Source organism: Streptomyces sp. ADI96-02, from assembly GCF_003846185.1.
Classification (GTDB): domain Bacteria; phylum Actinomycetota; class Actinomycetes; order Streptomycetales; family Streptomycetaceae; genus Streptomyces.
In genome coordinates this window covers 6820732-6878402 of record NZ_ML123034.1, presented here as the reverse complement: position 1 = coordinate 6878402, position 57671 = coordinate 6820732, and the positions used below count along the sequence as shown (strand labels likewise).

Below are 57671 nucleotides of genomic sequence, written 5' to 3'. Positions count from 1 at the left end.
TACCGCTCCTGGTGGCGAAGTGGAAGAAGTGGAGTGGACACGCATGGCGCACACGGGCTTACAGCCGTCCGTCGACGTGTGGTTGCTCGTGCGTGAGCGCCCTGTTCCGTTGCAGGGTGCGACCCGCGAACTGGCCGATGTCCTCGCGACGCGTCACGGACCCGGGTTCGCCGTCTGGCACACCGACGAATTCGTCTTCGGCGTCGGTGACGGGCAGTTGTTCCTCCGGACTCTGGGCGGCGCGGATGTTGCGCCGCCGAAGGTCGTGTGCGTGCGTCAGATGCCCGGCTCGATGAGTCACGACCGAGAGGTGACCCTTCTTCGGCATCTGGAGCGGATGGGGGCCACGCTCCTCAACCCGCTGAACGCGCAGCTCGTTTGCCGGAACAAGATCTGGCAGGCGCAGGAACTGGCTCTGGCCGGACTGCCGGTGCCCCACACGCTCTCGTACGCGACCGCCCCTCTGGAAGGGGTCGTACGCACCTCCCGCCTGGGCACACCGTGTGTGGTCAAGTCGGTCACCGGCCACAAGGGCAAGCAGGTGTTCCTCGCCCCCGACGCGCACCTGCTGCGCAGCGTCGCGGGCGCCTTGGCGCAGGGGACGCCCCACCTCTTCCAGGAGTACGTGGCCCACTCGCACGGTCGGGATCTGCGCCTGATCGTGGTGGACGGCGAACCCGTGGCCGCCGCGGTGCGCACCTCCGGCAACGGAGGTCTCGCGTCGAACATCGCGCAGGGAGGTGCTGCCACGCTGTGCCTCGGACGCTATCCGGAGGCGGAGGACCTGGCGGTGCGCGCCGCACAGGCCGTGGGGCTCGCCATCGCCGGAGTCGACCTCCTGTTCACCGCCGACGGCACGCACACGATTTGCGAGCTCAACGCCGTTCCCGGCTGGCGTTCTCAGATGACGGCGGTCGCCCCGGCCATCGCCGACTGCGTCGACCGCCGCCTCGCGACGTGGACGCAGACGAGGGCGCGGCCCGGAACGGACTGATTGGTCGTCAGGAATCGCCGGTCTCGAGCGAATGGCTCAAGCAGAACGGTTTCCCTGGTGAACTCGCCCTCCGGGCGACGCACAGATTCATGTCGGCGTGTGCCTTTGGCATATTCGTTCTGCATGGATGATCCCGAAGCGTTGTCCGTCCTCATCGGCTGGCGAGCGGCACAGTGGCAGCCACAGCCGCAGCCACACCTCTCCCCCGTTGAGGACCAGTCTCTGTTATGTACTCCTCAACGGTGCGGCGACGACCCGGGCCCGCTTCCAGAGGACGGCGGCATGCCGTTGGCGGCGGTGCGGCTGGAGGTTCGCGCGCATTCGGACGAGCGCACGGTCGATCTGCGCGGACTCCAGGTGGGGGATGTCGTCGAGGAAGACATGCCAGTGAGCGCACGCTTCCTCCAGGCGCCCCAGGCTCAGGAGAGCTTCGGCGAGGGCCGCATGGGTGAGGGCGGCGGCACGGCGCTGCCGGGGATCGCGGTGGGCGGCTGAGTCGCGTAGCGCCGTCAGACCGTGTGCGGAGTTCCCCAGAGCCAGGAAAGCCCGGGCGCTCTGGTATTCGAGTCCGGCCTGTGGATAGGCGCTGAAGGGGCCGGGCGGTCCGGAGGACCGCTCGTGCTGCCGGGTGGCTGTGGCGAGGTCGCTGACAGCGGCCTTCCGTTGCCGGCTATGGGCGTGGGTCAGCGCCCGCTGGACGTGCAGATAGGCCAGAACGGCCGGCGGGGCGGACCGCCCCGCCGCCTCCAATGCGGTGTCCGCCAGGCGTTGGGCGGGACGGTGGTGGCCCAGGCGCAGCGCCTGGGCGCTCATGCTGCGCAGGGTTATCGCGTAGGTGGATCGGCCGCCGCCGGCGTGGGACAGACTCAAGGATGTGCGGTAGTAGCGCTGGGCCAGACCCAGATGGCCGGAGTCGGCCGTCATCGTGGCAAGGATGTGGGTGAGCTGAGCGGCTGCGATGAGCATCTCGTTGTGCAGGGTGTCCGGAGCGTCGGCGTTGAGGAGAAGACTGACGTCGTCGGCGAGGTAGGCGGCCAGCGCGGTTCTGGCGTGCGCTCCGCCGTGCTGCTCGCTCAAGCCGGCGAAGACCACCGCCATGAGGTGCAGGCGTTCTACATCCGCCGCGGTGCCCCGCAGCGTCCGTCCCGCTCGGCGCGGAACGGGTTCGGCAGGCGTGCTGGGCCACGCGAGCCGGTCGAGGGCGTTCAGGGGATAGGCAGGTTGGGCGTGGACGGACTGGAGCAGGATCGTCCTGCGCGCAGGGTCCGTGTCCGTGCGGACGAGAGAGTTCAGATGCTCTACGGGGTTCCCCTGGCCAGGCCAGACCTGTGAAGGTGAGGGCTGTGAGGAGGCCGGGCGTGCCAGACCCGTGTCCTGGGCCGTGACCATCCGGCCGGTTCGGGTGGTGAGGCTGTCAGCCACCAAGTCGGGTACGGGCGGGCGCGGACGTGATCCGGACAGCCAGTGTGCGACCGAGGTGCGGTCGTAGTGGAGGTCCAACATGTGGGCGCGGCCGAGGGCGTTGACCGCCCGTGCCAGTTCGCCGGCGTTCCACCGCGCTTCCACGAGCAGCGCGGCCAGGAGGGTGTTGGGGGAACTGCGCCCCATGGCTGGTTCCGGTCTTTCTTCGCTGGGGTTGACGGGCACGTGCGCCGTGCCGCGGAAGCGCCGGTCCTGCCGGTCCGTTGCGCCGGCCGGTGGGTCAGCCGTCCAACGAAGTGATGCCCATCTGCCAATATCACTAAAAGTGGAGGCGCCGGGCTTGCCCTGTCGCGGAGTCGACCGATCCTCCGCGCTGCTGATCGTCGTCCCTCAGCACCGCAGACCGTCCGTACCTCCGTTGGAAGGTCGGGTTGCGCCTGCCGAGTTCGGCCCATGACCTGCCGGAGGCCCACGCTTCTTTCATGGCCTGGGCGTATGCCACGTAGAAGGGGCTGTATCCGGGTGTGTCCTCGTCCACGTAGCCGAGGGCCCAGTATCGGAGGCGGCCGGGGCGAGGGTCGGCGGTCAGCGGTCGAAAGTCAGCGAGTCGTGCGGGAGCGGCGCCACCACAGGACGACCATGGTGAGCAGGGCCGCGTCGCGCAGCCGCTGGGACGCTCCCCCGAAGGGAGCCCATGCGGCCGGCGGTCCCTGGGGACGGGCGACGTTGAGAGTCAGCCGGTGTTCGGCGAGGTCGCGGATGATGCTCCGCACGTGCTGTGAGGTCCGCGTGCCGTTCTCGATGCCCTCGATGAGGGTGTGGAAGGCCTGGGGACCGGATACGAACTTTCCGATGTGGCCCTGGACGATGTGGAGCAGTTCCGCCTCGAAGACGTCGAGGAGGGAGAGTTCGGGGCTCAGATGCCGGATGGCTCCCTCGATGTTCGCGAAGGACTTCCCCAGCACGGCGATCATCGGGCTGGTCCTGATGCCGCGTCTGGTGGAGCGTTCGAGGACCGATGTCAGAGTGAGGCCGAAGTCGAGGTCCTCCAGCGAGGCGGCAGCGACCTTCGGTACGAGAGCGACCATGTCGGCGCTGAAGGCGCTGACCTCGGCCCACGGTGTGGCTTCTCCCAGCTCGATCCATGCCTGGGCCAAGGCCGTTCCGTCGTTCTGGGCGACGCTGAGCAGGACCCGCAGGATGTGGGTGCTCAGGGAGCGGTCCATGCGGCCGACCATGCCCCAGTCGATGACATGGGCCGGCTCTCCGGGGTGGACGAAGATGTTGCCGGGATGGGGGTCGGCGTGGAACCACCCGTCGAGGAAGTAGCCCCGGTACATGAACGCGAGCAGGTCACGGCCGATGTCCGTTCGCTGTTGAAGGGTGAAGGCGGCCGGGTCCGCGTCGCGGATGGAGCAACCGGGGGCCAGTGTCTGGATCAGCACCCGCGGTGTGGCGGTGAGGACGTCGGGCACGGTGACGTGCTTGAAGCCGGCCGCGGCCTTGCCTGCTGTTCGCATGTTCCGTGCTTCGAGGACGAAGTCCAGCTCGGGGCGCATCGCGTCGAACAGCACGCCGAGCATCGCCTCGAAGTCGATGACCGCGTTGAGACGGGGTGCACGCCGGCCGGCGAACCGTGCGAGCTTCTTGAGCAGCGCCATGTCGGCTTCCATCACGGCGCGTACGCCCGGCCGCTGGATCTTCACCGCGACGGGAGTGCCGTCCGCGAGCACGGCCCCGTACACCTGGGCCAGGGACGCCGTGCCGATGGGCCGGTCCGTGTCGACGCGGTGGAAGCGTGTGCCCCAGTCCCGGCCCAGCTCGGCGGCCAGGACCGGCTCGAAATGCGCGAACGGGCGTGGCTCCACGCGGTCGTGGAGTTTCTGGAACTCCTCCACCATCGCCTGCGACACCATGTCCGGTCGGGTGGAGAGCATCTGCCCCACCTTGACGTAGAGGGGTCCCAGGTCTTCGAGCGCACGCCGCGTGGCACCCGCCCGCGCCCGTGCCTCCCCTCGCGGGTCCTGGCCGGCAGGGCCACTCCGCCGACGAACGGCGCGACCGGCCTCCGCTGCCGCCAGAGCGCCCAGAACCCCGGCGATCTTCCCCGCACGGCGGCTGTCGCCCATGGCCAGCTCCCCACATGATCGGCCGTGGTTCCTGGGGCCGCGCGGGACGGCCCTCAGCGAACGGTGTGCGACGCCCGCACACGGGAGCCAGCATGTCCTTCGTATCCGCCCGGCACCCCTCGGCAGGAGGGCGCACGGCATCACAACCACGGCGCGAGCCACACTCCGCGCCCCCACTGGCGGACCGGCTGAAGCAGCCGCGCACGGGCCCCGGCGTCAGCGCGTGGTGCGGTCGCGCGGAAGGATGAACCCCGTCAGCCCTTCGTCCGCCAGGGGATGGAGGCCCATCCTTCGGTAGAACGCGTGGTTCCTGCTCCCTTCCGGTGTGGTGTCCGGGTCCGTGGTGAGCAGGAAGTAGCGGCAGTGTGCGTAGCGCTCGACCAGCCATCGCACCAGGGCACACCCCACGCCCTGTCGGTGGAACTCGGGTTTCACCGCGACGTCCTGGACGTAGCAGACGACTTCGTCGTCGGAGACGGTCCGGGCGAGGCCGAGAAGCGCTCCGGATTCGTCCCGGGCGGTGATGACGATGTGGGAGTTCTCCAGTGCCCGGCACAGCTTGTCCATGTCCCGGGTGTCGATCTGCCAGTCCACCGATTCGTAGAGTTTGAAGATCTCGACGGGGTCGGGCGAGCTGTGCTGCGAGACGATCATCGGCCGTTCCTGTTCTGTGTTCGCCGTCCCAGGCGGATGGCGGGGAGGGTCGTCAGGTGTCGTCCGACGTTCGCGGCGGGTAGGCGTGCTGTTCGCCCCACGGGTCGGACACCTGGTGGGCTTCGCCATCGGTCCGCAGGTAGGTGGGGCCGATGGGAACCTTGCCGTGGCCTCCGGGAATGTCCAGGACGTAGAGCGGCTGGCAGGTTCCGGATACATCGCCGCGCAGGGAGCGCATCAGTTCCTGGCCCGTTTCGATGCTGGTGCGGAAGTGGCTGGTTCCCTGGGCGAGGTCGCCGTGGTGGAGGTAGTAGGGCTTGACCCGGTTGGCGACCAGGGTGCGGAACAGGCCCTCCAGGGCCTCGGCGTTGTCGTTCACGCCTTTGAGGAGCACGGTCTGGCTCAGCAGCGGGATCCCGCCATCGCTGAGACGTCGGAGCGCGACGCGTGCGTCCTCGCCGATCTCCTGTTGGTGGTTGGTGTGGACGACGATCCAGACGGGGGTGTCCATGGTGAGGGTCTCGACGAGTTCGTCGGTGATGCGCCCCGGGTCGACGACGGGGACCCGGGTGTGGAAGCGGATGGTCCTGACGTGGTCGACCGCGTCGAGCGCTGCGAGGATGGGGCGGAGCCTGGCCGGGGATATGAGCAGGGGGTCGCCTCCGGTGAAGATGACCTCCCAGATCTCGGTGTGCGAACGGACGTAGTCCAGCGCCGCTTCCATCTCGTCCGCGGAGAGCATTCCCTCGCCCGGGCCGACGACTTCACGCCGGAAGCAGAAGCGGCAGTAAACGGGGCACAGATGCATGGGCTTGATGAGCAGCCGGTCGGGATAGCGGTGGGTGATTCCCTTCACCGGAGTGTAGGGGTCGTCGCCGATGGGGTCGGCGCGTTCCTCCGGAGTCGTGATCAGCTCGGCTTCGCTCGGGATGAACTGCCGCCCCACCGGATCGTCCAGGTCGACGATGCGTTGCTGCATGGCCGGGGTGATGCTCACGGCATAGTGCTCGGCGACCTCGCGCACGCCGGTGAGGTCGTCCTGATCGATCAGCTTCTCCTCCAGGAGGGAGTCGGGAGTACGGATGGTGCGATTCTTACGCGTCATGGCGCTTTCCTTCCTGACTGTGCTCCAGTGTTTGTGAGGATTATCAGGCGACCCGTGTCGATGACTTCCACAGACGTGAAAACCGTCCGCAATTCACCTTCCGGAAATCCGCTCCAAAATTGAGTGACCTCATTCACGCACGGATGGGGAGTGAATGCAGCAGAAGGACATCTCCGGCGCCTCCAGCCATATCAGCGACATCGCTTCTGCGCTACCCATGCCTCCGGGCACCGGCGAACCGTCGGCGCGAGGCCCGACCGAGTGGCCTCAACTCACCGGGGCATCCGCTGTGGGAGTCGGGTGACCGGCCGTGCGGCCGAACCGACACGGCGGCGGTACCCGGGGTGCAGTTCCGGCATCCGACACGCCCCGGGGGGGGCAGAGCGGCCCGTTCGGCCGTACGAGTGACCTACGGGAGCGGCGCGGCGGCCCCGACAGCAGGGTCGGGCGGCGTGGCCACCGGCGGCCGGACGCCGTCTTCGCCGGTCAGGCGAGTCCGGCTGCGACGGCACGGCGGATGGCATCGACACGGTTGCGGATGTCCGCCTTGGCGAACAGGTTGTTGATGTGGGTCTTGACCGTGGCCTCACTGATGAAGAGCGTCTCCGCGATGGCCCGGTTCGGCAGGCCCTGTCCGATGAGAGTGAGCACTTCGCGTTCGCGAGGGGTTAGGTCCGCGGGGAGGGGCCGTTCCGGAGCGGGACGGGGTGTCCGGGCCGCGGCGAGGAGCCGGGCCTGTACTGCGCGGTCGAGCACGGACTGCCCCGCGGCGGCGGCCCGGACGGCCCGGGCGATGTCCTCGCGTCCCGCGTTCTTCGTCAGGTAGCCACGGGCCCCGGCGCTCAGCGCGGCCATGATCGAGTCGTCGTCGGCGAAAGTGGTCAGGATCACCACCGCCACTCGCGGATGGTCCTCGCTCAGTCGTCGGGTCGCCTCGGTCCCGTCCATCACGGGCATCCTCAGGTCCATGAGCACCACGTCCACGGGAACGGACGCCGCTGCGGCCAGCGCCTCGGCCCCGTCCGCCGCGGTCGCGACGACGTCGATGTCGGGAGCCAGGGCGAGAACGGCGGCGAGCGGTTCACGGATCGCGGCCTGGTCGTCGGCCACGATCACCCTGATGGATACGGAGCCGGTGTCTGTTCCACTGATCCGGGGATCGCCTCCGCTCATCCGGGGATCACCGCCTCCACGCGCCAGCCGCCCCGGTCGGCCCCGGTGGTGACCGGCCCGACGGTGAGCGCCCCGCCCAGCAGGGCGACCCGTTCCCTCATGCCGATGAGTCCCATCCCGCTCCCCCAGCCTTCCGTCACCCGCTCGGTGGCGGGGCGGTTGCTGATCATCAGTGTGGTCGATCCGCCGGAGTACGTCAGGTGTGCCCCGACCGCGCCGCCGGGGGCGTGCCGGGCGGCGTTGGTCAGGGCTTCCTGGGCGATGCGCAGGAGTCCCTGAGTGACCTGCGCAGGTAGCTCGGGCACCGTTCCGGTCACGGTGAGGGCGTTGCGGTGGCCGGATGAATCGAGCATCGCGGCCAGGCTCTCCACCAGGGGCAGGGAGTCCTCGCGCAGGGCGTGGACGGTCCACTGGGCCTGCCGCAGACTGTCCTTGACCAGGCTGTGCGCCTTGTCCGTGGCCTCGCGCACCCTGTCCAGGTCTCCCGTCTCGATCAGGGCGTCGACCAGTTCCAGTTGCATGTTCACACCGGCCAGCGCGTGCGCCAGGACGTCGTGGATGTCCCGGGCGATCCGGCCGCGCTCGGTCAGCACGGCTGTCCGGGCTTCGGCACGGGCGGCGTGCTCGGAGGCTTCCGCCGCCGCGATCACCGCCTGGGTGGCCTCGTTCCGGCTGCGTCCGGCTATGCCGGCCAGCACCGGAGCGCCGGTGGCGAGACCTGTCGCCAGGGACAGGGTGTCCCGCTCGCCGACCAGGAAGAGTGCTCCGCCGCAGAGGAGACCGCAGGCCGCGGCGAGCGCCAGGGCCGGTCCGGTATCGAGCCGGTATCCGATGTAGGCGGCGAGGAAGAACGCGAAGAGGTAGGACGTACCGGAGTCGCTGACCGCCATCAGGGCGGCTGCCGCGAGAATTCCGGACACCATCCAGGCGACGGTGAACCGTGGGGGAAGCCCGGTCTCGGGCAGCAGCCGTGCGGCCATCACCGCGCAGTTGACCAGGAGGAGCAGGGCCACGGCCAGCCCCTGGCCGCTGACGTCCAGGGGCCGGATCGTGACGATCCCGGCGACGATGACCGCGGCCGGCAGCACCCACTGCTTGCGGTTCGTCCGTTCCGGCAGCCGCCCGCCGACCGGCCCGACCAGGGCGGCGGGGCGGCGGGGCTGTACTGCTGGCATGCCGCGACCATAGCCCACGGTCAGTTCACCCGGGTTGTCGCAGCCCCCGGCCGGACGGACGCCCCGAAGCCGCCCGGGCGCGGCAGCATCCGGCTGCGTACGAAGATCGTGGCCAGCCGCGAGACCACCTCGGTCAGCGCCATCAGCAGCAGGGCCGCCAGCCATGCCTGCTCGCCGGTGATGTGGTGATCCACGCTGAACCGTGCCACGTCGTCCGCGCCGCCGTGCTCCACCCACTGCTGGAAGCCGATGCGGGCGCCCATGCCGATCACCCACAGGACCGCCGATATCAGACCGGCCTTGATGAGGACGTGGTCGCCGACGACGCGTAGCCGGGTGAACACGCCGCCCGCGACACCGAGCAGGGCGCCCACTCCCACCAGCACCCCGATCAGCTTCAGGTCATTGCCGCCGGTGGGGATGGTGTCGAGGTACCTGTAGGCCACGAAGGAGATGATCCCGAGGGGAAGCAGGTACGACCTGGGCCCCAGGCGCCCTTCCCGGAGTTGGCGGAAGACGATCAGGACGAGGGCGATATCGGTGATCCATTGGGTCGCTGTCATGCCCCGTAGCCTGCTCTGATCAGGCACGTCACGCCTGGACCCGCGGGTGGAGACAGGGGTGGAGATTTTCTCCCTCCCGCGTTCTGCGGAACGGCCCGTCCAGGTCGGCGATCGCGCTCCCCTCATATCGCCCGCATGCGCGGCAACCGCCTCGCGGCCGGCGGTGACCTGCCCTCGGCCGGCTGCTGTCCGCCGCCCGCCGGGACGGCAAGCGTCAATCGGCCGCTTGGCCGATCACCCTCGTGACGGGCGAATTCGACGTACGGCCCCGGTGTTTTCGGCTGTCCTCGAAGGCGCCGGCAGGAAGGAGTGCGCCCCGTGGGTCAGAAGTGAACCGAGCGTGAAGGGGCAGGCGGGCCGGGGCCGTCGGGCTCGGCGGTCGCTGCGCGTAAACCCGCTGCTCCGGATTGGCCGGGACAGACGCACCGGCGCTGTCGGTACTTCTTGATCCGCGTTGGACTTTCGGCGGATCCATCGCCGCCGCGGACCCGGTCCGGTCGGCCGGACCCCCATCGAGCCGCGCCGAACATAGGGGAAGCCAGTGACTACACCCTCTCCTGCCCCGCTACGGGTCGCCCTGGTGAATGGAAGCTTCGAAGAGCCGGTGGTCACCAACTACGAGATCCTTCCGGACGCGTCGCAGACGGGGGCCGCGAAGCGGGTCCCGGGCTGGCGCACCACCGCGACCGACCACCAGATCGAGCTGTGGCGTTCCGGGTTCAACGGGGTGCCGGCCGCCCACGGGTCCCAGTTCGCCGAGCTCAACGCGAACCAGGTGGCCACGCTCTACCAGGACCTGCTGACCTCGCCCGGCTCCAAGCTGTACTGGCGGCTGTACCACCGCGGGAGGGCCGGCCAGGACACCATGGCCCTGGACATCGGCGCGCCGGGTTCCACGGCCGAACAGCGGCGCTTCACCGACGGCAACTCCGTCTGGGGCTACTACACGGGCACCTACACCGTGCCGGCAGGTCAGACCACGACTCGATTCGCCTTCCGTTCCGTCTCCGCCGCAGGCGGCAGCCAGGCGGTGGGCAACTTCCTGGACGGCATCTTCTTCGGTACGGCCCCCCTCGTGGTGCTGACCAAGACCGCCGCCCCGACGGGGCCTCTGGAGGTGGGGGACGTCGTCACCTACCGCATCAGGGCGGCCAACGAGGGCGGGGGCGCGGCCGAAGCCCTGACCCTGACCGATGCGATCCCGCCGGGCACGACCTACCTGCCCGGTTCGCTGCGCGTCGTCGACGGCCCCAACGCCGGGCCGAAGACGGACCGGAGCGGCGACGACCAGGCGTATTACGACGCCGGGGGCGACAGAGTCGTCTTCCATCTGGGCGACGGCGCTTCCAGCGTCCGGGGCGGAAGTCTGGCCAACACCGCGGACTTGCCGGGCGGCACCACGGTGGAGTACCGGGTCACCATCGATCGGGCGGCCGGAGGCCGGAGCATCGCCAACAGCGCCACCGCCGCCTACGAGAACCGGCTGGGACCGACCCCCGAGGCGCTGGCCGCCACGTCCAACGAAACGGTCACCGAGGTCAACCCGGCCGCCGATCTGGCCGTGGTGAAGGCGGCTGACGCGACCACCGTCACGATCGGCCAGACCGTGACCTACCGGATCACCGTCCGCAATTCCGGGCCGAACCGAGCCACCGGCGTCACCGTCGTCGACCGGCTCCCGGACGGCCTGCGCTTCCTGTCCTCCGAGCCGTCCCAGGGGGCCCACGATCCGACGACGGGGCGGTGGACCGTCGGCGACCTGGCCGACGGGGCGGGCGCCACCGTCGTCGTGCGGGCCAAGGCCGCCGTGACCGGTCGGATCACCAACACCGCGACCGCCGCAGGCGTCGAGAAGGACCCCGACCCGACGAACAACGCCGACTCGGTCACCGTATGCGTCGTACGTGCCCCCGCCTGCTGCGACCCGTGCTCCACCGAGGACGCCTCCGCCTGATGCCCGGCCGCCGGCGCCTGACGGCCGGCGGGCACGGACATCCGGACGGCGGGCCCTGGGCGAGGAGCCGGACGCGGCTCCCGGAGCGGTCCGCGCTGCCGGGAACCTTCGATCGGCCGGCCGTCAACAGGTGCGGCCATGTCCCCTGGACGGTGTGACACGCGTGTCGCGGGCCTGGCCACCTCGTTGGGCCTGTGCCGCCCGTGATCGCCGGGCGGTGGTCACGGGCGGGCGCCGGCATCCGGGCCCGACGAAGGAGGAAGACCATGAGTGCAGGGACTTGGGGCCTCAACAGTGCCGGGCGCGTGGGCGTCGCGGCGCTGGGTGCGGTGGCCGGCGCGGCGTTGCTGCCGGCCGGAGCCGCACACGCGAACGTCATCGGTGTCGGGAACGCCGCGTTCGGCAACACCTGCGCCAGCCAGGGCGGTGCGCAGACCGCCGGCGCCACCGCGGCCGGAAGCGGGGCCGTGAGCGCAAACCACACCGGTCTGCCGCTGCACCTGGGGCGCAACGACTGCGGCAACAGCGGCATCGTCTGCACCGCCGTCTTCTCCTCCAGCGTGTGAGGCGGAACAGAGGCAGCTGAGAGGATCCGACCGGGTGGAGCGGGAGACCGTGGTGACGGGCGCGCGGGTGCGGGAGGGGGCGGTGTTCGAGTTGCTGTCCCTGAGCGGGCGCGCGCTGCCCCTGCTGAGAGAGTGGGTGGCGGACGCTCCGTCCTGCGGGGTGGCTCGGGGGCTGTTGACCCTGGCGACGGCCGACCGGCTCGACGACGCGGAGCTCAGGGAGCAGTTGGTGATCGCGCACCGGGACGCGCGATTGGCCGGTGAGCGGGAGACGAGCCTCGTGTACGGGATCTTCCTCCATACCCACCGGCAGTACCGGCTGACGGCCGATCACCTGGTCGGCCACTTCGCCCGCTGGCCCGCCGACCGGCCGGCCGGGCTCATGCTGGGAGCCTTTTCCGCCTGCGCTGACGACTCCTACCGCGCGCACGGGGACGCTCTGGTGCAGCGGCAGTGGGAGCTGGCCGGCCCGGACGACTGGGCGTGGACGAGTTGGCTGGCCGCGACCCGTGCGGAGCAGGGCCGCGTGCGTGAGGCGCACGATCTGGCCGAGCGGGCACTGACCGTGCACTCCCGCTCGGGTGTCGCAGCGCATGCCCTGGCACATGCCGAACACGAGCTGGGGACCGGCCCCGCCGCGATCGGATTCCTCGACGAGTGGCTCTCGGTGGATCCGGACGCGATGCATACGCGCCATCTGAACTGGCACGCCGCTCTGCAGTCCATCGCCTGTGGTGACTTCCCCGACGCCCGACACCGGGCGGACGCGGCGCTGGCGCGTACGGATGTCGGAATGCGTGCCGCGACGAACTGGCGTCTGCTGCTCGCCGGGCAGACACCCGCGGGCCGCAGCGACCCGGCCCATGTACGGGACCTGCTCGCCGCGCCGGGCGGGATGGCTGAGGTCTTCCACACGTTCAACCTCGCCCTCGCGCTGGCCGTGGAGGCCGCCACCGACGATCTGAACGCCCTTGCCCGGCGAGCCGCCGACGACGACCGCCCCGACTACCGCGAGGTCCTCGCGCCGGTGGTCCAGGCACTGGCGGAGATCACCGCAGGCCGCCCCCGTACAGCGGCGGACCTGCTGACCGCCCTGGGCGACAGAGCCGAGAGGATCGGTGGCGTGCGCGTGGAACGCGAGATCGTCCAGGACACCCTCGCCCGCGCCCTCGTGGACGCCGGCGAGCCGGCCCGGGCCGCCCGTCTGCTCCATCACCGCGCCACCGCACGCCACCACCACACCTACGAAGACCTCCTTCTCACCGTACGCGCTCCCGCCGCCGCCTCGGCCGGCTGATCGCCGTGAAGGCCTCGGACAGCCCTTCGGTGTTCCGTGGGGACAGCCCTTCGGCGTTCCGTACGGGCCGGCGGCCTCCTTCCGTACTCTGGAGGCATGCGCATGCGTCCCACTCTGAGCTGGACCCCTACCGAAGCGCTCCCGCCCGGCACCACGGACCCTCAGCCGGTTGTCGATGCCCTGCGCGGCGGTGGTGTGCTGGTGCTGAGCGGGGCGGGCATCTCCACGGAGTCGGGCATCCCCGACTATCGGGGCGAGGGCGGGAGTCTGAACCGGCACACTCCGATGACCTACGAGGAGTTCACCACCAGCGCCCGGGCCAGGCGCCGGTACTGGGCGCGCAGCCATCTCGGCTGGCGTACCTTCGGCTCCGCGCGTCCCAACGCCGGGCACCGGGCCGTGGCGGCGTTCGCGCGGCACGGCCTGGTCTCGGGTGTGATCACCCAGAACGTCGACGGTCTGCACCAGGCCGCCGGGAGCGAGGACGTCGTGGAGCTTCACGGGAGCCTTGGGCAGGTCGTGTGCCTCTCCTGCGGCGCCTTCAGCCCGCGTCGCGATCTGGCCCGGCGGCTGGCGCGGGCCAACGTGGGCTTCGCGCCCGTGGCAGCCGCGATCAATCCTGACGGCGACGCGGACCTCACCGACGAACAGGTCGGCGACTTCCAGGTGGTCTCCTGCGCGGTCTGCGGCGGCATCCTGAAGCCGGACGTGGTGTTCTTCGGGGAATCCGTGCCCCCGCAGCGGGTCGAGCACTGCCGGGAGCTGGTCGCCGAGGCGGCTTCGCTGCTGGTGCTGGGCTCCTCGTTGACGGTGATGTCCGGTCTCCGGTTCGTCCGCCAGGCGGCCCGGGCAGGACGCCCGGTAGTGATCGTCAACCAGGACCCGACCCGGGGCGACCGGCTCGCCACCACCCGTGTCGCCCTCCCCTTGGGCAGGACCCTCACCGCTGTGGCCGACCGGCTCGGCGTCCGGGTCGCCGACGGCGAAGTGACACCCGGGTGAGGCCGCCCGGAGATCGGCTCCCCGGCAATGCTGGGCATCATGTGGCCTCGAGTCGACAGGGCGAGGCCATTTCTTCCTGTCGCGAAAAACGGACCGGGGTGCGGTCGGCGTCCGTCGACCGCACCCCGGATTTCATGGACCTGACGGTGAGCCCGTTTCCTTTGTCACCGTCCCCTCCAGCTACTGCCGGGGGCAGTCGGGCAGATCCCTCAGCCGGTCGATGTCGATTTTCACGTAGTGGGCGGTCACGTAGCCGTCCCTGCCGGCGAGCTTGTACCAGAACTGGTTTCCGCCGCTCACACCGTCGATCGTGAACGTCCCGCCCGGTGTCTTGCAGGACAGCCTGATCCGGTCGCCCGACGGCAACGAGCCGATGTCGTCGGCGCGGGTGGACGGCCACGCGCGGATGATGAGGTCATCTTGTTCGGTGATCACCGTGCCCCACTGCGGGCCGACCGCCAGGACAGCGGCCGGAGCGGGGGAGAGTGTCGCCGCACCGGCAGGCGCGGCGGTCAGGATCCCGGAGCCGACGAGCGCGCACCCGGCAAGCATCACGGCCATCCGGCGCCTGGAAGACAGACTGTTCATAGACCCTTCTTTCCTCTGCGGGAATATCGCCTCCCCTGGTTATTGCATACCGGACGCAGAACCCGCCATGAAGGAAAGAGAATTTCACTCTGATAACTCACTCGTGCCGTCAATCATCACGATTATGGCCGATAAACACATTTCCGCTACATAGTTACGGCCCTCAAGAGGATGAACCGCTTATGCGGCCCTGGGGCTGCCGTGGTCCGACCGCTGATCCGACGCCCGGTCGGACCGCCCCGGCGCGTGCCCCGCGCACGCGGGCGCGTGAACGCCGGGACTCCGCGTCCTCGGCCAACCCGATCGAACGAGTTTGGAGCGGCGCCGTCCAGCGCCCGCACGGCGAACCCGCACCACAGAACACCCGTTCACCGATTGGCCCTCCGGCAGGCCGTTACGCGACCCCATCCGACGCGTTTTTTAGAGCACCAGTGCCAGAACGCCGCTCGGATGGAGGACGCCGTGCATTCCGCCTCTCCCCCCGCTCACCGGCCGCCCGCATTCGAACGGAGGCCCTGCGCGACGACGTACCGCGCCGATCTCGACGGCTGCGGCAACGGCTGCGGCTCCGCGCCGGCGGACAGCTGGCGTACGGCATGAGTGAAGCCGCCGACGCCTCCACCGCTGGAGCCACGTCCACGGGTACCACGTCCGCAGGCGCCGTTCCGGGTCCGCGGACCGCCCCGCTGCCGCCACCGCCCTCCTTCGTGACCGCGGGGCCTCAGGACGACAACCTGACCGACGAGCTGGAAGAGGCCTACTGGTCGCTGCACGACGGGGCCGCCGCCAGTGCCACCGTCGGCCAGGTCCTCGGCCGACTCCCCCGGATCACCGCCCTGATCGGGCGGCTCGCGTGGCGGGCCGATCGCCGCGCGACTCTGTGCGTCATCGTGTTCCAGCTGGCCTCCGCCGCGATGAGCGCCCTCGGTCTGATCGCCGGAGTCGCCGTGCTCCAGCATCTGTTCGCGCAGGGCCCCACTCCCGACCGGGTGCGCGCCGCTCTCCCGCAACTCCTGCTCCTTGTGGGCCTCCTGGGCGCACGGGCCCTCCTGGAGTCCGGTGTCGCGGTCGCCCAGGCCCGCGTCACACCGAAGATCCGCACTGCCCTGGAGTGCGACTTCCTCCATCTGACCGCGCACGTACGACTGGAAGCGGTCGAGGACGCCGACTGGCACGACGAAGTCCACCGCGCCAACGACCGCGGGCTGTTCTACGCTCGGCAGATCGTCGGCCAGGTCGTCTCCCTGGCCTCCGCCGTGCTCGCGCTCGCCGGAACGGCCGGTGTGCTCGGCGTCCTCCATCCGGCCCTCCTGCCCCTGCTCCTGCTGTCCGTGCTGCCCGTCGGTCTCGCGGCCGTCCGCAGCGCCCGGGCGCGGTTCGCGTCCTTCAAGCGGTGGAACGCGTTGCAGCGCCGCGTACGGGTCTTCTCGTGGCTGCTGCTCGACGTCGACGCCGCCGCGGAACTGCGCTCCGACACCGTCCAGGGAGCCTTGCTCGACGAACACCGGCGCTTGACTCTCAAAATCGCCGATGAGGACACCCGGCTGGGCGTGCAGGCGGCGCTGCTCCACCTGGCGGGCCGTGCCGTCGGCGGCCTCGGCACCGGCGTCACCTATGCCGCGCTGGCCGGGATGCTGATCGCCGGATGGCTTCCGCTCGCCGCGGGCGCGGGTGCGGTCCTCGCCATCCAGTCCGGACAGGCCGCGCTCACCCGGCTCGTCGAGGTCGCGCACCTCGTGTACGAGCACGCCCTGTGGGTGTCCGATCTCCTGGCGGTCCAGGAACGGAGCCGCCGGCTCCTCCCCGGCCGGGCCGGACCGGAGGCCCCCTCGACCGTGCGGACGATCACGGTGGACGACGTCCGCTTCACCTACCCCGGCAGGGACGCACCTGCGCTCGACGGCGTCAGCATGTGCTTGACGGCCGGGCAGAAGATCGCCTTCGTCGGCCTGAACGGCTCCGGCAAGTCGACGTGCGCCAAGCTGTTGGCCGGTCTGTACGAGCCGCAGCGGGGCAGTGTGCGCTGGGACGGCGTCGACGTGTGCGAGATGGACGCCCAGTCGCTGCACCGGCAGGTCGCCTGCGTGCTCCAGGAACCCGTGCGCTTCCCGTTCAGCGCCCTGTCGAACATCACCGCCGCCACCGGCACGCTCACCCGGGCCGACCCCGAACGCGTCCTGGCCGCGGCGCGGGCTTCGGGCGCCGACGGCGTCGTCGCGTCGCTGCCCAACGGATGGGAGACGCTGCTGTCCAAGCGTTTCAAGGGCGGTCAGGAACTGTCCGGCGGGCAGTGGGCGAAGGTGGCGGTGGCCCGCGGCCTGTACAAGAACGCACCGCTGCTGCTCCTCGACGAGCCGACCGCGAGCATGGACCCGCCCTCCGAACACGCCGTGTACGAAGCCGTGCTGCGCGGACGCCTGCGCGAGGACCAGATCACGGTGCTGATCTCCCACCGGCTCGCCAGCGTCGTGGACTGCGACACCATCTACGTCTTCGACGACGGCCGCATCACCGAGTCCGGCTCCCACGAGGAGCTGATGGCGCTCGGCGGAGCGTACGCCGTGATGTTCCGCCTCCAGGCCGCCGGCTACCAGACCCGTGCGGGGGGCTCGGAGACGGTCACCTGACCACCGCGCCCCCGCCGTCATCCGCCTCGCACCCCGCACCTCGCACCTCGCACCTCGCACCTCGCAGACAGGAGAAGCCTGATGACCCGCGACACGGCAACCATCGCCGCAGTGGGCCCGAAGATCGACACCGGACGTCCGACGGTCCGCGCGGCCACGTCGGCCGATGCCGAAGGCATCACACGACTGCGCTCCGAACACGTCCTCTCCGCGCCCATGACCGACCCGTGGATCCAGCAGTGCGCCATCGAGCTCGCGCCCCGGTTGACCCCGGCGGGAGACGCGCGGGCCTTCGTCATCGACGCGCCGGACGGCGAGCTGGCCGCCTGCGCCCTCGCGCTGATCCAGCCCGTGCTGCCCGCGCCGACCTACCCCCGGGGCCTCGCCGCTCGTGTGCACGTCGTCGCCACCCATCCGGCCGTCCGACGCCGCGGTTATGCCCGCGCGGTGGTCTCCGCACTGCTCGACCATCTCTCCCGGGTCGAGCACGTCACGCTGTACGAGGTCCACGCCGGCGCCGAAGCAGCGCCGCTCTACCGGGAGTTCGGCTTCACGGGCAGTGCGGAGTCGATGCGGATGACGCGCCTCGAAGAGCCGTCCGCCCCGTGCGGGCAGCGAAGCAGCTCCGCCCGAACCGAGCACTACGCCGAGACGGTCCTCAAGGCCACGGCCTGGGCGTGCGTCTACTTCACCGACGAGGACGACCGCCCGCTGCAACTGCACTCCGTCTACTCCCCCGCGCACCCCTGGCAACTGGTGGGCGGGACCATGGACCCCGGCGAGCGGCCCTGGGAGACGGCCGTACGCGAGTGCCAGGAGGAGACCGGCCTCACGCCGGTCGGGCCGCCCCGACTCCTGGCCGCCGTCTACGGGTTGCCCGGCGGCGGGTGGCCGTACAGCACGCTCGGCTGCGTCTTCGACGGTGGCCGCCTCACCGCGGCGCAGATCCGCGGTATCGTCCTGCGCCCGGACGAACACGACGAGGTGCGCGTCCTGCCGCTGACCGAATGGGAGGCACTGATGCCGCCCGAGGATCTCACCCGCCTGAACGCCGTGGCCGAGGCCCGCCGAACCGGCGCAGCGGCGTACGTCGACTGGGACTGGGCTACCGAGTGAGCGGCGGCATCATCACGTCGGCCGCGGTCTGAGCGAGCACCGGTCCGGCCGGGCCCATGGGAGTGGCCATGAGGCGCCCGGCGGCCGGGCCGGGCGCCGATGCCGTCATTCCGCCTCCGGCACGGCTTCCAGTGAACGCTTCAGGCGGCCGAGCGTCGTGATCATGCCTGATCGGTTCGCGCGTACCCGCTCCTGCGGTGACGTACCGGCGATCGCGGCACCCAGAAGGTCGGCGGCCCGTCCACGACCGCCTCGGCGAAGATCGCGCCAGTACTGAGTGACGTGCGTGGATTCTGAGTCGGCTCCGGCGGGGTCCGACCGTGCCGGGGTCAGACGGAACCCCCAGGTGGCGATGGGCAGCCCGGCGACCGAGACACGGAAGGCGAACTCCCCGGGGGCGTCCGAGACGGTCACCCGGCAGAAGGTGAACCAGCGTCGGGCCCCGTTGCGGTTGAATCCGATGAAGGAAGGGCGCGGCCCCTTCCTCCCCCGGTAGACCAGGACCCCGACGCACTCGGGGCTCCACTCCCGCATGCGGCGTACGTCACTGATCGCCGCGTACACCTGGTCGGGCGGGGCTTCGACGACGACGGACTCGCTCAGCTCCCACGACCGCGAGGCAACGTCACCCTGTGCGGACACGACACCGCCTTGCGCGGGCTTGGTCGTCCGCCGCCCTCTCATCGACCCGCTTCGTTGGCAGTCGGCTCGCAGGCGCACGGAGTGCCGGTGGTCGAGCCTGAGCAGCAAGCGGCGGAGAGCACGCTCTGCGGGGCGGCGGGTCCGGGGTCCAGAAGGGCGAGCCGGGCGCTCGCCGCGTGCTCCGGCTGCCAGCCGGGTCGGCCCACGAGATGACGGACCCGGTCCTGCCACCGTGTCGCTCGGGCCAGGTCACGCCCGATGGCGGCGTATTCGTGGGAGACGACGCGCAGCGGGTTGTAGGTGTCGATGTTCTTGGTGAGCCCGTACACGGGGCGTTCCGTCTCCTCGGCCCACGTCCCGAAGACGCGGTCCCAGACCATGAGGATTCCGCCGAAGTTCCGATCCAGGTAGCCGCCTTGCGAGGCATGGTGCACGCGATGGTTGGAGGGAGTGTTGATGACCCCTTCGACGAAGCGCGGCAGCTTGCCGATGCGGTCGGTGTGCAGCCAGAACTGGGTCAGCATGTTGATTCCGCCGCAGAGAAGGATCGCCCAGGGCGGTACGCCGGCCAGGGCGAGCGGGATGTAGAAGATCTGCGAGGTGAGACCCGTCCAGGGCTGTCGGACCGCGGTGGCCAAGTTGTAGTTGACGCTGGAGTGGTGCACCACGTGACTGGCCCACAGCACGCGTACGAGGTGGTGCTCGCGGTGCATCCAGTAGTAGCAGAAGTCCTGAGCCAGCAGGATCAGGGGAAAGGTCACCCAGGTGACCTCGATGCGCAGGGGCGTCAGCTCGTACAGGCCCATGAAGACGGCGAGGGCGATCGCCTTGTACAGGATGTCCACGACGCCCGCGCCCGCGCCCACGGTGAGGCTCGTCGCCGTGTCGCGGATTCCGTAACCGCTGGCGTTCTCGTCGGGGTGAAGCCGGTAGTAGACGATCTCCAGAATGATCAGCAATACGAAGGCCGGTGCGGACAAGGCCAGCAGGGACGTGGTTTCCATCAGGACCTCCTGTCGGAGCGCTGTGCTCCGACAGGAGTATCGGAGTGCGATGCTCCGATAGGCAAGGGGTAGGACGTCACGAAGAAGCGCCGAACCCGAAACGACCTGGGGGATGCCCGCGGTCCACAGACCTAGGGATGGTTCCTGGCCCGTCTCCGCGGTGGGACTGGTTTGCTGGAACCAGACAGCAAGAGGGTGCCCGGTGCGGAGAGCGCCGGACGGTCCGTGACATGACGAACGTGCACGGCTGGGAGGCAACCGCTCGCTCGGCCCGAAAAGCCGACGGTAACCAGTCCGAGAGTAGACCCGACCAGCACAGTCTTCGCTCTCCCGTTTCCCCGGCGCTGATGCGCCGATGCCGGTCAGGGCTGTGTCCCTCCCTCTTGCGGAACTTCCTCCGTACGCGCGCCTCACGCCCCGACTCTCGCCCCGGCCTGCCTCCGGGCGCTGAGACCGCCGCCTTGCGGTTGCTGCGGCGTTCGTCCGGAATCATCCTGGTGACGAGGCTGGACCCGCGAATGGCCGCGAATGGCGATGTGCCGGGGCGGCCTGCGGTCTCTGGTGACTGGCCGCGTGGCGGCACCCTCACCGGGCGGCTTCCGGCGAGGGTGCCGCCGGTCACGGCAAGGGGACCGCGTACCGAGAACCCGGGGCGGACCGCCCTTCGGAGCTGGAGAACACGATGAGGTACAGGATCAAGCGCTACGTCGTTCACTTCGTCCACCTGGTGGACCGCCATCCCTGGGCGCAGAGCGCCCGGCGCGATCAGTCCGTGTAGGAGGCGTCGCCCGTCGTGACGACGCCTTTCCGTACGGCCTGGCGCTGCGGGATGGGGATCGGCTACCGCCCCCGGCGTGCGGGACAGTGCCCGAGGGCGCCGTGTCGGTCGGACCGGGCTCCTGGGTGTCCGGTCCGGCCGGCACGGCAGCCCTGGTCAGCCGGTCGGGCTGAGGATCACCGAGCGCTTCAGGTGTTCCGGGCGGTCCGGGTCGCGGCCCGCCTTATCGGCGAGGGCTAGGGCCAGGCGCTGGACGACGACCAGTTCGGCCAGCGGGTCCAGTTCCGGCAGGCGAAGGTGGGCTCCGGTGGCCGCGATCTGGTCGGCGAGCGAGGCGTCCAGGGGGGCCAGGCTCCATACCGCCCGGCCTTCGCCGGCGACCGCGATGGGGCCGTGCCGGTACTCCATCGCCGCGTAGGACTCGGTCCAGTGACCGGCTGCCTCGCGCACCTTGAGCGCGGCTTCGTGGGCCACGCCCACGCTCCAGTCCGAGCCGAGGAAGGTGATCTGCTCGGCTTCGAGCAGGGCGGCGGGCAGGGGGACCGTCAGCGCCTTCGTCACGTCGGTGAGCGCCTGGGCCACGGGGAGTCCGAGATGTGCGCGCAGCAGGAGGAGTTCGGCGGTGGGGAAGCGGGTCTGCACCACGGACCGCTCGTCCGCGTAGTCGAGGCGGATGACGGCGTGCGAGGCGGCTGCGGCCGGGGAGTCCCCGACCGCGGTGATGGTGGTGATGGCCGCGCTGCCGGCCCGGCCCAGCGCTTCGACGATCTCGGTGGTGGTGCCCGACCGGGTGAGGGCGAGGATGCGGTCGTAGCGTCGGCCGAGCCTGGCCTCGGAGGCCGCGTAGACGTCGGTGACGCCGTGCCCGGCGTTCTCGCGGAGCCTGGCGTACGCCTGGCCCATGAAGAGCGAGGTGCCGCAGCCGATGACGGCGACGCGTTCGCCGGCTGCGGGCAACGACGCCGCGTGGGCGGGCAGTTCGTCCAGAACCCGCTGCCAGATGGCGGGCTGGGACTCGATTTCGGTACGGGTGTGGGACATGGTTCTCCGTGGCTGGGATGGGTGGCTCAGGTGCTGAGGGTGGCGCGCAGGCCGGGCTGCAGGCGGGTGCCGTGGGCCCGCACCATGTCGTCGCAGAGCTCCCAGATCTGTTCGACGCGCAGCGTGGCCGCGGTGGCGGCGTCCGTCATGGCCGCGTGCCGGATGTGGCGCGGCTCGTCCTCCAGAGCGGCGCGCACCACGAGGTCGTTCATGCTCAGGTAGGTGCGGTTGAGTGCGGCGAGTTGCGGGGGGATGTTCCCGATGCGCGTCGGCTGCACGCCGGATCCGTCGACCAGGCAGGGCACTTCGACCGTGCCGGTGAAGGGCAGGTTCTCGATCAGTCCGTTGTTGGCGACGTTGCCGTAGACGGTCCTGGGGGTGCCGGTGACGATGCTGTGGATGATCTGCGGGGCGTACTCCATCGTGCCCTCGACCTCCACCGGGCCGCCCGCGGCGAGCGCGGCGCGCGTCCTCTCGTACTCGGCGACGTTCTCGTCGACGATGTCCAGGTACGAGCCGATCGGGAGCCGCAGCCGCTCGACCTCGCTCGCGTGGCCCAGGTACCAGGGGACGTACTCGGAGGAGTGCTCGCTGGTCTCCGTCGGGTAGTAGCCGAGCCTGCGGTACATGTCGACGCGGACCCGGCGCCGCAGTTGTGCGTCGTCGGCGATCAGGGCGTCCAGGCGCGGGTAGAGGTTCTCGCCCTGGTGCTCGAACTGGAGCACCCATGCCTGGTGGTTGACTCCGGCGGCGCGGTAGGTGACCTCCTCGAAGGGCACGCCGACGAGTTCGCAGAGGTCGTGCATGGTCCAGTGGACCGAGTGGCACAGTCCGACGACCCGGGTCAGCCCCGTCGCCTGGCGCAGGTACTGGGTGTTCATGGCCATGGGGTTGGTGTAGTTCAGCAGCCACGCGTCGGGGCATTCGGCGGCCATGTCGGCGCCGAGTTCCTTGAGGAACGGGAAGGTGCGCAGCGCGCGGAAGATGCCGCCGATGCCCAGGGTGTCGCCGATGGTCTGCCGTACGCCGTGGCGGGCGGGCACCTCGAAGTCGGTGCGGGTCGCCTCGCCCATGCCGATCTGCACGATGTTGATGACGAAGTCCGCGCCGGTGAGGGCTTCGCGGCGCTCCGCGTGCGCGGTGATGTGCGGGGCGGCCCCGAGCCGGTCGGCGATGTACGCGGCGGCTGCCTGCGCGGTGGCGAGGCGTTCGTCGTCGATGTCGTGCAGGGCGATGTGGGCCGAGCCGAGTTCCGGGAAGGCGAAGAGGTCGGCGAGCAGCCCCTGGGTGAAGACGACGCTTCCGGCGCCGATGAAAGCGATCTTGGTTCGGGTCATGATGGGCTGGCTCCGATTCGGGTGAGATGGGCGAGCGCCTCGTCCCAGGTGGGCTGGGCGTCGGTGCCGCCGCCGGCCCTGGTGGACAGGGCGCCGCACACGGCTGCTGTCTCCAGTGCCTGCTGGAAGGTGCGGCCGGCGAGCCGGGCCGCGATGAAGCCGGCGTTGAAGCTGTCGCCGGCGCCGACGGTGTCCCGCACCGTCACGTGCAGGGCGTCGGCGGTGAACAGGGAGCTGCCGTCGTGGCCCACGGCTCCGTCCGCGCCGTTCTTGACCGCGACGAGGGTTCCCCGCGCGGCGAGGAGCGCAGCGGCCTGCTCGACGGATCGGCCCGCTTCGGGGCCGGCCAGCCGGCCGGCCTCGTAGGCGTTGGGCAGGAGGACGTCGATCCGCTCCAGTACGGGTTCCAGCAGCGCGCGGTCCCACCGGTCGGACGGGTCGTCGTTGGTGTCGAGCGACGTGGTCGCCCCGGCCGCGGCGGCGGCGTCGAGGAGTGCGGGCAGATCGGCGGCGAGCCGGGGCATGAGGAAGAAGGAGGCGAAGTGGACGTGGCGGGCGGAGGCCAGCAGGCTGTGCGGGACGTCCTGGCCGGTGGTGGCCGCGAGGGTGCCGGGGGCGGTGAGGATGGCCCGGTCCGCGCCCCGGGTGACGACGGCGGTGAGCGGGGTGGGCAGGGTGTCGTCGAGGCGCAGGGCGGTGACGTCGACGCCTCGTTCGCGCAGGCGCTCGCGGACGTAGCGACCTGCGTCGTCGTTGCCGACGCGACCCGCGAAGGCGACGTTCAGCCCGAGTCCGGCGGCTCCGCAGGCGGTGATCGCCGCGGATCCCCCGAGGGTCAGCGCGCCGCTTCCGACGAGCTGTTCACGTTGTCCGAAGGCGAGTGGTCCGGTGAGTGGACCGACGATGACATCGGGGTTGGCGTCCCCGACGACGAGCAGGTCGAAGGTGGGCATGGCAGGGCTTTCTGAGAGTGAGCGGGACGGGACGGCGGCGGGCTTCAGCCCTTGAGCCCGCTGGAGGTGATGGACCGGATGAAGGTCTTCTGGGCGGCGAGGAACGCCAGGAGCACGGGGAGCACGGTGAGGACGTTGCCGGCCATGACGGCCGACCACTGGATGTGGTGCTGCCCCTGGAAGGTGGTCAGGCCCAACTGCAGTGTGTAGCCCGCCTCCTGGTGGATCGCGATCAGCGGCCAGGAGAGGTCGTTCCAGGTGGTGAGGAACGTCAGCACGGCGACGGTGCTGAGCGCCGGCCGTGACAGCGGCAGGACCACGCGGAGCAGGACCCGCAGCCGGCCGCAGCCGTCGATCCACGCCGCCTCCTCCAGCTCCCTCGGCAGGGAGAGGAAGAACTGCCGCAGGAGGAAGACGGCGAAGGGTGTGACGAGCGAGGGCACGATGAGCGCGCCGAGCGAGTCGATGAGGCCGAGTTCCTTCATCACGATGAAGGTGGGGATCATCGTCAGCTGGAAGGGGATGACCATCGTCGCCAGCATGAGGACGAGCAGGGCCCGCGATCCGCCGAACCGCATCCGGGCGAAGGCGTAGCCGCCGAGCGATCCGAAGACCAGGTTGGAGGCGACCGCGACGGCGGAGACGATGGTGGAGTTCATGAACCATCGCGGGAACATGGCGTTGCCGATGACGAATTCGTATCCGCCCAGGTCGATTCCGGAGGGCCACAGGGCGGGTGGGAACCGGTTGATCTCGGCGTTGGTCATGACCGAGCTGAGTACGAGCCAGATCAGGGGCGCCGCGAACAGCAGGGCGAGCGGGGCCAGCAGCAGGTGCCACGGGCTGAACGGCAGCAGCGGGCGGCGCGGCCGGTTGGTCGCGGGCGGCGTCGGGGCGGCCTGCGGGGTCTTCGTCACCGTGGGGTCCGGAGCCGGCCGGCCCGGCGCGCGAACGGTCATGTCGTGGCTCCTTCGAGGCGGCGGACGGCACGGCGGCGGAACAGTCGGAGCACCCCGCCGATCGCGAAGAGGCCGACGGCCAGGACGTAGGCCGCCGCGGCCCCGTATCCGGCGGTGAAGTTCTTGAATGCCTGTTCCCAGATGAAGTAGACGATGAGGGTGGTGGATCCGAGCGGCCCGCCCTTGGTGGTCACGTACACGAGGTCGAACACCTGAAGGGCGTTGATGGTCTGCCACAGGACGAGGAAGGCGCTCACCGGCGCGATGGTGGGCAGGGTGACGTGGCGCAGTTGGTGCCTGCGCGCCGCACCGTCGAGGGTGGCCGCTTCGATCAGCTCCTGCGGTACGTCCTGCAGTGCGGCGAGGTAGATGACCACGCAGAATCCGGAGCCGCTCCACAGGGAGACGGCGACAAGGGTCAGGAGTGCTTGGCCGGGGTCGGAGAGGAAGCCCTGCGGTGAGATGCCGAAGCGGTGCAGGACGGAGTTGGCCGCCCCGAACTGCGGGTCGAGGATGAAGGAGAAGAGGACGCCCTGGGCCGTGGCGGAGACGACGAAGGGGACGAAGAAGAGCGTGCGGTACAGGCCGGCGAAGCGGATGCGGCGGTTGAGCACGAGCGCGAGCGCCAGGCCCACGCCGATGCTCAGCGGGACGTACAGGGCGGTGTAGAGGAGGGTGTTGCGGACCGCCTGGGTGAACTCGGGATCGTTCGAGAGCTGGCGGTAGTTGTCGAGTCCGATCCATGTGGAGGGGGCGACGAGGTCGGCCGACTGGAAGGAGAGGAGCAGCGACCATACGAGGGGGACGACGCTCAGTCCGAGGATGACCAGGACGGCCGGGGAGACGAACAGCCAGGCGGTCGACGCCTCGCGGCGGCGCGTGCGGGACAGCGGAGTGCGTTCCTTGCGCGGGCCGGCCACGGTGAGGGGTTTGGGCAGGTTGGGCATCAGGTGCTCCTCAACGTGACTTGGCCAGGGCGGCGTTGGCCTTGTCGGCGCACGCGCGGAGGGCGTTCTCCGGGGTGCTCCTGCCGAGCAGCACGGAAATGACCGCCTCGCCGAAGGCCTTCGATATCTGCGGGTAGGACGGGTCGACCGGCCGTACCCGTGCCGTCTCCAGCGCGGCGGTGAACACCGCCAGGCCCGGCACCTGCTCGGTGTGCTCGATCCACTGCGGCTGCTTCTCCATGGTCCGGCTCAGCGGGAGGCTGCCCGCCTCGACGTCCCAGAGCACGTTCTGCTCGGGCTCCATGAGCCAGCTGATGAGCGTGCGGGCGGCCTTCAGCCGGGCCGGGCCGTTGTCGAAGACGGCCCAGGTGTCGGGCCCGGAAATGGTCACCGAGGAGCCCTTGAAGGAGGGGAGCCGGACGACGTGGTAGTCGACCTTCGCCTGGCGGATGTCGGGAAGCTGCCACGGTCCGGTGACGACCATGCCCATCCGGCCGGACGCGAACACCTGGTACATCTGCTCGCCGCCGGGCTTGGGGTCGACGTAGACGCTCTCGTCCTCCACCAGCGTCCGGACGACCTCCAGGGCGCGCACGCCCGGTTCCCCGGCGAAACCGATCTCACGCTTCCGCGGGGCTATGACGTCGCCGCCGAGTTCCCAGATCAGCGGCCACATGCGCCACACGGTGTCCTCGTCGCCGGCGCCCGGCCAGCCGGTGCCGAAGGTGCTGCTGCCGGTGTCGGTCAGCTTCTTCGCGGTGTCGGTGAACTCCTGCCAGCTCCATCCGTCCTCGGGCAGCGGCACTCCGGCGTCGTCGAAGACCTTCTTGTTGCAGACCACGGCCAGGGAGTCGAGCAGGGCGGGTGCGGCCCGGACCTTGCCGTCGACGGTGACGGCGTCCCGCGCGGCGGGCCAGTACTGCTTCCAGGGGGTGTCGCCCCGGTCGCGGAGGTGGTCCGTCAGGTCCACCAGCTTGGGGCTCCGCGCGATGCTGGCGAGGTCGGAGCCGAAGATGTAGGCGATGTCGGGGACGGAGTCGGAGGCGAGTCCGGCGGTCACCTTCTGGAGCATGGCGTCCGCGATCACACCGCCGCCCATGCCGACCCGGATCTTGGGGTGGGTCGCCTCGAAGTCCGCCACCAGTCTCTTGATCGCCGCGAGGGCCGAGTCGGCCTGGCCGTGCCACAGGTCGACGCGGACCGTGCCGTCGGCGGACATCCCGTCGTCGGCGCCGCACCCGGACAGCGCCGCCCCGGCGGCGGCGGTGAGGGCGATCGCTCCACCGCCGCGCAGCACCCCGCGGCGGGTGGGTGCGCCGGGCATGCGGTCGACTGCGTTCATGTCTGCCTCCAGAAGTGCGGATACGGGGTGAGGACGGCGCCGCCCCCGTGCGGCGCGCCTGCCGTCGCCGGCCCGTCGGGCGGGCAGCGCGGCGAGGAGAGGTGACCCGGTCGGGTCGGGTCCCGGACCGGTGTCCCGGGGAGTGAGGCGACGGGCCGGTCGGGGCCCGAAGTTCATGAGCTCAGCCGCACGGGTGCGGAGGCGGCGACGGCGAGGGGGCCGCGCTGCGGGGGCGGGGCCGGCGGGGTGTCCGGTGGGGTGTCCGGTGGGGGACGCCCGGGTGCCGCCGTCACCCCGGGGTTACGGGAGCGTGCTCGGTGCGGCGGGTCCCGGTCCGCGTGCCACGCCGCTGATCCGGGGCGGCGGGGCCGTGACGGCCTCGGGACGGCCGCGACGGTCCGGGCCCGCCGCCGGGTGCGGTGCGTGAGCGGTCGCCGCTGCGTCCCGTCCCGCGGATCCGGCCGGTCCGGGCCGGACGGGGAGCACGGCTGCGGCGGAGCGTGACGTGCGGAAGCCGGCGATCAGCACCGCGGCGACGCTCGTGACGGCGACCAGGACGATTCCCGAGTGAACGCGTTGCAGGCTCATGGAATGAGCTCCATCGTGCGCGGATACATCCCCGCCTCGGTCACTCACGCTCGACCTGGCGACTTGGTCCGGGCTCACGACGGGAAACGGCGTCTACCGGCTGGGTGTATCTCTGGTGCCGGGTTCTCAACCCCGGCTTGCAACGGAGTAAACCGAGCAGAGTCAGTCGCGTCAAGTGCTTGAAACTGCTCATTTCCTGTCGGACCCTGGTGGCTCAATCGCGTCACTCGGTGACCGGGACCCTCAGCAGTCGAACACGTACGAGCCGTGGAGCCGGTACGTTGTCGCTCGCGCCGGGGAGTCCGGATGCCCGACGAAGCCCTGGGTGGGCTTCCTTCGGGGCAGGCCAAGGAAGGGGCGGGTCCAGTGTCGCCAGAAGGCTCCAATTCGGCCGGCGTGAGCGGCGACGGCGATCGCCGGATGCTGAGGGCCGAGCGCCATACGCGCATCATCAAGCACATCACGTCACAGGGCGGCGCGGACGTCGTCGAACTGTCCGACCTGCTCCAGGTGTCGGCGGCCACGGTCCGGCGCGACCTGCAGTTCCTCGACGACCGCCGGGTACTGCGGCGCACCCACGGCGGAGCGGTGATGGTCGACGACGGCATGGAAGTGCCGCTGCTGCGCCGGGTGGACCGTGCCCGTGCGGAGAAGCGCGCGATCGCCGAGGCCGCGGTGCGGCTGATCCCCTCGGGAGCGGTCGTGGGGCTGACGGGCGGCAGCACCACCGCCGAGGTGGCCCGCCTCCTCGCCGAGCGCGGCCCTCTCACCATCGTGACCAACGCGGTGAACATAGCCGCCGAGATGGTGCCCTTCTCCGACGTGTCACTCGTCGTCATCGGGGGCCACGCCCGCAGCAGGACCTACGAGTTGGTCGGTCCGGGTGCGGAGAGGGCGCTGGCCGACTACCACACCGACGTGACGGTGCTGGGGGTCGACGGCATCAGCGCGGCCCACGGGTGCACGACCCACGACCAGTTGGAGGCGACGACCAACCGGGCCTTCGTCGCCGGCAGCGAGGGCGTGGTGGTCGTCGCCGACCACACCAAGGTCGGCCGCACCACCTTCGCGCGCATCTGCTCGACCCGCGAGCTGCGGCACCTGGTCACCGACGCCGGCGCCGACGGCCCCGCGCTCGAGGCGATCGCCGCCACGGGAGTGGCCGTCACCGCGGTTCAGCCCCAGCAGCGCTGAGGCGGAGCCGCGGCTCGTACGGCCCGCCTCCGGAGGCGGCAGCCCGTCGTGCGGAGCGGGCCGGGGCACGCGGGCTGCCGAAAAGGAGCGTCATGCGCGCAGTGTGGGCTCCCGACCGTGAGAACTCCGTGAGGCCGACGGCGAGGTGCGGCGTCTCGCTCCCGCTTCAGGTCCCCCTGCGCGCCGAACCCGCTCCCCTTGCTCGCATCTGTTCGATGAATGCGGGAAACGAATAACTGCGAGCATCAACCGAGCTCTTGACGCGACGAGTGGCGCTCGGTTTACTCCCTGGAGCGCCGAGGTCGGAAGCACCTCGCGCAAGAGGTACGCCCAGCCGGTAAGCGGTCCCGCCGCGCAGCCCGGCCCGAGTCGCCAGGCCGTCAACCGAGCCGAGGCGGGGTCGTACCCCCCACATCACGGAGCTCACCGTATGAGTCTTGTGAAGCGATTCCGCACCACGGCGGCCCTCCTCGCGGGCGTCGCCGCCACCACCCTGGCCCTTCCCGCCGGCGCCGAGGCGGCGGCGTTCACCCCGCCACCGGTCAAGGCCGGGTTCGACTACCAGATCGGCGGGGCGTACAAGCCTCCCGCCGGCGTGAGCGTCGTCAGCCGCGACTGGAAGGCCGCACCGGCCTCCGGCCTGTACAACATCTGTTATGTCAACGCCTTCCAGACGCAGCGGATCGGCGACACGGACGGCCCGGCGGACTGGGACCAGAACCTGCTGCTGAAGGACGGCAACGGCAACACGGTCATCGACCCGGCGTGGGACGAGGCGATCCTCGACATCACCACCTCGGCCAAGCGCCAGGGCATCGCCAACAAGATCAAGGGCCAGATCGACACCTGCGCGTCCAAGGGCTTCAAGGCCCTGGAGCTCGACAACTACGACACGTTCACGCGCGACGTGGTCGGCGGAAAGATCACGGCGTCCCACGCCCAGGAGTACATCCGGATCCTCTCCTCCTACGGGCACCAGAAGGGCCTGGCCGTAGGCCAGAAGAACACCGTCGAGCTGGCGGCGAACCGTGCCGCGAACGGGCTCGACTTCCTCATCGCGGAGGACTGCGGGGCCTGGAAGGAGTGCGGGAAGTACGTCTCGGCCTTCGGCGACAACGTCATCTTCATCGAGTACACCAACGGCGGCATGGCGGAGGCGTGCAAGTACGGCAACCGCGTGAGCGTGGTGCAGCGCGACGACAACGTCACCCCGGCGGGCTCGCCCGGCTACGTCCGCAAGACCTGCTGAGCCCTCTCCCGCAGGCGGCGTGAGGTCGGCGGACCGCCTCCTCCCCGGCAGGTGATGCGCCACCACCGTCGCCGCGGCCGGGGGCCCGGACGCGTCGTTTCCCCCCGACGCGTCCGGGCCCTCGGCCTGTCCGGGCCCCGCCCGGCCGTGCCGCTCCCTCGCCGGCCGAGTCCGCCGAGCGGACGCCTTCCCCCGCGCCTGCCGCACCGGTCTCAGAGCAGGCGGCGGATGTCACCGCGGACCCGGTAGAAGCCGCCGGCCGCCGGATGCAGGGCGTCGACGACGTAACGTACGCCGGGCTCCCGTATCGCGCGGGGGAACTGGACGTTCCACGAGGCGTCGTAGCCGCCGGACACCACGTGGACCCGCAGGCGACCGCCGTCCTGGACGCACTCCACGACGATCGCGCCCGCGGGCGCCCGCGGCAGGGTGGCGACCGCCGCCGAACCGGTGGCCGGAGCGTACGTCGGCAGCGCCGCGGCGAGCTTGACGTCCCGCGCCGCCGGGACCGTGCCCTGCTGTGCTGCGGAGACGGCCGTCTCGCTCGCGTCGACGCACACCAGCGAGCCGTCCGTGGTCACCAGGTAGAGCCGGCCGTCGCGGTACTGCATCGACAGCGCCGAGCCGCCTCCGGTGCCGAGCTTCCACAGACGCGTCCCGTCCCGGTCGAAGCAGTAGACCGACGACGACGCGTCACCGGCGAACACGAAACGCCCGCCGGGCGAGGTGGCGCACGCGTACACCGCGCTGTCGCAGGCGTACGTCGCCTCGATCGCGCCGCTGTCCTTCGCCAGCCGCTGGACCACGCGGTGCGCGGTGCCCGCGTACACGGCGTCGTCCTCCTGCCAGCCGAACAGCACGCCGCCGCGCGTCGGGGTGTGCCACAACTCGCCGCCGCCGTCGGGGGCGTAGGCGGTGACACCCCGGTGGTGGCCGTGGTAGACGGCCCGGTCGTCGGCGCGGACCATCCAGGCGTGCTCGCCCCGCCCGCCGCGCGCCCACTGGTGCTCGTCCTCGTGGTCGATGACGGTGAGCCGTCCGGCGCGGTCCGAGACGTTCAGAACACCCTCGTGGATGTCGAGCCAGAAGATGTCGACGTCGGCCGCGATGTCGTACGCGGCGAACGGCAGCTTCGAGGAGAGGTCGTAGACCTTGCCGTCGTCGCAGCCCGCGTAGATCCAGAAATCGTCCGCCACCAGGCACTTCACGCCGTCCGGCAGGGTGAAGCGGGCGAGGACGCCGCCTTCGTGGTCCAGGGTGTAGACGTCGCCCGCCTGGTTGCCGACCCAGCAGCGCTCGTCGTCGACGTGGATGCCGAACGCCGAGGAGCCCGTGCGGAACCGCCACAGCACCGGCGCGACGGCACGCGCCGTGGAGGGAGTCGAGGTCACCTGCCGCCTGCTCACCGTCCTCGGAGCGCGCTGCCCGGGGACGGCCGGGGCGTAGCCCTTGCGGACCTTCTCACCGATCTTCTTGGCGGCGGCGCTCCGCGCCTTCGCGGCGGATGCGAACGTCGAGGTCTGCGTCTGCCCGCCCGCGCCGATCCGGCCGTACCGCACGGTCACCGCCAGTCCGTCGACGGACACCTCGTAGAACTTGTGCGCACCGGCGCCTTCCTGCGACAGCTCCAGATACGTCGTGGACTCTGCGGACACGGCAGTCCCCTCCCCGGACCGGACCTGCGCGGTTCCAGCAGGTCTCACTGGGCAGAACCCTAGAAGACGCCACTGACAACGCCCCGTGGCCCGCCCGGAAGCGGCGACGGCGGGCGGGCGCCCGGTTCGGCCCGTCCGCCGCCCCGCCCTCAGACGCCTGCGATGCCCAGGGCGGCGTCGACGATCCCGGGAGCCGAGATGCCCGCCGCGTCCAGCAGTTCGGCCGGGGTTCCGGAGCCGGGGAGGTTGCGGACCGCCAGGTGCGCGAACACCGGATCGCTGCCCAGGGCCGCGAGAGCGCTCAGCACCGCCTCGCCGATGCCTCCCTCCGGGTGGTGGTCCTCGACGACGACCAGCGCGCCGGTCTCGCGGGCCGCACGGACCAGCGCCTCCGCGTCGAGCGGCTTGACCGAGTACAGGTCGATCACCCGCGCGGGCACGCCCCGGGACTCCAGTTCGTCGGCCGCCCGGAGGCACTCGTGCACGGTGACGCCCGCGCCGACCAGGGTCACCCGGTCCTCGGCCGCGCCGCCGCGCAGGGTCTTGGAACCGCCCACGGGGAACTGCTCGTCAGGTCCGTACAGGACCGGGTAGCCGCCCCGGGTGGTCCGCAGGTAGGCGATGTCCTCCAGGTCGGCCATGGCGATCGTCAGGGCCGCGGCCGAGGTGGCGTCGCTGGGGTAGAGCACGGTGGAGTTGTGCACGGAGCGCATCATCGCCAGGTCCTCCAGGCCCATCTGGGAGGGCCCGTCCGGGCCGATCTCGACGCCCACGTGCGTGCCGCAGATTCCCATCGTCACCTGCGAGACGGCCGCCATGCGGATGAAGTCGTGCGCCCGGGTGAGGAAGGCGGCGAAGGTGGTGGCGTACGGGTAGTAGCCGCGCACGGCGCATCCCACCGCGGTGGCGATCATCTGCTGTTCGGCGATGTAGGACTGGAAGAACCGGTCCGGGTAGGCCTTGCCGAAGTCCTGGGAGTGGGTCGAGTTGCCCACCTCCGCGTCCAGCGCGACGACCTCGGGCCTGGCTCCGAGGGCGACCAGGGCCTTGCCGAAGGCCGAACGGGTCGCGACCTCCTCCCCGACCTCGAACCTCGGGCGCTCCACCGCGGCGGCCGCGGCGCGAGCCCGGGGTGCGGCGTCCGGAGGCCGCGGTCCGCGCACGGTCAGGTGCCGGACGCCGCCCAGTTCCTCCAGCGCCCTGGCGGCCATGTCCTCGGGCAGGGGTTTTCCGTGCCAGCCCTCGGCGTCCTCGACCTCGCTGAAGCCCTTGCCCTTGACGGTCCGGGCCACGACGACCGTCGGCGCGGCGCCGTCCGCCGCCGTGCGCAGCGCCTCGTCGACGGCGGCCAGGTCGTGGCCGTCGACCGTCAGCGCCCGGCAGCCGAACGCCTCGACGCGGCGGACGTAGACGTCCGTGTCCCAGCCGAACTCGGTGGGACCGCTCTGCCCGAGCCGGTTGACGTCCACGAGCACCGTGTAGTTGGCGAGGCGGTGCCGGCCGGCCTTGTCGAGCGCCTCCCAGACCGAGCCCTCCGACATCTCGCTGTCCCCGCACAGCACCCAGACCCGGTAGGGCAGGTGCTCCAGGTCGCGCCCGGCCAGCGCGACGCCGACGCCGTAGGCGATGCCCTGGCCGAGCGAGCCGGTGGCCACGTCGACCCACGGCAGCACCGGGGTCGGGTGTCCCTGGAGGCGTGAGCCGGCGCGGCGGTAGGTGGTGAGGAGTTCGTCCTCCTCGATCGCGCCGGCCGCGCTGAACATGGAGTACGCCAGCGGTGATACGTGGCCCTTGGAGAAGATCAGATGGTCGTTGGCCGGGTTCCGCGGGTCCCGCCAGTCGTACCGGAGGTGGCGGGCCATCAGCACCGCCGCGATATCGGCGGCGGACATGCTGGAGGTGGGATGGCCGGAGCCGGCGGCGGTGCTGGAGCGGATCGAGTCGACGCGGAGCTGCTGGGCGAGTTCGAAGACCTCCGCGAGGTCCGATTCGGGGGTGACCGGCTGGTGCGGCTGGGTGCCCATCTGGTGGCTTCCTTCCGGGGTCGGCATGGGTGAGGGTGTGCCGTCGGAGCGCCGCGGCACGGCGTGCGGGCGGGTCGCGGGACCGGAGCCCCGTACGGCCCCGGTCCCGGGGGCCGCTTCCGGGCGTCCCCCGGGACCGTCGGACGCCGGTCACAGCCTTCCCGGCCGAAGCCGGAGAGCCCGGGAAGGCGCGCCGCACACGCCCGTGCTCCCTCAGTCGATCGGTCTGCCGAACGGCTGAGGGCCGTCCCGCGATTTCCGGGCGGGTGGGCCGGCTCCGCCGCGGAGTCCGCCCATCCGCGTCTCCCCGTGTGCGCACCCGCGCACCGCGGGCGGATGCGCTCACCGGCGCGACGTAAAGATTGCACATGTCCAGCCGGGAACGTGCAGATCTCGTGCACTTCCGCTCCGTACCCACCGGTACGACGGGACAACGGTTGCTCAGACCCCGCACGGTTCGTCCCGGTCAAGGAAACACTGATGTGTTCAGGTGCTCACGCAAACGAGCGAATCATCTCGTTACACTCCCGTCCATGCATCTCACCCCCCACGGCAAGACGCAGAACCAGCAGGTCAACCGTCCTATATTCATTGAACGTTCAGGCATTCGCCGGAAAGTGCTGCGCTCGGCGGCGATAGCGCTCGGCGGGGCCTGCGGGGCCTATCTGATATTCGCCGCGCTCCTGGTCGCCGGATTCTGGCAGCCCGCCGGGCAGCAGGGACCGCCCGGCACCGGAGCCTCGTTCCCCACCGCTCCCGGGCAGCACGAAGCGGGGCGGAGCCACGGCGGCACCGCCGGCGAGGAGGTCCGCCTGCGTGAACGCTCGCCGTCGGCGCGGCCGGATCCCGGCCCCTCGCCCAGCCGGGCCGGGGGCACGCGCGGATGAGCCCCCGGCACGCACTGCGCCGTCCCCCACGCGGGCACTGGGTGCTGTTGTCGCTCATCATCGCCGTCGTCGCCGTCACCCTCCTCTTCGAGGGCTGGACCACCCACGAGGTCGACGCCGCACGCACCAAGGAACCCTGCGCCCGACCCATCCCGCGCGGCGCGGACACCGGCCGGCCCGTCCTGCGGTTCAGCGGCTCGGACGTCGCGACGGCCGCCATGCCGCCCGGCACGGCGGCCCTCACCTTCAACGGCGGACCCGACCCGGTCTGGACGCCCCGCCTGCTCGACCTGCTCGACGAGCACGGCGTGCGGGCCACCTTCTTCCTCTACGGCATGGAGGCCGCCCGCCATCCCGAGCTGGTGCGCCGCATCCGCGACGAAGGCCATGAGATCGGGTCGTACACCTACACCGGGGGCGATCTGGGCGCGGCCTCGCGCGTCCGCGCCCGGATGGAACTGGGCCTGACCCAGACGGCGCTGGCGGGCGCCGCGGGCATCCACACCCGGCTGCTGCGGCTGCCGCACACCACCACGGCGGACACCTTGTGCGGCGGCGAGTGGCCGGCCGCCCGACGGGCTGCCGGGCAGGGGTACCTCGTGGTGGCGGCGGACCGCGAGAGCCGGAAGTCCGCAGCAGGCGTGGTACGCCAGTACAGCCAGACCGACCTCGGCTTCCGGGCCGCCCGCTCGACGCTGCGCGACCCCGGCGTGACACGGTTCACCACCGTGTCGGACGGGCTCGGCACGACCGGGTCCGCCTACCGGGCACCGGTCCTCGAACAGATCAAGGGCGTGGGCCTGATGCGCGCCCAGGAGCTGGGACGGGCCTTCTCCCGGGCGATGGCGTGGGTCCTCATCGCGGCCGGCGTCCTCGGTGCGCTGCGGCTGGCCATGCTGGTCTGGTTCGCCCGCGTCCATGTGCGCAGACGCGGCAGGTGGCGCCCCGGCAGTCCGCGCCTGCGCGAGGTGACCGGTCCGGTCACCGTCCTGGTGCCCGCGCACAACGAGGAGGCGGGCATCACGGGCACCGTGTGCTCACTGCTCGCCTCCACCGGGGTGGACCTCCAGATCGTCGTCGTCGACGACGGTTCCACGGACGGGACGGCACAGGCCGTCGCCCGCCTGGCCGATCCGCGGGTCACGCTGGTGCGCCGGCCCAACACCGGCAAGCCGGGCGCGCTCAACACCGGTCTCGCGCACGCGCGGCACGACGTCGTGGTGATGGTCGACGCGGACACCGTGCTGGAGCCCGACGCCGTCCGCCGCCTGGTCCAGCCGCTGGCGCACCCGGCCGTCGGGGCGGTCAGCGGCAACACCAAGGTGGGCAACCGCGGCCATCTGCTCGGCAAGTGGCAGCACCTGGAGTACGTCCTCGGCTTCAACCTCGACCGGCGCATGTTCGAGGTGCTGGAGTGCATGCCCACGGTGCCGGGCGCGATCGGCGCGTTCCGCAGGGACGCCCTGCTGGGCGTCGGCGGTGTCAGCGACGACACCCTCGCCGAGGACACCGATCTCACGATGGCGCTGTGGCGGGCCGGCTGGCGGGTCGTCTACGAGGAGTCGGCCGTGGCCTGGACCGAAGTCCCGGACACATGGAGCCAGTTGTGGCGTCAGCGCTACCGCTGGTGCTACGGGACGCTCCAGTCGATGTGGAAGCACCGGCGGGCCGTGCGGGAGCTCGGCACGGCGGGCCGGTTCGGCCGCCGCGGGCTGAGCTACCTCGCGCTGTTCCAGGTCCTGCTGCCGCTCCTGGCGCCGGTCGTCGACGTGTTCGCGCTGTACGGGGTGTGCTTCCGCGATCCGGGCGAGGCGATCGTCGTCTGGCTCGCCTTCCTCGTGGTGCAGATGGCCACGGCCGGGTACGCGCTGTGGCTGGACGGGGAACGGCTGCGCGCCCTGTGGTCGCTGCCGCTCCAGATGTTCGTCTACCGGCAGATGCTCTACCTGGTGGTCCTCCACTCGGTGATGACGGCGCTGCTCGGCAGCCGGCTGACCTGGCACCGCATGCACCGCACGGGCACCGCGGACCCCTATCGGACACAGGAGCCGCCGCCGGGCGACCGGGGACTGCCCCTCAGCGGTGCGGTCGTCGGCGGCGCGAAGGGAGAGCCGCGATGACCGTACGGCCCGACGGCGCGCACGAGGCCGGCCGCGCACCGGTCGCGACCGATCCGCCGGTCCTCGTCCCCCCGGCCCCGCCGGGCGCACGGCGTTCGGCGTACGGCTGGCGCGGGACCGAGTCCCGGCGGCGTGGCGGGCGGCGCGGCCGGCCGCGCCGGCGCAGGCGCGTGATCCGGTCCGCCCTCGCCCTGGCCGTCGCGCTGGCGCTGGCTGCGGGCGGTACGTACGCCTGGGCGGCGGCGGAGCTGAACCAGGAGGTGGACCTCGGGGCGTACGGCAACGGCCCGGCGGCGGGGAAGGGCACCAACTACCTCATCGTCGGCTCCGACAGCCGCGACGGCCTCTCCGCGTCCGACGTGCGCGATCTGCGGGCGGGCGGCGGCGGAGGGCGCAGGACCGATTCGATCATGGTGCTGCACACCGGCGTGCACGGCTCGGTGATGGTGAGCCTGCCGCGCGACTCCTGGGTGACGATCCCCGGGTTCCACGATCCGGCGACCGGCAAGCGGGTGCCGCCCACCAGGGACAAGCTCAACGCGGCCTTCGCGTACGGCGGTCCGGAGCTGCTGGCCCACACCGTCGAGCGCAACACGGGTCTGCGCATCGATCACTACGCGGAGATCGGCTTCGCCGGTTTCGTGAAGGTGGTCGACGCCGTCGGGGGCGTCCCCTTCTGCCTGGACCGGGACATCAAGGACGAGAAGTCCGGGGCCGACCTGCGGCGCGGCTGCCGGACGCTGAACGGCAGACAGTCCCTGGCGTTCGTCCGCCAGCGCCACCAGGAGGCCGACGGGGACATCGGCCGCTCGCGCAACCAGCAGAGGTTCCTCGCGGCGCTGGCCCGCGAGGCCGCCGCGTCGGACACCTACCTCGACCCCCTTCAGCTGTACCGGATGCTCGACGCGGGCCTCGGCACGCTGGTCGTGGACCGGGACATGGACCTGGAGCGGCTGGCGGGGATGTTCCGGTCGCTGCGCGGCTCCGGCGGCACGGTGCGGCGGGTGTCCGTGCCGGTGGACGCGGTGGGCCTGCCCACCTCCAAGGGGCATGTGATCCGTTGGGACGCGGACCGCGCCGCGGCGATGTTCCGGCGGATCCGGGCGGACGAACCGGTCACCGATCCCGGCGGCAGGACGGCCTGAGGCGTGGTACGGCGGCCGACCGGCCGCCGTACCGCGCCCGCGCGACAGCCGAAACGCTCACCTCGGGCGAGCGTTTCGGCTGCGACCCCGCGCCGCGACGAGGAGCGTGCGCACGGCGCGCTGACGGGCCCGTGCCCTCAACGCACTGCCCAGACCGTCCCCCGCTCCGCGTCACGCCCCCGCACGCCCGGAACAGCCCCACCAGCGCTCCGCCCGGGGCCATCCGCCCGGTCGGACCTCTTCTTGCCGTGGACATGCTCGGAGCCATAGCCTCCGCTCGATCACGGGCCCCGGACCGCGAGGGCAGCCGGATCCTTTCCCGCGGAGGGCACGTCCACCACGGGCGACCACCGCGTCATCTCACCGAGGGGGCAATGTCATGCGCAGTGCTGCGCAGCACAGGACGGGACGGAACCGACGCCTGGAAGCGGGGGCCTCCACCGTCGCGCTGGTCGTCTTCCTGGCACTTCCCGGCGCTGTCGCGGGCACCGCCTTCGCGGCGGACCGCGCACCCCGGCAGGACACCGCCGTGCAGACGAACGCGATCGAGCTGGGTTCCTGGATGGACCAGCTCAAGGGCACGATCGGCGATCGCCCGCTGAACCAGATCGTCATGCCGGGCAGTCACGACGCCGGCACCTCGACCATCACCGAGGACAGCGGCATCTGCAGTTACGGGGAGTCGGCCGAGGCGTCCCGGGCCTGGCCGGGTGTCGCGGCCAGCATGTCGCGGACCCAGAGCGGCTCACTGGTGGAGCAGCTCGACGGCGGCTCGCGCTACCTGGACCTGCGGCTGTGCAAGCAGGGCGACAAGTGGTTCACGTACCACGGGGGCCCGCTGGGGCGGCAGTTCTTCGACTCCACCGGAGCGGGCGGAACGGTCCGGGGCGAGGTCAACGAGCTCGCCGACTGGATCGGCAGGCACCCCAAGGAGATCGTCATCGTCCGGCTGACGACCGCGGTCCCGCCGGAGACGGCCGCGGCGGACAGCCGCGCCGCGGTCGACGCGCTCGGCAACGCGCTCGGGGGCGGCGCCGGCAAGCCGGCCATCGCGGACGGGTCGCTCAAGCCGACGTCCACGTACAACCAGTTCGTCTCCGCCGGCAAGCACGTGGTCATCGTCGACGACACGAAAAGCACGAACTACCCCTGGGCCTGGCAGCAGGGCCAGGTGCAGGACTACCGGGGCAGTTACGTCGGCGTCAGCTCGGACTGGCAGGACATCCTCAAGGGAACACTCGACCCCCGGACCGCGCAGAAGACGTTCGACGCCGTGCTCAAGCGCGGTGACGAGGTGCTGGGCCGCGCTCCGGGAGCGAGCGCGGACAAGTTCTTCGTCCTCCAGGGCATCATCGATCCGACGCATTCCATCGGGGCCGCCGCGATGCTCCAGATCGCCGAGAAGCTGAAGCTCGTGCCGTCCGACGTGGCGGACAACTTCCTGCTGACGCTCGAACGCGAGCTGAACCGGCAGATGCTGGGGAAGATGCGGTCGACCTGGAACCACGCCAACGTCACGGACAACATGAACATCGTCATGACCGACGACGTGAACCAGAACACCAACGGCGTGAGATCGGGAGAGCTCCAGCGGGAGATCATCTCGAAGAACCTGCCGCAGCGTGCCACGCCCCACACCTTCCTCAGCACCGGCCGCTCGGCGAACGGGACCTGGACCGCCCCGAGCCCGCTGAGCGGCGCGGGCGACTCGTTCCGGTACGTCGGATCGCGGCAGGCCGTATCCGCCACGCCGGACGGCGGCGTCCAGGTGCTCGGCATCGGGCTGGACGGGAACATCTGGCACAACATCCGCGGGGCGAACGGCACATGGCAGGGCTGGAACGCCCTTCCGGCCGCCGACAACAAGAAGGTCGGCTTCGCCGCGACGGACATCGCGATCACGGGTCTGCCCGACGGCAGCGCCCAGATCGCGGCCGTGGGCAAGGACGGCTACGCCTACCACAACATCCGTCGCGCCGACGGCAGTTGGCAGGGCTGGGCGGCCATCGCCGGCACCGACGCGGGGCGGGTCAAGGCCGGCCGGATCGCGGCGGCCGGAATGCCGGACGGGTCGGCCCGGTTCCTCGTGTTCGGCGGCGACGGGCGGATGCGTATGGGCATCCGGGCCGCCGGCGGGAGCTGGAGCCCGTGGTCGACCGTGGCGGGCGTCAACGCGCCGGACTTCGCCGGCCGCGAGCTGTCGATCGCGGCCCTCCCGAACGGCGACAGCCAGATCGCGGCCATCGGCAACGACGGCAACATCTGGCACACCATCCGCCGGGCCGACGGAAGTTGGCAGGGTTGGAACGGGCCCGCGGGGGTCTCCACGGACATGATGGGCGCCTCCTCCGTCGCGATCACCGGCATGCCCGGCGGCGACAGCCAGGTGGCGGCTGTCGGACTCGACGGGAACGTCTACCACGCGGTGCGCCGGAGCGGCGGCGAGTGGACTCCGTTCCGGCCGGTGGGCGGCGCGGGCGGCGCGGCGTACGTCGCGGGCGACCAGGTGGGCATCGCGGGCCTGCCGGACGGCTCCAGCCGGATCGTCCTCACCACGCGCTGACACCGCCCCGGCCGACGGGCCGGGGCACGTCCCGGCCCGGCTCCCCGCGCCCAGCGCCGGGAGCCGGGCCCGAGGTGGTGTGCCGACGCGGACCGTGCCGCGTCGGCGCGGATCAAGGTTCCGGGGGCAGCTCGAAAAGATGTCGCTACCGACCAGTAGGAAGAACGCCGCCCAGCGTTCATCATTGGACGTGAACATGACATCCCGTTCGCCGATCGCGGCGGACGAGCCGCTGGCACGTTCCCACCCAGGAGACCCCACATGCATGCAGGCGCCACCTCCAAGCGCACCGCTGCGGCCCTCGCCGCATCCCTGTTCATCGTCGTCGGCCCCGTCACCTCGGCCACGGCCGCGGAGGCCGCACCGACTCGCACCGCCGGCACCACCAGCACCGCCGCGGCCACCACCGTCGCCCAGGACGTCGACTACGGCACCTGGCAGCGGGACGTGGCGGCGGTCGTCGCCGAAGCGCGCCCCTGGATCGAGACCCGTACGGGTCAGACGGGCGGCAAGAAGCAGGCGATCGTCCTCGACATCGACAACACCGCGCTGGAGACGCACTTCCACCCGTTCTGGCAACTGCCCACCCCCGCGGTCGCGGGCGTCCGCGAACTGGCCCGCTACGCCGACTCCCGGGGCGTGGCGGTCTTCTTCGTCACCGCGCGGCCCGGCATCATCGAGTCGCTGACGGACTGGAACCTCAAGACGGCCGGCTACCCCGTGGACGGTCTGTACGCGCGCGACCTGCCCGACCTCTTCACCGAGGTGAGCGCCTACAAGACGGAGAAGCGGGCCGCGATCGAGGCGAAGGGCTACACGATCATCGCCAACATCGGGAACAACCAGTCCGACATCGTCGGCGGCCACGCCGAACGGACCTTCAAGCTCCCGGACTACGGCGGCAAGCTCTCCTGACCCCAAGGCGGGCGGGTGGGCGGCGGCGGGCGGTGCCCGACCGTGCGCTCCCCGTCCGCCCACCCGCCGGACCCCTATTCCGCGGGGGACCGGAACATTGGTTACTACCGTGATCGGGCCGCTCCCAATCGTGTCGATCGTCACTCCGGAACGAAGCAACCTATCGGCTACCGTTCCGAAGCGTGACTCCCTCCTCTCTCTCCGCCGACCCGGCAGCTTCGACCGCCGCGGCGCTCAAACACGCGCTTTTCGGTGAGCGGCTGGTCGACCATCACGCCCCCTGGCGCAGGCTCTTGAGCACGGAGCCGTTCCGCTTCCAGGAAGGTCTGACGCCCGGCGAGCGGGCCGCCCTGTCGTACGAACGGCTTGGTCTGATCAACCGGGCGATCGACGACGTCCCCGGCTTCGTGGGCGACGTGGAGCGGCTGGCGGCGCTGCACGAGTGGGTCGGGCCGGTCGACGCGGGACTGGGGACGGTCGCGAGCATCCACTACAACCTGTTCCTGGGCAGCCTCCTCGACCACGCGTCGAGCGGACCGGAGCGCGACCTGCGGGAGTTCGTCGAGCTGCGGAGGACGGGAACGTTCCTCTGCACCGAGGCGGGTCACGGCAACAGCGCCGTGCAGTTGGAGACCACGGCCGTCTACGACGCGGAGGCGGCCGAGTTCGTTCTCCACACGCCTCACCCCGGCGCCCGCAAGTTCATGCCGAACACCAGCTCCACCGGCGGCCCGAAGACCGCCGTCGTGGCGGCGCGGCTCATCGCGGACGGCAAGGACCAGGGTGTCTTCCTCTTCCTCACCCCCCTCAGCGACGATGCCGGATCTCCCCTGCCGGGCGTAGGGATCCACCGGCTGCCGCAGACGGCGACCGCACCGGTGGACCACTGCGCCACCTCGTTCGACCGCGTCCGCCTGCCGTACTCCGCCCTGGTGCAGTCCGACCACGGACGCCTGACGCCGGAGGGCGTCTTCAGCAGCTCGGTCGGCAGCCCCCGCAAGCGCTTCCTGCATTCCGTCGGCCGGGTCACCGCCGGCAAACTCTGCATGAGCGCCTACAGCCTCGGCGTCACCCGCCACGCCGTCGCGGTCGCGGTCCGGCACGCGCACACGCGGCAGACCTCCGGAGTGACCGGGGGCAACGTCCCGCTGTTCGCCCACCGCAGCCACCACGCTCCGCTGCTGGCGTCCATCGCCACCGCGTACGCGGCGACCCTCCTGCACCGCACCGCGCTGCGGCGATGGGCCGAAGCCGCCACGGAGGCGGACCGGGAGGACGCGGAGCGGTTCACCGCCATAGCCAAGGGCTGGATCACCTGGCAGGCCCGTACGGTCATGACGGAGTGCCGTGAACGCTGCGGCGCTCAGGGGCTGTTCCTGGCCAACGGCATAGCGGGCCAGGTCGCCGCCAACGAGGGGACCATCACCGCGGAGGGTGACAACCTTGTCATCTGGGTGAAGGCGGCCGGGGAAATGCTGCTCGGTCACTTCGACCCGGCGCCCTCCCCTCAGCTGGGTCCCGCGGACCGGGATCTCGCGGATCCCGCCTTCCTCCAGGACCTGTTGGCGGACATCGAGCGGATCTGGCACCACCGCGCCCGGGCGAGGCTGCGCGGCGGAGAGGCGGGCAACCCGCTGGGCCGCTGGAACCGCGCCGTCACCCCCGCCCTGCGACTGGTGGACGCGCACGCGCACCTTGAGGCCGCCGGAGCCCTCCTCGCGGCTGCCGGCGAGGCCGCCGATCCCCAGGCCCGTCGTCAGCTTCTGCTGCTGCACCGCCTGTTCGCGCTGCGGCAGGTATCCGCCCACAGCGGAGATCTGCTCGTCGAGGGCTGCCTGACCGGCGATCAGGTGCGTTGCCTGCCCGACGTCTCCGAGGACACCGTCGTGCAACTGGAACCGCACGCCCGCACGCTCACCGACGCGTTCGCGGTCATCGACGAGGTTCTGCTCGCCCATCCCATCAGCCGCCCGGAGGAACTGGCCGGCGACCGGGGAGCGTCATCGGCGAAGCCCCTCACAGGCGTCCGTGAACCGATCGCGGGTCGGCGAACGATTCGTACGGTGATCCCGCGGCGCGCCGCCCGCCGGCCGTCCACGCCCTTCGGGCCGCTCCTCCGCTTCTTCAGCCGAGTTCGCGGCAGGGCCGAGGCCGGGCCCGGTGGTCGGGCCGTCGCGCCGTTGGGGTGAGGAGCACCTTCGCGTCCGTCGTCGCGGTCGTCGAACCGCTCGTCCCGGGAAGCGGAGGCTTCTTCTCCCCATCGACGAAACGTGAGCGCCGCCCAACGGAGGTGCGGCGGACCGGCCTCGCCGTTTGAGCGTGTGTTCGGGCACGGTACCGTCTGGGGGCAGAATCGACGTCGAGGAGCACAGCGGAGCCGCCATGCCCAGTCCACACGACCGGATCGACACCACGACAGCTCACTCCGCGCGGGTGTACGACTACATCCTGGGCGGCAAGGACCATTACCTCGTCGACGTCGAGGCCGGTGACGCCATGTGCCGGCACTGGCCCGCCCTGCCGGTGCACATGCGGGAGAACCGGCGCTTCATGCACCGCGCCGGGCGCTACCTCGCCCAGGAGCGCGGAATCCGCCAGTTCCTCGACATCGGGACCGGTCTGCCCACCGCACCGAACCTCCACGAGGTGGCGCAGGAGGCGGCTGCGCACGCGCACGTGGTCTACGTCGACAACGATCCCATCGTCCTCGCCCATGCCCGCGCCCTCCTGCAAAGTTCGCCCGAGGGCGCGACCGCCTACGTGGACGCGGACATGCACGACCCCGACGCCATCCTGGACAGCCCGCAGTTCCGTGAGCTGATCGACCTGGGCCGGCCGGTGGGTCTGATGATCATCGGTATCCTCCATTTCATCCTGCCGCCGGACGACCGCCGCCTGGTGCGGCGACTGCTCGACCCGCTGCCGTCGGGCAGCTATCTGGCGATGACGATCGGCACCGCGGACTTCGCCCCCGAGGAGGTCGGGCGGGTGTCGCAGGAGTACGCGGAGCAGGGCATGCCCATGGCTCTGCGCGATCTGCCGACGGCCTCCTCGTTCTTCGACGGGATGGACCTGGTCGAACCCGGCGTGGTCCAGGTGCACCGGTGGCGTCCCGGTCCGGAGCAGAGCGGCATCGACGACCGCGCCATCGCCATGTACGGAGCCGTGGCGCGCAAGCTCTGAGAGCGGTGATCACGGCGGTCCCGGAGCCGCGGCGTCGAACGCGTCGACGGCGCGCCTCCGGGACCGGATCGGTGACCGGACGTCAGGGAGACGTCATCCTCACGGAGTCCACGCTGAAGGGCTGGTTGTAGCCCTTCACTCCCCACGCTCCCGAGGTCATGGCGCGGTCCGTGGCGCTGATGACCTCGGTTCCGTTCAGTTGGGCGGTCAGCTTCGCGTCATTGACCCTGAGCGACACCTGATAGGCCGTCCCCGGCGTGAGCGCCGTGCTGTGGCCGGCCAGCGTGGTGACGGAGCCGTTCTGCCGTTTCAGCAGTTCGATCCGGTCGGTCGCGGCGTTGAGCCGGAGGTAGTAGTAGTTGTCCGGATTGGTGTAGCGGGCGACGATTCCGGCGCCGCCTCCGTCGGACGACAGCTTGACCGCGGCGGAGACGGTCGAGTTCTTCCACCTCGTGAAGTGGGTGGCGGGCGCGTTGTAGAGGGAGAAGACGTCCCCGGTCGCGGCGCTCTGTCGGTAGACCCGGTTCGTCCCGTCGGTCCCCACCGACCAGGATCCGCCGCCGGCCGTCCAGTTCGTCGCCGCTCCGCTCTCGAAGTCGTTCGCGTAGTCGATGAGCGACGCGGGTACGGACGCGGGCACCGTCGCGGGGACCTGACCGTCGGCGGTGTAGTACCGCACCCAGTCGACGTCCATCGTGCCGTAGCTGTGGCCGACGGGCTCCGTCAGGCCGCCGAGCTTCTCCGCCTCCGGGATGGTGGACAGCCAGAGGGACATCGGGCTGTTGGGGATGGAGTCGTAGGTGAGCGAGCCCGTCTCCCGGCCGTTGAGGAAGAACGTCAGCTTCTTCGCCTCGTACAGCGCGCCGTAGGTGTTGTACGAGGCGCCGTCGGGGTCGCCCATGCCCACGCGTGCCGACGAGGACAGCCGCTCGTCCTCCTCGTTGGACCTCCAGGTGAAGTACCCGCCGTGCGTGCCGCCCTTGTACGACTCGAAGAAGTCGAGTTCGCTGAAGAGGGCCTGGTACTTCGGCTTGCCGTACTGCCCGTCCCAGATCTGGGTCCAGAACGACTGGTGGAAGGCCCCTTCGTTGCTGGGGAGCCTGACGCGGGCCTCGTAGTAGCCGTATCCGTAGTGCTTCTTGGTGGCGATGCCCGCGCCCCGGAAACCGGACGCGTCGGTGGCCGTCGTGACCCGCGTCTGATCGAGGCTCAGGACACCCCCGGCGACCTCGACGTTGTCGTCCGAGACCCAGGACCGCTGGCGGATGCCCCAGGCGCCGGTGTCCAGGGCGTTCCCGTCGAAGTCGTCGGAGAAGACCAGTCGGTAGCCGTCGGGGGCGGTGGAGCCGGTCGGCGGATCGGCGTGGGCGGGAGCGGCGAGCGCCGCGGCGGCGAGGGCGGCGGCGAGGGCGACGCCGACGGACCTCTTCGCCCGCGCGGTGAGGAGGGAGGACAGACGCATGGCTTTTCCTTCCGTGGGACGGAACGACCTGCGGGATGGCGAGCGGTCGCGGATCGAGCGCTCTCGTAACCACTCCTGAGCAACTTCGATCCTCATGATGAATGAGTGACCCATAGTGCGGTCAACGTATGACTGAGCCGCGGGTTGGTCAATCGTCGGTACGAACTTCCCGGCACCGTTCACGGCGTGCGAGCGGTTCGGGTCGGCGCGCGGGCGGAGCCGACGGGCTGCGTCCGGGGCGTCAGCGGAGCGCGGCGCCTTCGTCATGGGCGGCCAGCAGGCCGAGGGTGCGACGGGTGGGCAGGGCCTCCCAGTCGCCGACGGCCCCTACGCAGAACGCGCCGGCCGTGACGCCGCGGTGCAGCCGGTCGGCCGGAGGGAGCCCGTCGAGCAGGGCGGAGAGGTATCCGGCGACGAAGGCGTCGCCCGCGCCGATGCTGTCGACCACCGTGACGTTCAGGGCCGCCCGGCGCCAGGTCCCGTCGGCGGTGTGGCAGCGGGCTCCGTCCGCACCGGCGGTGACGACGACGTCCGTGACGCCCCGGGCGAGCAGGTCCTCGGCCGGGTGCGGCCCGGAAGCGAGGATGCCGAGTTCGTCGTGGGAGGCGAAGAGCGTGCGGACGACCGGCAGCAGGGGGCGCAGCGCGTCCGCCGCGTCCAGCCGGGTCCACAGGCGGCTGCGGTGGTTGACGTCCAGGCTCACCGGGATGCCCGCGGCCCGTGCGGCCTCGCCCACCGCCAGCATCGCCGCACGGCAGGAGGCGGACAGGGCGGGCGTGATGCCGGTCAGATGCAGCAGCGACGGCGAGGCCGCGTCCAGAGCGGCGAGGCATTCCTCGGCGGTGAGGAGGGACCCGGCCGAGCCCTTGCGGTGGTAGCTGACCCGGGTGACGTCGTGGGCGGGCTGGTCGAAGGCGATGAACCCGGTGAACGACTCCTCGGCGGACCGGACGAACCGGGTGTCGACGCCCTCGGCCCGCAGCGTCCTGCGGATCAGGTCGCCCGGTTGGTCCTCCCCCACCACGCCCAGCCAGGCGGCGGCATGCCCCAGGCGGGCCAGCCCGATCGCCACGTTGCTCTCGGAGCCGGCCACGGACAGGTGGGCGGCGCCGCCCAGCGCCATCGGAGCGCGGGTCCGCACCGACACCATCGCCTCGCCGATCGTCAGTACGTCGGTCATGGCCGCTCCCGACGGGTCCGGCCCGGCAGTGCCGCGGCGCTCTCGGCCGGTTGCCGCGGCACCGCGAGGCCGTCCAGGAACGCGGCGGCACGGGCGGCCAGTCGGTCCTGGCTGTCGCCGCCCTCCCGTCCCGCCGACCCGAGGAGAGGGGAGCCGACGCCGACCGCCAGGGCCCCCGCCGCGAGGTACTCCGGAGCGGTGCGGGCGTCGACGCCGCCCACGGCGACGAGCGGCGCGTGCGGCAGCGGGGCGCGCAGTTCGCGCAGATAGCCGGGACCGTGCAGGCCGGCCGGGAACACCTTCACGGCACCCGCGCCGAGGTCGAGGGCGGTGACCACCTCCGTCGGGGTCAGCGCCCCGCACAGCAGCGGAACGCCCCTCGCCGCGCTGCGGCGGGCCCCCGGGGTGATTCCCGGGGTGACGACGAAATCCGCCCGCGCGGCGCGGGCGGCGTCGGCCTGGTCGGCGGTCAGGACGGTGCCCGCGCCGATCAGGACCGACGCCGGGCACCGCGTGCGCGCTCGGGCGATCGCGTCGAGCGCGCCCGGCGTGGTCAGGGACACCTCCAGGGCCGTGATGCCGGCCTCCACCAGGGTGCGGACGCAGCGCAGGGCCAACTCGGGCCCGTCGGCGCGGATGATGGCGAGCACCTTCCGCTCCGTCAGTTCTTCCCTCAGGTTCACAGCTCCTCCAGAACCATGGATACGATCGGCATGCTGATCGTGGATAGTACTTTCAATATGCGCAAGCACCAGTCCATAATGCGAATCAAGCAATCCGAGAGGGAGCATCATGCGGATCACGCAGGTGACGACATACATCCTCAAACAGGCCACCGAGTCGGCCTACCTGGGGAAGTTGGACGACGGTTCGGCTCCGCGGGCCGAGCGGGGCTACTTCGTCCGCCCGCCCTGGCGCAGCCTGTACTCCGCCCATATGGAGAGCGTCCTCGTCCGGATCAGGACGGACGAGGGGGTGGACGGCTGGGGCGAGGCGCTGGCGCCGGTCGGCCCCGAGGTCGTCGCCGCGATCGTCGACCGCATGCTCGGACCCTGGCTGGTGGGACGCGACCCGATGGCGGTGCGGCCCCTCTGGGACGGGATGCGCGACCTCATGCGGGAACGCGGGCATCTCGTGGGCCATCAGGCCGACGCCCTGGCCGCCCTCGACATCGCCCTGTGGGACCTGGCGGGCAAGGCGTGCGGGCTTCCCGTGGCCCAACTGCTCGGCGGGGCCTACCGCACCGAGATCCCGGCCTATGTGTCCGGTCTCCCCGAACCGACCGACGAGGGCCGCGCCCGGCTCGCCGCCGACTGGGCGGCGCAGGGCGCCTCCACGGTGAAGCTGGCGCTGGGCAAGGGCGTCGACGCGGACCTCGCCACGTACGACGCGGTGGCCGCCGCCGCGCCGGGACTGCGCATCGCGGTCGACGCGCACTGGGTCTACACCCTGCCGGAAGCGCTCGAACTCGGACGTGAACTCGACCGCCGCCGCGCCCTGTTCTTCGAGGCGCCGATGGCCCCCGAGGACACCGAGGGCCACCGCGAGCTCGCCTCGCGCGTCACCACCCCGATCGCGGTGGGCGAGGCCCTGCGCAACCGCTACGAGTTCCGGGACTGGCTCGACGGGCGAGCCGTCGGACTGGTCCAGCCCGACGTCGCCCGCACCGGGATCACCGAGGCCATGACCATCGCCGCGCTCGCCGACGCCCGCCACGTGCCGGTGGCCTGCCACCACTCCGTGGGCCTCGGCGTAGCGCTCGCCGCCGGACTGCACGTCTCGGCCGCGGTCGCCGACTGCCCCTTCTTCGAGTTCCAGCCGACGACCCTGCCCTTCGCGCAGCGGATCCTGCGCACGCCGATCTCCGGAGGGCCGACCGGGTTCACCCTCCCGCAGGGCCCCGGACTGGGCGTCGACGTCGACGAAGACGTCCTCGACGACATCGTCAAGGAGGGCTGATCGTGTCGCACGGCAGCACGGTCACCGGTCTCGTCCCCATCCTGGCCACGCCGTTCACCGACTCCGGCGAGCTGGACACCCGCTCGCTGCGCTCCCTCGTGGAGTTCGAGCTCGCCGCCGGAGTGGACGGTCTGGCCGTCTTCGGCATGGCGAGCGAGGGCTTCGCCCTGACCGCCGACGAGCGGGCCGTCATCCTGCGCGAGGTCAGACAGGTGGTGGGCGCGGACTTCCCGCTCGTCGCCGGCGTCAACGGCACGAGCACGGTGGTCGCCGTCGAACAGGCGCGACAGGCCGCGTCCGGCGGGGCCCAGCTCATGGTCCTCCCCCCGTTCCTCGCCAAGCCCAGCCAGCAGCAGCTCGTCGACTTCTACGGCGAGGTGGCCGAGGCGACCGAGTCGAGTGTCATGGTGCAGGACGCGCCCGGCGTCACGGGCGTGCCGATCGACGTCGCCACCATCGCCACCCTCGCCCGCGTGCCGGCCGTCACCTCCGTGAAGGTGGAGGCCCCGCCCACGCCCGTCAAGGTCTCGGCCGTGGTCCGCGCCGCCGCGGGCGAACTCGCCGTCCTCGGCGGCCTCAACGCCGCCTCGCTGATCGAGGAGTACGACAACGGCAGTGTGGGCACCATGCCCGCCTGCGAGTTCCCCGACCTGCTCCGCGACCTGCTCGACGACCTCGCCGCCGGCCGCCGGGCCGAGGCGCGCGCGGCGCACGCCCGCCTGCTGCCGCTGATCCACATCGGCATGCGGCCCGGGCAGGCGTGGGCGGTGCACAAGGAAGTCCTGCGGCGGCGCGGCGTCATCGAGTCCGCCGCCGTCCGGCTCCCGGCCCAGGACCTCGACCCGGTCACCTCCCGGGCCCTCGACGAGATCCTGGCCGAACTCCGGCTCCCCGCCTGGCAGAAGGCGCGCACATGAGCCGGGCCGTCCTGTTGATCGGCAGCTCCTCCCCCATCGGAGCGGCCATCGCCGCGGCCTTCGCCGCCGCGGGGGACCGGGTCGTCGGCGTCGGGATCGACGGCGATCACGGTCCCCACCTGACGGAGGGACTGGCCCTCGACGCCAGTACGCAGGAGGGCGCAGACACGGCTGTGAGCCGTACCGTCGAACGGCTCGGCGGCCTCGACGTCCTGGTCCTCGCCGCCGCCGTCATGGCCCCGGCGCCGGCGCACGCGGCGACCGCGCGGGAGTGGCACCGCGGCATCTCCAACACTCTGGACACCGCGTTCTTCCCGGCGCGCGCGGCCCTCGCCGTGCTGCCCCGCGGGGGCAGCATCGTCGCGGTCAGTTCCGTCAACGCCACCCTGGCCGCGCCGTGGCTGCCGGCCTATTCGGCGGCCAAGGCGGGGGTCGAGGGGCTGGTGCGGCAGCTGGCCCTCGACTACGGACCGCGCGGTGTCCGTGTCAACGCCGTCTCGCCGGGGATGATCGGCAATCACGACCTGCCGAAGGTCGCCGAGGGATATCCGCTGGGCCGGGTCGGCCGGCCCGCCGACGTGGCGGAGGCGGTGCTCTACCTCGCCGCGGCCGACTTCGTGACCGGAGTGGTGCTGCCGGTCGACGGCGGGCTCTCCATCGCCTCACCCGCCGCGTTCCTCCGCCCCGACCTGCGACGCAGGCTTCTCGGCGAGCAGGAACCGGACCTGCCCGGCGCATAGCGGGCTCCCCGGACCGCCGCCGCTCTGGCTCCGGCGGTCCGAAGAGCCCGCCTCAGGCAGCCGGCCCGTCCGGCGCGGACGAGGTGCGGGCGCGGTGCGCGGCCGGGCCGGGGACCCCGACCTCGACGGCGTACGTCCAGCCGGAGGCAGGCTCGCCCGCGACCGCCGCCGTCGTCACCACCAGCCGCGAACCGACCAGGGCACAGGCGGCGGGGCGCGAGCACGGCAGGGCGATCCTGCGCAGCTCGCGCCCTCGGGGGCTCAGGCGGACGACGGCCCCGCCGTCCCAGAGGGCCACCCACAGGCAGCCCTCGTCGTCGACGGCCATGCCGTCCGGCACCCCGCCCCGTGCCGCCAGTGGCGGCCCGGCCGGCTCCATGCCGCCGCCCGCGCCGGCCCTCATCCGGTGGATGAGCCGGTCCCCGCTGTCGACGACGTACATCGTCGCCCCGTCGGGGCTCCAGCCGATGCCGTTGGCGGCCGTCATCCCCTCCCGTACGACGGCGGTGCGCGGCGACGCTCCGACGCCGTCCACCCGGTGCAGCCGTCCCCAGGGCTCCAGCGGGCGGGGAACGCTCATCGAACCCACCCACAGACGCCCCTCGGCGTCGACCGCCCCGTCGTTCAGGCGGGCCCGGTCCGGCTCGCCCTCCAGAACGGCCAGGACGGTGGTCGCCCCGCCGTCACGGCGGTGCAGCAGTACGCCGCCGGCCGCCAGGAGCCAGCCGTCCTCCCGGGTGCGCACGGCACAGCTCAGCGGGCCGGACACCTCCGCCAGCGGCTTCGGCTCCGGCGCCCATGAGTCCGCGGCGGCGTCCGGCGATACGCGGGCCAGCCACAGGCGGCCCGCGATCAGATCGACCCAGCTCAGGGTCCCCGTCCGTGCGTCGTAGCGCGGCGACTCCCCCAGCGCGGCCCGCGGGAGCGGGGTGCGCGCGACCTCGGCGTCCACGGCGATGCCTCTAGGACAGACGGGGCTGCGGGGTGTGGACGACGGTGAACCCGAGCGCGATCGACACCTCGTCGGCCGCCTCGACCACCATCAGCGCCAACTCCCGCTGCCGTCCGGGCAGATCGAGCTCGGACAGCGGGCCGCTGACCGACAGGGCCGCCACGACGTCCCCGCTGCGGCCCCTGATCGGGGCGGCCACGCAGGCCCGCCCGAAGGCCAGTTCCTCGATCTCCGTGGCGTAGCCCCGGCTGCGGATCTCCTCCAGCGCCCGGTCCATGGCGGCCGGCCCGGTGATGGTGTGCGGGGTGTACGCGGGGCCGAGGTCCCTGGCGTAGTAGTCGCGGACGTACGCCGGGCTCCGCGCCGACAGCAGCGTCTTCCCCATGCCGGTGGCGTGCAGCGGAGCGGTGCGCCCCGCCATGGTGAACGACTTCGGGGATTTCACCCCCTCGAAGTTGCCGAGGTAGAAGAGCTCGTCGCCGCGCAACTCGGCCAGGTTCGCGCCGAGTTCCGTGGCGTGGGCCAGGCTCTGCGCGATCTGGCGGGCGGCCCGGTAGGTCGGTGAGCTGTTCAGCGCCACCGTGCCCAGCGTCACGACGGTGGGCCCCAGGCAGTACAGGCCGGTTCGCGCGTCCTGCACGAGGAAGCCCATGCGGTCCAGCGACGAGACCATGCGGGACACGGTCGACTGCCCCAGTCCCGTCCGGGCGCAGAGCTCCGAGATGCGCAGCTCACTGTGCTCGTCGGTGAAGCAGGCGAGAAGCGACATGGCCCGCTCGACCGCCTGCGTACCGGCGCCGGGTTCGGCTGGCATGATCCTCCAGTTCGGACGGAAGCTACCGCTGAGAACATCATCAGCGATCCGCTGTATGGATTTCGGTTTCATTTACTGGATGAAGAGTATCGCGCCCCGTCGTGCCTCCGACCGTGCCGCCGGGGCGCGACCGCCTCAGCTGCCGTCCTGGAGAGCGTCGTCGATCTTCTTGCGGAGGGCGTTGAGGCCGCTCTGCACGCCGGTCTGCCCGGCCAGTACGGCGGCCACGCCCTCGCCGATCGCGGTGTCGATCTGGGCGGCGGTGGACAGCCGGTCCCAGGCCGCGCCGCGGGAGTGCTGGGCGATCACCTTGCGGAAACCGGTCTGGAAGACGTCCTTCCGCAGCTCCGGGATGCGGTCGGCGACGGTCGGGTCGGCGGGCGCCAGGGCGGACTGCTTGTACAGCGCGGTCGTCGCGCCGAGGTCGGTCGCGACGTACGAGATGAAGGACTTGCTGGTCTTCTCGCCCTTGCCGGCGCTGCAGAACAGGCCGTTGCCCCAGAAGCGGTTGACGGACGGGCGGCCTTCGGCGGACGGGCGTCGAAGCGGGCGGGTCGCCTCGATCAGCGACGCGGAACCGCCGTTGGACCGCAGGAAGGTCTGTGCCAGCGGGGCGTCGTCGTAGAGGACGGCCTGGCCGCGGGCGTACAGGATGCGGGCGTCGGTGCGGGCGACGCCGGCCTTGGTCAGCCCGGCCTTCTGGAGTTCCCGGTACCAGGTGATCGCCTCGACGCTCGCGGCGTCCCCGATGGTGCACGCGAGGTCGGGGGTGACCACGTCGCTCCCCCAGCCCCACATCCAGTGGACGGCGTCCTTGAGGTCGGGGTTCTTGGTGACCGCCGCGTAGGGGATGAGGTCGGGGTCCTGGCGCTTGATCCTCTCCAGGCCGGTGGCGAAGTCCTCGACGCTCATGCCGTCCTCGAGGCCCGCCTCGTCGGCGATGCGGCCGTCGCACACCATGCCGATGCCGGATGCGGTGGTCGGCAGGAAGTGGAGCCTCCCGTCGACGCGGAGCGGGTCGAGTACCTCCTCGGGCAGGTCCATGCGCGCGGCCAGGTCGGAGAGGTCCGCCAGGATGCCGGAGGGGGCGAGCAGTTGCCAGGGGCCCTGCCCGACCCCTTCGAACGAACCGGACTTGGCCGCGAGCACCAGTTGGGTCGCCGCCTGGTCGTAGGGGTAGACGACGGGCTCCACCCGCTTCCCGGACTTCTTCTGCCAGCCGGAGATGATGGTCTGCCAGGCGGCCTTCTGCGCGTTGTCGCCGAGGGCGTTGCCGAAGAACTTGATCGAGTCGGTCTCCGACGCGCCGGCGGCGGCCGATCCGCTGCCGGGCGTGCTGGTGGAGCAGCCGGTGAGGCCGAGGGCGCTCGCGGCGCCGAGAGCGCCGAGGCCGGTGAGGACCCCTCTCCGGGACAGGGCGCGGCCGGGGGCGGGGAGGTGGGACATGGGGAGCTCCTGTGTGCATCGATGAGACGTGGCGGGCGGCTCAGCCCTTGACCGCTCCCGCGGCCAGGCCGGACACGAAGTACCGCTGGAGCGCGATGAAGATCAGCGCGAGGGGAAGCGAGGTGATCACGGACGCGGCCATCAGGGCGGGCCAGTCGGCGGCGCCCTCGTGGATGAAGGCCGACGTCATGCCGACGGGGAGGGTCTGCTTGTCGGGTCCGGCCAGGGTGAGGGCGAAGAGGAGGTCGCTCCAGCCGCGCATGAACGCGAACATGGCGGCGGTGACCAGGCCGGGTGCGATGAGAGGGAAGACGATCCGGAAGAGGATCGCGAGGTTGGACAGTCCGTCCACCTTGGCCGCTTCGATGATCTCGTCCGGCAGTCCGTCGATGATGCCCTTGAGCAGGAAGACCGTGAGCGGCAGGGTGAACGTGGTGAAGGCCAGGATCACGGCCGTGTACGTGTAGAGCAGTCCGGCCGCGCTGAACATGAGGTACAGGGTGACCAGAAGCAGCGCTCCGGGCACGAGCTGGCCGACCAGGAACATCACCATGAAGAGGTTGCGGCCCCGGTAGCGGAACTTCGACAGGGAGTAGGCCGTCAGCCCGGACACCAGGACCGAGAGCAGCGCGGTGCCGGCCGACACGACGAGGGAGTTGCCGAGGGCGGCCAGGAGCTTGGAGTCGTCGAAGAACGCGCGGAAGTTCTCCACGGTGGGGTCGACCGGGAAGAGGGGCCGGTCGGGCGAGAACACGTCCTCACGGTGCATGAACGCGGTGGCGACCAGCCAGTAGACGGGCAGCAGGCCGAACAGCGCGAGGACCGCAAGGACCAGCTTTCCGGGGAGGCTGAGGAAGGGCCTCGTGATGCCTTCGCCGACGTGGCGGGAGCCGCGCCGGGCGGGTGCGGATGGCAGGGCGGTCACCGTCGCGCCTCCAGTTTCTTGTTGAGCAGGAAGTAGGCGCCGCACACGGCGGACAGGGCCGCCAGCCACAGCACCCCCATGGCCGCCGCCCGTCCCAGGGAGAACTCGGTGAAGGCGTACTGGTAGAGGCTGACCGCGAGGGTCATGGTGGAGGTGCCGGGTCCTCCTCCCGTCATGACGAAGATCATGTCGAAGGACCCGAAGTTGTAGATGAACTCCAGCATCGTCACCAGGGCCACCGGGCCGATCAGATGCGGCAGGGACACGTGCCGGAAGCGCTGCCGGCGTGACGCGCCGTCGATCGCCGCCGCCTCCAACTGCTCGCGGGGCAGGGTCTGGAGGACCGCGAGGACCACCACCATCACCCAGGGGAAGGTGTTCCAGGTCTTGGCGACGACGACGGCCGCCATGGCCGTCGCGGGCCGTCCGAGGAAGTCGACCTCGGGCAGGCCGACCTGGGACAGGACGTGGTTGATCACCCCGTAGCTGTCGTTGAAGATCCAGGCCCACAGGAACGACACGACGACGCCCGGGAGCAGCCAGGGGAGCATCAGCGCGCCGCGCAGCAGGTTGCGGCCGCGCAGTCGTGCGTTGAGGAGCAGCGCCAGCGCCACGCCGATCAGCAGCGGGAAGACGGTCGCCAGGGTGGAGAACACCAGGGTGTTGCCCAGCCGGTCGACGAAGTCGGGCCAGACGTCGGCGTAGTTGCGCAGTCCGACGTACTCGCGCTCGGGCCGGACCAGGGACTGGTCGTAGAGGCTCGTCCCGAATCCCGCCGCCAGGGGGTAGATCGCCACGGCGACGAAGAGGGCCACCGCCGGGGCCGCGATCATGAATCCGAAGGTCCGGTCCCGCGAACTGAGCGGCGTGGGTCGGCCGGCCCTCGGCGAGGGGCGGTCCGGTGCGCGAACAACGGGCGGTGCTTCCTTGGTTATCGCCATGTTTACTCCTCACGCTTTGACGCGCCGAACCGTATCGCAGAAGAAACATCTAGTAAATGGATTCGTCGCCCACAACATGGATGGCGAAGCTCCCTTGGCAGGCGGTCGCCGTATCCGGAGGCCGTCGCAACCCGCCTGCACGGTCAACAGGAGCCGGAGGGAGGGAAATCGGCCGCCGCTCACAGGGCGGTCGGCGGCGAGACGCCGGGCGGGCGGCTCGAAACGCTCATCGAAACGCTCTCGGCGCCGCCGAGCACTCCGGGCGGGGCATCATGCGGCGCGCGGCAACTCCCGGCGCACGCAGGAGCGTTGCGCCCTCCGACGTTCCCCGGCGCGGGTGCGTCCGCATCGATCGAGCGGATGATTAGGTTAGGCTAAGTTAATGCGCTGCCGCGGCCCGGTTCCCGGGCCGCGGCGCCCGGACAGGCGCGTACGACTCGTGAACAGGGTGGGAGCAGAACATGGGATCGGTCGTCACGGAGCGCGCGGACGCGGCCCCCGCCGCCGGACCGGCTCTCCGGCCGGAGCTGCGGGGCAGTGTGGTCGTGGTGAAGTTCGGCGGCAACGCGATGGTGGACGCGGGTCTCCAGCGGTCGTTCGCCCAGGACGTCGTGGAGCTGTGGCGCGCGGGCCTGCGCCCGGTCGTGGTGCACGGCGGCGGCCCCCAGATCAGTGCCATGCTCGACCGCCTCGGCCTCGAATCGCACTTCGAGGCCGGTCTTCGGGTGACCACACCGGAGACCATGGAGGTGGTGCGGATGGTGCTCAGCGGCCGTGTCCAGCGGGAGTTGGTCAGCCATCTCAACGCCCACGGCCCCTTCGCCGTCGGCATGACGGGTGAGGACGCGCACACCATGACGGCGGTGCGGCGTCCCGCCCTGGTGGACGGCCGGTCCGTGGACATCGGGCTCGTCGGCGAGGTCGTGGACGTGAATCCGGGCATGGTACGGGCGCTGCTCGCCCAGGGACACATCCCCGTCGTCTCCCCGGTGGCCCGAGGCGGGGACGGTCAGATCTACAACGTCAACGCCGACCTCGCCGCCTCGGCCCTGGCCGTGGCGCTCGACGCCGAGCGGCTGGTGATGCTCACCGACGTGGAGGGGCTGTACGCGGACTGGCCGCACAGCACCGAGGTGATCGAGCGTCTGACGGCCGACGCCCTGGACGGGCTGCTCCCCGGGCTGGCGAGCGGCATGCTGCCGAAGATGGAGGGCTGCCTGCGGGCCGTGCGGGGCGGCGTCCGCACGGCGCACGTGCTCGACGGCCGGGTGCCGCACGCGGTGGTGCGCGGCGTCCTCGGCGAGACGAGCCCCGGCACCACCGTGGTCCTGGACGACAGCGGAGACCCGGCCACCGGCACGGTGTGACCCGGCGCGGGGCCGGGGCGGACAGAGCCCCGGCCCCCGCCCTCCTCACGCCCGCCGGCGGGCCGCCGACGGCCCCG

Annotated in this window: 47 protein-coding genes; 20 read left to right on the top strand and 27 right to left on the bottom strand. The window is 71.3% G+C overall.

Annotation, left to right across the window (positions count from 1 at the left end; all coding sequences use genetic code 11):
* Positions 1–43 precede the first annotated feature (43 nt).
* The gene (locus tag EES43_RS30000) at positions 44–994 is read left to right on the top strand and encodes an ATP-grasp domain-containing protein (RefSeq protein ID WP_124271693.1); all 951 of its coding nucleotides are present in this window, start codon (positions 44–46) and stop codon (positions 992–994) included.
* Positions 995–1219: 225 nt separating this feature from the next.
* On the opposite strand, the gene EES43_RS29995 is transcribed toward EES43_RS30000, so the two are convergent.
* The 7 genes from EES43_RS29995 to EES43_RS29965 form a co-directional block, all read right to left on the bottom strand.
* Positions 1220–2602, bottom strand: a complete 1383-nt coding sequence (locus EES43_RS29995) for a hypothetical protein (RefSeq protein ID WP_124271692.1) — start codon at positions 2600–2602, stop codon at positions 1220–1222.
* 413 nt (positions 2603–3015) lie between these two features.
* Positions 3016–4353 (bottom strand): ABC1 kinase family protein, encoded by a 1338-nt coding sequence (locus EES43_RS29990; RefSeq protein ID WP_124271691.1) that lies wholly within the window; start codon positions 4351–4353, stop codon positions 3016–3018.
* Positions 4354–4761: 408 nt separating this feature from the next.
* Positions 4762–5199: a GNAT family N-acetyltransferase gene (locus tag EES43_RS29985; protein WP_164493318.1), complete on the bottom strand. Its 438-nt coding sequence runs from the start codon at positions 5197–5199 to the stop codon at positions 4762–4764.
* A gap of 52 nt (positions 5200–5251) precedes the next feature.
* Positions 5252–6304 carry a lysine-2,3-aminomutase-like protein gene (locus EES43_RS29980; protein WP_124271689.1) on the bottom strand — a complete coding sequence of 351 codons (1053 nt, stop codon included), beginning with the start codon at positions 6302–6304 and terminating at the stop codon, positions 5252–5254.
* Positions 6305–6790: 486 nt separating this feature from the next.
* The gene (locus tag EES43_RS29975; RefSeq protein WP_124271688.1) at positions 6791–7477 is read right to left on the bottom strand and encodes a response regulator; all 687 of its coding nucleotides are present in this window, start codon (positions 7475–7477) and stop codon (positions 6791–6793) included.
* The gene (locus EES43_RS29970; protein ID WP_124271687.1) at positions 7474–8652 is read right to left on the bottom strand and encodes a sensor histidine kinase; all 1179 of its coding nucleotides are present in this window, start codon (positions 8650–8652) and stop codon (positions 7474–7476) included. Before EES43_RS29970 ends, EES43_RS29975 begins: the two co-directional genes overlap by 4 nt.
* A gap of 20 nt (positions 8653–8672) precedes the next feature.
* The gene (locus tag EES43_RS29965; protein WP_124271686.1) at positions 8673–9215 is read right to left on the bottom strand and encodes a hypothetical protein; all 543 of its coding nucleotides are present in this window, start codon (positions 9213–9215) and stop codon (positions 8673–8675) included.
* Between the two features lie 541 nt (positions 9216–9756).
* On the opposite strand from EES43_RS29965, the gene EES43_RS29960 reads away from it, so the two are divergent.
* The 4 genes from EES43_RS29960 to EES43_RS29945 all read left to right on the top strand — a co-directional run bounded on the left by EES43_RS29960 (position 9757) and on the right by EES43_RS29945 (position 14034).
* Positions 9757–11169 carry a DUF7507 domain-containing protein gene (locus EES43_RS29960; protein WP_124271685.1) on the top strand — a complete coding sequence of 471 codons (1413 nt, stop codon included), beginning with the start codon at positions 9757–9759 and terminating at the stop codon, positions 11167–11169.
* 266 nt (positions 11170–11435) lie between these two features.
* Complete coding sequence (locus tag EES43_RS29955) at positions 11436–11735, top strand: hypothetical protein (RefSeq protein WP_124271684.1); 300 nt, start codon at positions 11436–11438, stop codon at positions 11733–11735.
* Positions 11736–11769: 34 nt separating this feature from the next.
* Positions 11770–13032: a tetratricopeptide repeat protein gene (locus EES43_RS29950; protein ID WP_124271683.1), complete on the top strand. Its 1263-nt coding sequence runs from the start codon at positions 11770–11772 to the stop codon at positions 13030–13032.
* Between the two features lie 96 nt (positions 13033–13128).
* On the top strand, positions 13129–14034 hold the full coding sequence (locus EES43_RS29945; RefSeq protein WP_124271682.1) for an NAD-dependent protein deacetylase: 906 nt from the start codon (positions 13129–13131) through the stop codon (positions 14032–14034).
* 180 nt (positions 14035–14214) lie between these two features.
* Here EES43_RS29945 and EES43_RS29940 read toward each other — a convergent pair whose 3' ends face one another.
* A complete protein-coding gene (locus EES43_RS29940; protein ID WP_124271681.1) occupies positions 14215–14622 on the bottom strand; it encodes an SH3 domain-containing protein in 408 nt (135 codons plus the stop codon).
* 707 nt (positions 14623–15329) lie between these two features.
* Between EES43_RS29940 and EES43_RS29935 the strand changes: the two genes are divergently transcribed.
* Positions 15330–17249, top strand: a complete 1920-nt coding sequence (locus EES43_RS29935) for an ABC transporter ATP-binding protein (protein ID WP_241192587.1) — start codon at positions 15330–15332, stop codon at positions 17247–17249.
* Between the two features lie 81 nt (positions 17250–17330).
* On the top strand, positions 17331–18365 hold the full coding sequence (locus EES43_RS29930; protein ID WP_124271679.1) for a bifunctional GNAT family N-acetyltransferase/NUDIX hydrolase: 1035 nt from the start codon (positions 17331–17333) through the stop codon (positions 18363–18365).
* 105 nt (positions 18366–18470) lie between these two features.
* Here the strand turns inward: EES43_RS29930 and EES43_RS29925 are convergent, their stop codons facing one another.
* The 9 genes from EES43_RS29925 to EES43_RS29885 all read right to left on the bottom strand — a co-directional run bounded on the left by EES43_RS29925 (position 18471) and on the right by EES43_RS29885 (position 27956).
* On the bottom strand, positions 18471–19007 hold the full coding sequence (locus EES43_RS29925; RefSeq protein WP_241192586.1) for an SRPBCC family protein: 537 nt from the start codon (positions 19005–19007) through the stop codon (positions 18471–18473).
* A 38-nt stretch (positions 19008–19045) separates the two neighbouring features.
* Positions 19046–20011 (bottom strand): sterol desaturase family protein, encoded by a 966-nt coding sequence (locus tag EES43_RS29920; RefSeq protein WP_124271677.1) that lies wholly within the window; start codon positions 20009–20011, stop codon positions 19046–19048.
* 934 nt (positions 20012–20945) lie between these two features.
* Positions 20946–21830 carry an SIS domain-containing protein gene (locus EES43_RS29915; protein ID WP_124271676.1) on the bottom strand — a complete coding sequence of 295 codons (885 nt, stop codon included), beginning with the start codon at positions 21828–21830 and terminating at the stop codon, positions 20946–20948.
* A 26-nt stretch (positions 21831–21856) separates the two neighbouring features.
* Positions 21857–23167, bottom strand: a complete 1311-nt coding sequence (locus tag EES43_RS29910; RefSeq protein ID WP_124271675.1) for an alpha-glucosidase/alpha-galactosidase — start codon at positions 23165–23167, stop codon at positions 21857–21859.
* Complete coding sequence (locus EES43_RS29905; RefSeq protein WP_124271674.1) at positions 23164–24120, bottom strand: carbohydrate kinase family protein; 957 nt, start codon at positions 24118–24120, stop codon at positions 23164–23166. The genes EES43_RS29910 and EES43_RS29905 overlap by 4 nt, the downstream gene beginning before the upstream one ends.
* Positions 24121–24164: 44 nt before the next feature.
* Positions 24165–25079, bottom strand: a complete 915-nt coding sequence (locus tag EES43_RS29900) for a carbohydrate ABC transporter permease (RefSeq protein WP_124271673.1) — start codon at positions 25077–25079, stop codon at positions 24165–24167.
* Positions 25076–26026: a carbohydrate ABC transporter permease gene (locus EES43_RS29895; RefSeq protein ID WP_124271672.1), complete on the bottom strand. Its 951-nt coding sequence runs from the start codon at positions 26024–26026 to the stop codon at positions 25076–25078. Before EES43_RS29895 ends, EES43_RS29900 begins: the two co-directional genes overlap by 4 nt.
* Positions 26027–26036: 10 nt before the next feature.
* The gene (locus EES43_RS29890; RefSeq protein ID WP_124271671.1) at positions 26037–27368 is read right to left on the bottom strand and encodes an ABC transporter substrate-binding protein; all 1332 of its coding nucleotides are present in this window, start codon (positions 27366–27368) and stop codon (positions 26037–26039) included.
* Between the two features lie 300 nt (positions 27369–27668).
* The gene (locus tag EES43_RS29885; protein ID WP_124271670.1) at positions 27669–27956 is read right to left on the bottom strand and encodes a hypothetical protein; all 288 of its coding nucleotides are present in this window, start codon (positions 27954–27956) and stop codon (positions 27669–27671) included.
* Between the two features lie 396 nt (positions 27957–28352).
* Between EES43_RS29885 and EES43_RS29880 the strand changes: the two genes are divergently transcribed.
* Together EES43_RS29880 and EES43_RS29875 are read left to right on the top strand one after the other, a co-directional pair.
* On the top strand, positions 28353–29150 hold the full coding sequence (locus EES43_RS29880; protein ID WP_241192585.1) for a DeoR/GlpR family DNA-binding transcription regulator: 798 nt from the start codon (positions 28353–28355) through the stop codon (positions 29148–29150).
* A 430-nt stretch (positions 29151–29580) separates the two neighbouring features.
* Complete coding sequence (locus EES43_RS29875; RefSeq protein ID WP_124271669.1) at positions 29581–30399, top strand: endo alpha-1,4 polygalactosaminidase; 819 nt, start codon at positions 29581–29583, stop codon at positions 30397–30399.
* Positions 30400–30611: 212 nt separating this feature from the next.
* Here EES43_RS29875 and EES43_RS29870 read toward each other — a convergent pair whose 3' ends face one another.
* Both EES43_RS29870 and EES43_RS29865 read right to left on the bottom strand, forming a co-directional pair.
* Positions 30612–32054, bottom strand: a complete 1443-nt coding sequence (locus EES43_RS29870; protein ID WP_124271668.1) for a WGR domain-containing protein — start codon at positions 32052–32054, stop codon at positions 30612–30614.
* A 149-nt stretch (positions 32055–32203) separates the two neighbouring features.
* Positions 32204–34078: a transketolase gene (locus tag EES43_RS29865; protein WP_124271667.1), complete on the bottom strand. Its 1875-nt coding sequence runs from the start codon at positions 34076–34078 to the stop codon at positions 32204–32206.
* A gap of 533 nt (positions 34079–34611) precedes the next feature.
* Here EES43_RS29865 and EES43_RS29860 point away from each other — a divergent pair.
* The 7 genes from EES43_RS29860 to EES43_RS29830 all read left to right on the top strand — a co-directional run bounded on the left by EES43_RS29860 (position 34612) and on the right by EES43_RS29830 (position 44891).
* Positions 34612–34965, top strand: coding sequence for a hypothetical protein (locus tag EES43_RS29860; RefSeq protein WP_124271666.1), 354 nt, complete (start codon positions 34612–34614; stop codon positions 34963–34965).
* Complete coding sequence (locus EES43_RS29855) at positions 34962–37085, top strand: bifunctional polysaccharide deacetylase/glycosyltransferase family 2 protein (protein WP_124271665.1); 2124 nt, start codon at positions 34962–34964, stop codon at positions 37083–37085. Before EES43_RS29860 ends, EES43_RS29855 begins: the two co-directional genes overlap by 4 nt.
* The gene (locus EES43_RS29850; protein ID WP_124271664.1) at positions 37082–38230 is read left to right on the top strand and encodes an LCP family protein; all 1149 of its coding nucleotides are present in this window, start codon (positions 37082–37084) and stop codon (positions 38228–38230) included. The genes EES43_RS29855 and EES43_RS29850 overlap by 4 nt, the downstream gene beginning before the upstream one ends.
* Before the next feature lie 379 nt (positions 38231–38609).
* On the top strand, positions 38610–40793 hold the full coding sequence (locus EES43_RS29845) for a hypothetical protein (RefSeq protein ID WP_124271663.1): 2184 nt from the start codon (positions 38610–38612) through the stop codon (positions 40791–40793).
* Positions 40794–41054: 261 nt separating this feature from the next.
* Positions 41055–41708, top strand: a complete 654-nt coding sequence (locus EES43_RS29840) for an HAD family acid phosphatase (protein WP_124271662.1) — start codon at positions 41055–41057, stop codon at positions 41706–41708.
* Positions 41709–41890: 182 nt separating this feature from the next.
* A complete protein-coding gene (locus tag EES43_RS29835; protein ID WP_124271661.1) occupies positions 41891–43897 on the top strand; it encodes an acyl-CoA dehydrogenase family protein in 2007 nt (668 codons plus the stop codon).
* 193 nt (positions 43898–44090) lie between these two features.
* The gene (locus EES43_RS29830; RefSeq protein WP_124271660.1) at positions 44091–44891 is read left to right on the top strand and encodes an SAM-dependent methyltransferase; all 801 of its coding nucleotides are present in this window, start codon (positions 44091–44093) and stop codon (positions 44889–44891) included.
* An 82-nt stretch (positions 44892–44973) separates the two neighbouring features.
* Here EES43_RS29830 and EES43_RS29825 read toward each other — a convergent pair whose 3' ends face one another.
* The 3 genes from EES43_RS29825 to EES43_RS29815 all read right to left on the bottom strand — a co-directional run bounded on the left by EES43_RS29825 (position 44974) and on the right by EES43_RS29815 (position 48216).
* Positions 44974–46353, bottom strand: coding sequence for a glycoside hydrolase family 16 protein (locus tag EES43_RS29825; protein WP_124271659.1), 1380 nt, complete (start codon positions 46351–46353; stop codon positions 44974–44976).
* A 241-nt stretch (positions 46354–46594) separates the two neighbouring features.
* Positions 46595–47533, bottom strand: coding sequence for a sugar kinase (locus EES43_RS29820; protein WP_124271658.1), 939 nt, complete (start codon positions 47531–47533; stop codon positions 46595–46597).
* Complete coding sequence (locus tag EES43_RS29815; protein WP_124271657.1) at positions 47530–48216, bottom strand: bifunctional 4-hydroxy-2-oxoglutarate aldolase/2-dehydro-3-deoxy-phosphogluconate aldolase; 687 nt, start codon at positions 48214–48216, stop codon at positions 47530–47532. Before EES43_RS29815 ends, EES43_RS29820 begins: the two co-directional genes overlap by 4 nt.
* Positions 48217–48325: 109 nt before the next feature.
* Here EES43_RS29815 and EES43_RS29810 point away from each other — a divergent pair, with 109 nt between their 5' ends.
* The 3 genes from EES43_RS29810 to EES43_RS29800 are packed head-to-tail and all read left to right on the top strand — an operon-like array spanning position 48326 to position 51149.
* Entirely contained in the window at positions 48326–49492 is a 1167-nt protein-coding gene (locus EES43_RS29810) for a mandelate racemase/muconate lactonizing enzyme family protein (protein WP_124271656.1), read from the top strand.
* A 2-nt stretch (positions 49493–49494) separates the two neighbouring features.
* Entirely contained in the window at positions 49495–50409 is a 915-nt protein-coding gene (locus EES43_RS29805) for a dihydrodipicolinate synthase family protein (RefSeq protein ID WP_124271655.1), read from the top strand.
* Positions 50406–51149 carry an SDR family oxidoreductase gene (locus tag EES43_RS29800; protein ID WP_124271654.1) on the top strand — a complete coding sequence of 248 codons (744 nt, stop codon included), beginning with the start codon at positions 50406–50408 and terminating at the stop codon, positions 51147–51149. The genes EES43_RS29805 and EES43_RS29800 overlap by 4 nt, the downstream gene beginning before the upstream one ends.
* A gap of 52 nt (positions 51150–51201) precedes the next feature.
* On the opposite strand, the gene EES43_RS29795 is transcribed toward EES43_RS29800, so the two are convergent.
* The 5 genes from EES43_RS29795 to EES43_RS29775 form a co-directional block, all read right to left on the bottom strand.
* Complete coding sequence (locus EES43_RS29795; protein WP_164493317.1) at positions 51202–52101, bottom strand: SMP-30/gluconolactonase/LRE family protein; 900 nt, start codon at positions 52099–52101, stop codon at positions 51202–51204.
* 10 nt (positions 52102–52111) lie between these two features.
* Positions 52112–52915, bottom strand: a complete 804-nt coding sequence (locus EES43_RS29790) for an IclR family transcriptional regulator (RefSeq protein WP_124271652.1) — start codon at positions 52913–52915, stop codon at positions 52112–52114.
* 135 nt (positions 52916–53050) lie between these two features.
* The gene (locus EES43_RS29785) at positions 53051–54361 is read right to left on the bottom strand and encodes an ABC transporter substrate-binding protein (protein ID WP_124271651.1); all 1311 of its coding nucleotides are present in this window, start codon (positions 54359–54361) and stop codon (positions 53051–53053) included.
* A 40-nt stretch (positions 54362–54401) separates the two neighbouring features.
* On the bottom strand, positions 54402–55286 hold the full coding sequence (locus tag EES43_RS29780) for a carbohydrate ABC transporter permease (protein WP_124271650.1): 885 nt from the start codon (positions 55284–55286) through the stop codon (positions 54402–54404).
* A complete protein-coding gene (locus EES43_RS29775; protein ID WP_124271649.1) occupies positions 55283–56227 on the bottom strand; it encodes a carbohydrate ABC transporter permease in 945 nt (314 codons plus the stop codon). The genes EES43_RS29780 and EES43_RS29775 overlap by 4 nt, the downstream gene beginning before the upstream one ends.
* Before the next feature lie 461 nt (positions 56228–56688).
* Between EES43_RS29775 and argB the strand changes: the two genes are divergently transcribed.
* Positions 56689–57594 carry an acetylglutamate kinase gene (argB, locus tag EES43_RS29770; protein ID WP_277426084.1) on the top strand — a complete coding sequence of 302 codons (906 nt, stop codon included), beginning with the start codon at positions 56689–56691 and terminating at the stop codon, positions 57592–57594.
* Positions 57595–57671 lie beyond the last annotated feature (77 nt).

What these genes read in the sequence shown, in the direction of transcription:
- EES43_RS29825 (WP_124271659.1), bottom strand. Translation starts at nt 46,353, where the DNA reads ATGCGTCTGTCCTCCCTCCTCACCGCGCGGGCGAAGAGGTCCGTCGGC.
- EES43_RS29775 (WP_124271649.1), bottom strand. Translation starts at nt 56,227, where the DNA reads ATGGCGATAACCAAGGAAGCACCGCCCGTTGTTCGCGCACCGGACCGC.
- EES43_RS29830 (WP_124271660.1), top strand. Translation starts at nt 44,091, where the DNA reads ATGCCCAGTCCACACGACCGGATCGACACCACGACAGCTCACTCCGCG.
- EES43_RS29850 (WP_124271664.1), top strand. Translation starts at nt 37,082, where the DNA reads ATGACCGTACGGCCCGACGGCGCGCACGAGGCCGGCCGCGCACCGGTC.
- EES43_RS29915 (WP_124271676.1), bottom strand. Translation starts at nt 21,830, where the DNA reads ATGTCCCACACCCGTACCGAAATCGAGTCCCAGCCCGCCATCTGGCAG.
- EES43_RS29865 (WP_124271667.1), bottom strand. Translation starts at nt 34,078, where the DNA reads ATGGGCACCCAGCCGCACCAGCCGGTCACCCCCGAATCGGACCTCGCG.
- EES43_RS29995 (WP_124271692.1), bottom strand. Translation starts at nt 2,602, where the DNA reads ATGGGGCGCAGTTCCCCCAACACCCTCCTGGCCGCGCTGCTCGTGGAA.
- EES43_RS29790 (WP_124271652.1), bottom strand. Translation starts at nt 52,915, where the DNA reads ATGCCAGCCGAACCCGGCGCCGGTACGCAGGCGGTCGAGCGGGCCATG.
- EES43_RS30000 (WP_124271693.1), top strand. Translation starts at nt 44, where the DNA reads ATGGCGCACACGGGCTTACAGCCGTCCGTCGACGTGTGGTTGCTCGTG.
- EES43_RS29990 (WP_124271691.1), bottom strand. Translation starts at nt 4,353, where the DNA reads ATGCTCTCCACCCGACCGGACATGGTGTCGCAGGCGATGGTGGAGGAG.
- EES43_RS29875 (WP_124271669.1), top strand. Translation starts at nt 29,581, where the DNA reads ATGAGTCTTGTGAAGCGATTCCGCACCACGGCGGCCCTCCTCGCGGGC.
- EES43_RS29985 (WP_164493318.1), bottom strand. Translation starts at nt 5,199, where the DNA reads ATGATCGTCTCGCAGCACAGCTCGCCCGACCCCGTCGAGATCTTCAAA.
- EES43_RS29785 (WP_124271651.1), bottom strand. Translation starts at nt 54,361, where the DNA reads ATGTCCCACCTCCCCGCCCCCGGCCGCGCCCTGTCCCGGAGAGGGGTC.
- EES43_RS29800 (WP_124271654.1), top strand. Translation starts at nt 50,406, where the DNA reads ATGAGCCGGGCCGTCCTGTTGATCGGCAGCTCCTCCCCCATCGGAGCG.
- EES43_RS29855 (WP_124271665.1), top strand. Translation starts at nt 34,962, where the DNA reads ATGAGCCCCCGGCACGCACTGCGCCGTCCCCCACGCGGGCACTGGGTG.
- argB (WP_277426084.1), top strand. Translation starts at nt 56,689, where the DNA reads ATGGGATCGGTCGTCACGGAGCGCGCGGACGCGGCCCCCGCCGCCGGA.
- EES43_RS29885 (WP_124271670.1), bottom strand. Translation starts at nt 27,956, where the DNA reads ATGAGCCTGCAACGCGTTCACTCGGGAATCGTCCTGGTCGCCGTCACG.
- EES43_RS29840 (WP_124271662.1), top strand. Translation starts at nt 41,055, where the DNA reads ATGCATGCAGGCGCCACCTCCAAGCGCACCGCTGCGGCCCTCGCCGCA.
- EES43_RS29970 (WP_124271687.1), bottom strand. Translation starts at nt 8,652, where the DNA reads ATGCCAGCAGTACAGCCCCGCCGCCCCGCCGCCCTGGTCGGGCCGGTC.
- EES43_RS29820 (WP_124271658.1), bottom strand. Translation starts at nt 47,533, where the DNA reads ATGACCGACGTACTGACGATCGGCGAGGCGATGGTGTCGGTGCGGACC.
- EES43_RS29955 (WP_124271684.1), top strand. Translation starts at nt 11,436, where the DNA reads ATGAGTGCAGGGACTTGGGGCCTCAACAGTGCCGGGCGCGTGGGCGTC.
- EES43_RS29890 (WP_124271671.1), bottom strand. Translation starts at nt 27,368, where the DNA reads ATGAACGCAGTCGACCGCATGCCCGGCGCACCCACCCGCCGCGGGGTG.
- EES43_RS29975 (WP_124271688.1), bottom strand. Translation starts at nt 7,477, where the DNA reads ATGAGCGGAGGCGATCCCCGGATCAGTGGAACAGACACCGGCTCCGTA.
- EES43_RS29920 (WP_124271677.1), bottom strand. Translation starts at nt 20,011, where the DNA reads ATGGAAACCACGTCCCTGCTGGCCTTGTCCGCACCGGCCTTCGTATTG.
- EES43_RS29980 (WP_124271689.1), bottom strand. Translation starts at nt 6,304, where the DNA reads ATGACGCGTAAGAATCGCACCATCCGTACTCCCGACTCCCTCCTGGAG.
- EES43_RS29905 (WP_124271674.1), bottom strand. Translation starts at nt 24,120, where the DNA reads ATGCCCACCTTCGACCTGCTCGTCGTCGGGGACGCCAACCCCGATGTC.
- EES43_RS29910 (WP_124271675.1), bottom strand. Translation starts at nt 23,167, where the DNA reads ATGACCCGAACCAAGATCGCTTTCATCGGCGCCGGAAGCGTCGTCTTC.
- EES43_RS29965 (WP_124271686.1), bottom strand. Translation starts at nt 9,215, where the DNA reads ATGACAGCGACCCAATGGATCACCGATATCGCCCTCGTCCTGATCGTC.
- EES43_RS29930 (WP_124271679.1), top strand. Translation starts at nt 17,331, where the DNA reads ATGACCCGCGACACGGCAACCATCGCCGCAGTGGGCCCGAAGATCGAC.
- EES43_RS29860 (WP_124271666.1), top strand. Translation starts at nt 34,612, where the DNA reads ATGCATCTCACCCCCCACGGCAAGACGCAGAACCAGCAGGTCAACCGT.
- EES43_RS29845 (WP_124271663.1), top strand. Translation starts at nt 38,610, where the DNA reads ATGCGCAGTGCTGCGCAGCACAGGACGGGACGGAACCGACGCCTGGAA.
- EES43_RS29895 (WP_124271672.1), bottom strand. Translation starts at nt 26,026, where the DNA reads ATGCCCAACCTGCCCAAACCCCTCACCGTGGCCGGCCCGCGCAAGGAA.
- EES43_RS29810 (WP_124271656.1), top strand. Translation starts at nt 48,326, where the DNA reads ATGCGGATCACGCAGGTGACGACATACATCCTCAAACAGGCCACCGAG.
- EES43_RS29945 (WP_124271682.1), top strand. Translation starts at nt 13,129, where the DNA reads ATGCGCATGCGTCCCACTCTGAGCTGGACCCCTACCGAAGCGCTCCCG.
- EES43_RS29900 (WP_124271673.1), bottom strand. Translation starts at nt 25,079, where the DNA reads ATGACCGTTCGCGCGCCGGGCCGGCCGGCTCCGGACCCCACGGTGACG.
- EES43_RS29940 (WP_124271681.1), bottom strand. Translation starts at nt 14,622, where the DNA reads ATGAACAGTCTGTCTTCCAGGCGCCGGATGGCCGTGATGCTTGCCGGG.